This is a genomic window from Brevundimonas sp. A19_0 (assembly GCF_017744255.1).
Taxonomy (GTDB): Bacteria; Pseudomonadota; Alphaproteobacteria; order Caulobacterales; family Caulobacteraceae; genus Brevundimonas.
Map to the genome: position 1 here is coordinate 1 of NZ_JAGHQP010000006.1, position 54,107 is coordinate 54,107.

A 54,107-nucleotide genomic window follows, 5' to 3' on the forward strand; every position below is an offset into this window, starting at 1 on the left:
GCCCTGTGTCGTGCGACCTGCCAGCACCCCCACCCAACCCTCCCCCATGGAGGGGGAGGGCCCACGTTTTCCGCTTTCAGACCATTCAGACCATTCAGACGGTATTTTCCGACCCGACAGCTGAGACGTGCCACTCGCCACTCGCCACCCGGGGCGTTCACAACTCCGTTCACCGGCTCTTAACCCCGATGAAACCCTCGATCTTCATGATAGGGTAAGACCATTCCGCCTGTGCGGCCTGCCGATCGGCACGGGGTCGCGTGTACGCTTTTGTTTGATTCAGAAGGCAGAACAACTCGATGTCCCTCATTCTCCGGCGTGCCGTCGCCCTGCTTCTGTCCCTCTCGCTGCTGGCCGTCGGCCCCCTGCCCGCCTTCTCGCAGCAGGCCCAGGCGCAGGAAAATCTGCGCTACGCCGCCATTGTGGTCGATGCCGCAACCGGCGAGGTCATGTTCGCCCGCCACGCCGACAGCCGCCGCTATCCGGCCTCCATCACCAAGGTCATGACCCTCTATCTGGTGTTCGAGGCCATCACCGAGGGCCGGATCCAGCTGGACGACGTCATCCGTGTCTCGCCGCGCGCCGCTTCCCAGCCCCCGTCCAAACTGGGCCTCGGCGCCGGCCAGACGATTACCGTTGCCGACGCCATCCAGGCCACGGCGCTCCGTTCGGCCAATGACATGGCCGTCGCGCTCGCCGAACACGTCGCCGGGTCCGAGGCCCGCTTCGCCGGCATGATGACGCTCAAGGCCGAGTCTCTCGGCATGACCGACAGCCGCTTCGTCAATGCCAACGGTCTGCCGGACAGCCGCCAGATCACCACAGCCCGCGACATCACCGTCCTGGCCCGCGCCGTGATGCGCGACTTCCCCCAGTATTACCGCTTCTTCGGCGTCTCCAACTGGACCTATCAGGGCCGCGAATACCGCAACACCAACGGCCTGCTCCGCTCGGGTCACGGCTATGACGGCATCAAGACCGGCTACACCAATGCCTCGGGCTATAATCTGGCCGCCTCGGCGGTCCGCAACGGTCGCCGCCTGATCACCGTCGTGCTCGGCGGCCGCAGCAGCGCCACCCGCAACGCCCACGTCGAGGAGCTGATGGATACCGGCTTCGAAATCGCCGACAAGCGCGCCCACGGCGAGCGGATCGAGGTCGCCCAGCTCTATTTCGAGCAGAAGGGGTACGGCATCGGCCCGGCGACCCCGCCCGGTCCGCCGCCCGTCGTCTATGCCTCGGCCACACCGACGCCGCCGGCGCCGCTGGCCCAGGCCATGGGCGACCGCGACCCCGATGTGGTCCTGACGTCCGGCCCCGCCACCCTCCCCTCCAGCACGACCGCGCGCCTCAACAGCGACACACCCGCTCGCCGCGCGCCTGCGGCCTCGTCGTGGGGTGTCCAGGTCGGCGCCTTCCGCGACCGGACCGTGGCCGCCGACTGGCTGACCGAGGTCAACCGCCGCTTCCGTTCCACCTTCCGCGGCAGCGGTCAGTCGGTGGAGGAGGCGCAGGGCTGGTACCGCTCGCGCTTCACCGGCTTCACCGAGGACCAGGCCCGCGCGGCCTGCGAGACCCTCTCGGCCCGCAATGTCACCTGTATGGTCGTGCGACCGAACTGATCCGGCTTGCCTCGCCGGAAAGGCCTGATAGCGTCGCCTGCATGAAGCTGCACCATATCGCCCTGCCCGCCCTCGCCGCCCTGACCCTCTCGGCCTGCGCCACGGCCACGCCCGTTGCCGAGGTCGTGCCCAGCCAGGCGGGCTGGGAGGCGGGTCAGGCCGCCTATCTCGCTTGGAACGGCGACCGGCGCGGCTGGACCACCACGGACAGCGGCCTGCAGTATCGCCGGGTCGGCCGCGCCCATCGCGACGCGCGCCAGCCGGCCGCCACCGACACCGTCCGTGTCCACTACCGTGGCACCTTCATCGACGGCCGCGAGTTCGACAGCTCGTATTCCCGCAACGAGCCGGCCGAGTTCCCGCTGAACCGGGTGATCAAGGGCTGGACCGAGGGCTTGGCCCTCATGCGCGTCGGCGAGACATATGACTTCGTCATCCCGGCCGATCTCGCCTATGGCAATCGCTGGGTCGGCGGCGACGAGATCCCGCCCAACTCGGTGCTGCTGTTCCGCGTCGAGCTGCTCGACGTCCTCTAGCGCGCGTTCAGCAGGCTGTCCCGGGCGGCATTCAGCTGCGCCGCCAGCCCCTCGGTTCCGCCCTGGTCGGGGTGGGCCCGCGCCATCAGCCGCCGCCAGGCGTCGTTGATTTCCCGGGCGCTGGCACCCTCGCCGACGCCGAGCAGGGCCCGGGCCTCGGCCAGCGGCATGGCGCCCCTGCGGGCCCGCTTCTCGGCGTCGGCGCGGCGGCCCAGCTGGACCAGGGCCCAGAAGGCCACCCCTACCGCGAGGACCGCCAGCAGCATCATTCCGTGACGTCGAAGGCCGCCTCGGCCCCCTCCAGTCCCAGCGCCATCATCAGGGAGCGCATCTCCTGCCGCGCCGCCACATGGGCCAGCGACACCGCCACCGGCCGGATCTCGTTGGACAGGTCCGCCACCGTCAGCCCGAACGGGAACAGCTCGCGGTAGATCACCCGGTCCCTCAGGCCCGGACCGATGCGGAAGCCGATCCGCTTGGCCAGCTTCTTCATCCGGTCGGTCAGCCGCTGCCGGTTCCGCGCCGCCGCCACCGCCAGGCGGTTGGTCACGACCACCCAGTCGATCGGCGTACCGCCCGCGATCGCCCGGTTCTTGCGGGCTTCCCACACGCTCTCCGAGTAGATCGAGGGCCGGATCAGGTCGAGGGTCACAGCGTCAACCTGCCCCAGCAGGTCGAAGTCGACGAAGCTGTCGTTCATCGGCGTGACGATCTGGTCCGCCAGCCCGTGCGCCCTGCGCGACAGGGGGGTGTCACCGCCCGGGGTGTCGATCAGCACGACGTCGGCCATCTGGCGGGCCTCGGCAAAGGCGGCCTCGAAGCGGGCCAGCTGCTCCTCCTCGGACGCACGCGCCAGGGCCTTGCCGTCGCCCAGGTCCGGCTCGACCGGCAGGGGCAGCTTCTGTCCGTTGGCCGTCATCCAGGCCCGGCGATTGTCAAAGAAGCGCGCCATGGATCGCTGGCGCAGGTCCAGGTCCAGCAGCGCCACGCTCCGCCCCGAGTACAGCAGGCCCACGGCGATATGGATGGCCAGGGTGGACTTGCCCGCCCCGCCCTTCTCATTGCCGACCACGATGACTTTTGGCTGCTTCATGCACTCTATCCCGTCCCGCGACTCATGCGGGGCCCGGGGCAAAATCGGGGGCAGACCCCTCCGGGTCAACGCCTCTTTGGCCGGAGGGTCCGGGAAGCGGCCCTAAGTGCCCCTTTGGCACCACGGGTCGCGGATGCGCGCAGCGGCACAGACCGCGGCGGCGCCGGAGGCCGGGACGGGGACCTTCAGGCGCACCAGCTGGCGTCCGTCGACAGTCACCGGCTCATAGCGCGGGGTCATGTCGCCCAGCACCTCGGGGGCGGCGGCGCGGATGCGGGCCCAGGCCGTGCGGGCCGAGGCCTCGCTCCCGAACGCCCCCAGCTGGACCAGCGCCCCATCCTCGCGCTGCCGCGCAGCGGGCCGGGTCGAGACCGGGCGCGCCCGCAGCTCCGGCACGGCATCGGCGACGCGGGTCTCGACGGCCTCCACAGCGGCCTCGGCGATGGCGGGCGCAGCCGCCTGAACCAGGCCTTCCATGGCGCCGTCGCGGGCCTCCCAGAGGTCGTGCGGATCCATGACCTCGACGCGGACGGCACCGGGGCGTCCCTCGCGCAGGCCCATTTCGGCGGCCTTGCGGGGCGTTTCCAGCGGGGTCTTGCCGGGACGGTCGAGGCTGACGGGGATGGCGGCGACGCGCTCGGCCATCTGTTCGAACCGGTGGGGGTCATGTTCGACCCAGCCACACCCCGACAGGGTCACGGCCCCTCCGAGGATCAGGGCCATACCCACGCGGCGCTTCTGCACTGGACGGGACACTTCTGCGGACGTCATAAGGCGACCCTACCCGGAGCGCATTTCAGCCCGGTTCACGAACACCCTTAAGTAGATAGGTTAACGGGGTCTGATCATGCCCACAGCCGCATCCCCCCTCGCCCGTGCCCACACGCCCGCGGACGTCCGCGCGGCGGTAGCAGGGTGGCGCGCGGCGGGTGAGGCCGTCGCCTTTGTGCCGACCATGGGCGCCTTGCATGACGGCCACCTGCGGCTGGTGGAACAGGCCCGCATGGAGGCCCGGCGCGTCGTCACCAGCGTGTTCGTCAATCCGACCCAGTTCGCCGCGCACGAGGATCTGGACACCTATCCGCGCACGCTGGAGCGCGATGCCGGGCTGCTGGCCGGGGCCGGGTGCGACCTGCTCTATGCCCCGACCGCGTCAACCATGTATCCGGAGGGCTTCGCCACCCGGATCGCCATGGACGGCCCCGCCCTCGGACTGGAGACCGACCATCGCCCGCACTTCTTCGGCGGGGTCTGCATCGTGGTGGCCAAGCTGCTCAACCAGGCCCAGGCCGACGTCGCCCTGTTCGGCGAGAAGGACTATCAGCAGCTGCGGGTCATCACCCGGCTGGCGGCGGACCTCGACATCCCGACGCGCATCGTCGGCGTGCCGACCGAACGGGACGGCCACGGCCTCGCCCTGTCGTCGCGCAATGCCTACCTCAGCGACGAGGAACTGGCGGTCGCCCGCCGGCTCAATGGTCGGCTGGCTGACGCCGCCGCCCGCGTCCGCGAAGGCGCCCCGATCGCCACGGTCGAACAGGACGCCGCTGCGGCCCTGGTCGCGGACGGCTTCACCAGCGTGGACTATGTCGCCGTGCGCGACGCCGACTCGCTGGCACCGGTTGACGGCAGCACGGGCGCGCCCCTGCGCATCCTCGCGGCGGCTTGGCTGGGGCGCACCCGGTTGATCGATAATATGGCGGTCTGAGCCGCCGCCGTCAGGCGATGGCGCCCACGCAACCTTCGGGGCCACCGGGCACGACCGCAGCCGAGGTCAGCGACAGGCTCCAGCCATGGTGGGTATCCAGTCCGCGTCGCCCTGCGCCCGAGCCATCGCCCGCGTCACCGCCAGCGGTGACCAGCACCCGGTCTCCGCGCGGCAGGGCCCCGGGATCAATCCGCCCGACCGCCAGGGCTGTCGGCACACCCTTGCCGAAGCCCTCGAAGACGCTGAGGGTCGACCATTTGCGACGCAGGCCCATCCACCACGGGTCGCCCGCATTGATGGCCAGGACCGCCACCCCCTTGCCCTCGGCCGCGAAGGCCAGGGCGGCTTGGGGATCGCGCTCCGACTTCAGTTCGGCGGCGCGACCGAAGCGCAGGCGGGCGGCGTCGAAGGCTCGCGCGGGTTCGACCGGGGCCCACACCCGCACCGCCAGCTGCCCCTGACGCGCCAGACCATGACCCACGACCTCGCGCCACAAGGCCTCGACGGCCTCCTGTGTGTCGGGACGGGCACCCTGCAGCACATGGGCCAGCACGGCCTGCTCCCGGTCGGGGCGCAGCTTCACATAGCCGCCGGTCGGCGCGTCCTTGGCCTTGCCGACGCGGTCCGCGAGGGCGAGGCGCTTCTGGAACAGCGATACCATCTCGGCGTCGATCTCGTCGATCTCATGCCGCAGGGCAGCCAGCGTCATGCGTTCAAGGTCGGCGGTCGGATCGGGGGATTTCACAAGGGTCAGGGGCATCTTCAGAACTTTCGAGGGGGAGGATCGGGGGGGCCGAAGTCCGCCGCTCCGGGGGGAGCGGTCGCCGGTGAGAGGTCAGGAACAGGGTCCGGACGCCTCAGCCGGCGTATCGAAAGCCGTAGAAATAGAAGCCGTAGGCATAGGGGGCCGACGCCGCGAAAGCGCGGGCGTCAAAAGCGGCAGTCAGGGCGCGCTCGGTGGCCATGGGTCGGTGATGCCCGCAGAAATCGTGCGCCGTCAAGCGCCCTTTCGGCCCAGCAGGACAAATCGCGTCCGATTATCGGCCGAATCCTGCATGTCGTTGCGCAAAATCGACAATCCGTAGATCTCGGCCGCCCCGGTCGGCGCCAGCGCCCCGCGGCTGGTGTCTCCCGCCTCGGCCACGGCGCGGGCGGCCCCGGCGGTGTCATAGGCCTCGACGGCCTTGAGCCCCAGGTCTGCCAGGGTTCCGGTGCATTGGCCCAGGGCCGCCGGATGGCTCTCGACCGTACGGATGTCCGACAGACGCGCCCCCTCGGGCGCCATCAGGGCCAGGCGTATGGGCCGCCAGACTTCGGCCAGGACCTCCAGCCCGGACGCGGCGACCAGATCGCTGGCGGGCTGCACCGTACCGATCCGGCTGTTCTCGACGGGGATCAGGGCGCAGTCACAGTCTCCCTGCCGGACCGCATCGATGGCCTGGGCGAAGGTCTCGTGGCCGACCGGCTCATCCCAAGGGCGCAGTACGGCACAGGCTTCATGGCTGAAGGACCCCGGAGCCCCCTGATACGCGACGCGTCCCCGGGCCATGACGACCTCAGGCCGCGGCGGATCGGGACTGGCGTCCCGACGTCAGGCGTTCCGCCACCAGGAAGGCCAGCTCCAGCGCCTGGTCGGCGTTGAGGCGCGGATCGCAATGGGTGTGATAGCGACTGCTCAGGTCATCCTCGGTCAGCATCTGGGCGCCGCCCAGGCATTCGGTGACGTTCTGGCCCGTCATCTCCAGATGGACGCCGCCGGGGTGCACGTCCTCGGCCTCGGCCACATCGATGAAGGTGCGCACCTCGCTCAGAATCCGCTCGAACGGGCGGGTCTTGTAGCCGTTTCCGGCCTTGAGGGTGTTGCCGTGCATCGGATCGATCGACCAGATCACCCGGCGCCCCGCGGCCTTCACCTCGCGCATCAGTTTCGGAAGGCGCTCGCCGACCTTGTCCGCGCCGAACCGGCCGATCAGCGTCATGCGCCCGGGGATGTTCTCCGGGTTCAGGATGTCCAGCAGGGCGAGCAGGTCCTCGGGCTCCATCGTCGGCCCGCACTTCAGGCCGATCGGATTCCGGATACCGCGGGCGAATTCAATGTGGGCGCCGTCCGGCTGACGGGTGCGCTCGCCGATCCAGACCATATGGGCCGAGGTGTCGAACCATTCCCCGGTGGCGCCGTCCAGCCGCGTCAGCGCGCTCTCGAGGTTCAGCAGCAGGGCCTCGTGGCTGGTGAAGACCTCGACCCGCGACAGGTCGGGATGGCTCTCCGGCGTCACGCCGACCGCTTCCATGAAGGCCAGGGCCTCGCCGATCTTGTCGGCCAGCTCGCGGTAGCGCGCGCCATAGGTGTTGTCGGCCGCGAACCCCAGGGTCCAGCGATGGATGTTGTACAGATCGGCATAGCCGCCGCCGGCGAAGGCGCGCAGCAGGTTCAGCGTCGAGGCCGACTGGTGATAGGCCTTCAGCAGGCGCTGGGGATCGGGCACGCGCTCGGCGGGCGTAAAGCCCATGCCGTTGATGATGTCGCCGCGGTAGCTGGGCAGCTCGACGCCGTCGATGGCCTCGACCGAGGAGGAACGCGGCTTGGCAAACTGGCCGGCGATCCGGCCCACCTTCACCACGGGCTTGCGACCGGCGAAGGTCAGGACGACCGCCATCTGCAGGATCAGGCGGAAGGTGTCGCGGATATTGTCGGTCGAGAACTCCTTGAAGCTCTCGGCGCAGTCGCCGCCTTGCAGCAGGAAGGCCCGCCCCGCCTCGACATCCGCCAGCCGGTCGGTCAGGCGGCGCGCTTCTCCCGCAAACACCAGCGGCGGCAGAGCCCGCAGCTCATCCTCGACGGCCGCCAGCGCACCGGCGTCCGGATAGTCCGTCGGCATCTGCACGACGGGTTTCTCTCTCCAGCTATCGGGGGTCCAGCGGCGGGTCATACCGCCAAGATAGGACGTTGAAGCTTCCTGAACAATAAACGGTTGAAGCCATTCGGTCGCAGGATAGACAGGGGTGACCGCGCGTGCTTGCCGTACGGGCGGAAATCCCCTATACGCCGCCGCTTTCCAGGGCCTCGGTCCCGGTGCGGAATGTCAAAGGGTCCGGGAATGCCTTCCGGCCGCCGCTTCGGGAACCATCGTGGAGCCGACTTACCCGGTCACTCCATGCCGAGCCCCACAAGGGAGATGACGATGGCTCTATACGAGCACACGGTCATGTCGCGCCAGGATATCAGCGCGCAACAGGCCGAAGCCCTCAACGAAACGATCAAGGGTCTGGTCGAGCAAGGCGGCGGTGCCGTTGCCAAGATCGAGTACTGGGGCCTGCGTAACCTGACCTACCGGGTCAAGAAGAACCGCAAGGCGCACTATTCGCTGCTCGCCATCGACGCCCCGCCGGCCGCCATGGCCGAGGTCGAGCGTCAGCTGTCGATCAATGAAGACGTGCTGCGCTGGCTGACCGTCCGCGTCGAGGAACTCGACCTGGAGCTGTCGCCCCTGCTGGCCCGTCGCGAGCGCGAGCGTGAACGCTCGTCGCGCGACGATTCCTCCAACGCCTCGGAATAAGGACCGGCCACATGACCGATACCCAATCCCCCAAGCCGGGCGCCCCCGTCGGTGACGGCCCCGCCCGTCGTCCGTTCTATCGTCGCCGCAAGGTCTGCCCGTTCTCGGGCGATAACGCGCCGAAGATCGACTACAAGGACGTCAAGCTGCTGCAACGCTACATCTCGGAGCGCGGCAAGATCGTGCCGTCGCGCATCACTGCGGTGTCGCAAAAGAAGCAACGCGAGCTGGCCAAGGCCATCAAGCGCGCGCGTTACCTGGCCCTCCTGCCTTATGTGGTGAAGTAAGATGAAGGTCGTTCTGCTTGAACGCGTCGAGAACCTCGGCGCCATCGGCGACGTCGTCACTGTCAAGGACGGTTTCGCCCGTAACTTCCTTCTGCCGCGCGACAAGGCCCGCCGGGCCACTGCCGCCAACCTGAAGGCTTTCGAAGTCGAACGCGCCGCCATCGAGGCGCGCAACGACAAGAACAAGGCCGAGGCCCAGAAGATCGCCGACAAGATCGACGGCCAGACCTATGTGATGATCCGTCAGGCCGGCGAAACCGGCCAGCTGTACGGTTCGGTCGCCGGTCGCGACGTCGCCGAGGCCATCCAGGCCGAAGGCGGCAAGGTCGAGCGCTCGCAGGTCGTGCTGCACTTCCCCATCAAGACGCTGGGCGTCCACGAGGTGCAGGTCCGCCTGCACGCCGAGGTCTCGGCCACCGTCAAGATGAACGTCGCGCGTTCGGCCGATGAAGCCGAGCGTCAGGCGCGCGGTGAGGACGTCATCCGCTCGCAGTTCGATGACGAGCGTCAGGCCGCCGAACAGGCTGCCGCGGACCTCATCGAAGGCGGCGCCGGTCAACAGGAAGGCTTCGGCGAAGAAGCCTGATCCCTGCGGATCGACGACAGATCAGGGCGCGTCTCCTGCGGGAGGCGCGCCCTTTTTCGTGGCCGGATCCCCGCCTGTCCCGCGCCCCAGTTTTGACACGAGGCCGGACAACTCTCCCGCCATCGAGGGAGGGTCTCATGCGTATCGGTGCCTTGATCGCTCTGGCGGTCGTCGTTCTGGCGGGCGTCGCCCATGCCCAGGCGGCCATGAACCTGGACACCTTCGTCACCCGGGCCAACCGCATCCCCATGAACCCTGCGGCCATGCTGATGCCCGACGCCCACCGACTGAAGGGAGAAGCCGAGCGCGCCTTCACCGCCGTCGGCCGGGAGATCCGCGATGCTCGCGCCGCCGGCCGCACGCCGCCCGCCTGCCCGCCCGAGCGCCTGGACCTCAATCCGCGCCAGCTGCTGGACTATCTGAACGGCATTCCGCAGTCCCGCCGCCAGCGCATGACGGTCACCGACGGCATCCGGTCCTGGCTCGCCTCGCGTTATCCCTGTCCCGGCGGCTGATCCACAGCCCCCGCCAATCCGTCCCCGGCCAAGCGGGACACCCCCCTCACGCCCGCGCGCTGCATCGGTTACACGTTAACCAATGAACGCCTTCGCTGCCCTCTCCCCCTCCGACGCCGGCCCCCAGTCGCTGCCCCACAACCTGGAGGCGGAACAGGCGCTGCTGGGCTGTCTGCTGTTCGACAACTCGGCCTTCGAGCGCCTGTCGGACAAGCTGAGAGGTAGCCACTTCTACGAACCGTTCCACCAGCGCCTGTATGACGTGATCGAGGATCACATCCGCCAGGGCCTGCTGGCCGAGCCCACACTGCTGATGGGCCGCTTCAAGCAGGACCCGGCCTTCGAACAGTTCGGCGGCCTGCGCTATCTGGCCGATCTGGTGGACCGGGCTCCGCCCGCCGCCAATGCGCCGGACTATGCGCGCGTCATCTATGACCTAGCCCTGCGGCGGGACCTGATCCGCATCGGCGGCGACATCACCCGGGCGGCCCCGGACCCCGAGACCCCCGCGCTGGACCAGATCGAAAGCGCCGAACAGTCGCTCTACACCCTGGCCGAAACCGGCAAGCCGTCCTCAGGCTTCGTCAGCTTCTCGACGGCGCTGGCCGGTGCGGTGCAGATGGCGGGCGAAGCCTATCAGCGCGACGGCAAGCTGGCGGGCCTGGCCACACAGCTGGACGACCTCGACCAGAAATTGGGCGGCCTCTACCCCTCCGACCTGTTGATTCTCGCGGGCCGCCCCTCGATGGGCAAGACGTCGCTGGCCACCAATGTCGCCTTCAACGTAGCCCGCAACTATCGCTGGGAGCCGACCCCGGAGGGCCGCAAGACGGTCTCGGGCGGGGTGGTGGCCTTCTTCTCACTGGAAATGAGCGCCGAACAGCTGGCCATGCGGATTCTGGCCGACGCCTCGGGCATTTCGTCCGACCGGCTGAGAAAGGGCGAGATTGACGCCTCGGATTACGGCAGGCTGCGCGATGCCGCCATCGAGATCGGCGAAAGCCCGCTCTACATCGACGCCACCGGCGGCCTGCCCATCTCCAAACTGGCCGCGCGCGCCCGCCGTCTGAAGCGCCAGGAACACGGGCTGGACCTGATCATCGTCGACTACCTGCAGCTGCTGACCGTGGGCGACGCCAACAGCCAGAAGAACCGGGTGCAGGAGGTCTCCGAGATCACCGGGGGCCTCAAGGCGCTGGCCAAGGAGCTGAACGTCCCGGTCATCGCCCTGTCGCAGCTGTCGCGTCAGGTCGAAAGCCGCGACGACAAACGCCCCCAGCTGTCCGACCTGCGGGAATCGGGCTCGATCGAGCAGGACGCCGACGTGGTCATGTTCGTCTATCGCGAGAGCTATTACCTGGGCCGTTCCGAGCCGCGCGAAGGCACGGAGGAACACCTCAAATGGCAGCAGGACATGGACCAGCTGCAGCACGTCGCCGAGGTCATCATCGGCAAGCAGCGTCACGGCCCCATCGGCACCGTCCGCCTGTCGTTCGACGCCGACACGACCCGCTTCGGCAACCTCGCCCACGACAACCGCTACGACAGCAGCAACTACGGCGATTGAGATTTGACCGGGTGCGACCGGCAGACATAGGGTGAGGAATGATCACCTTGTCCCTGCTGAGCGCGCTGCTGGTCTCGGCCCAGGATCCGGCGCCGGCACCCCCGCCCGTGCGGATCCCGATACGTCCTGCGGCGCTGATCCCGGCCGACCCGGAACGGCCAAGCATCATCACCAACCCGCGGTGGGCGGTCAGGCCGCAGGTGACCGAGCGGGAACTTCGAATGGTTATGCCTGCTTTGGAGCAGGACATCTCTGGTGAAGCGGCCGTGAGTTGTCGCGTCAACGCAGATGGCCGTCTCCGCGACTGTACCGTCATCGAAACGCCGGCCGGTCACGGGTTTGGCGACGCGGCCCTGTCGGCAGCCAGGAGCGGGCAAGTTGATGTGAGCCGCTACACGCCGCCGAGCGAGTCGACCGTGCACTTCACGATCCGGTTCAGGCCCTAGGTTATTGCGTCGCACAATTTCTGCGGCATAAGTGGCCGATGACCCGTGCCCGCCTGTCGGTCGATCTCGACGCCCTTGCCGCCAATCATGATTTTCTGGCCCGCCTGACCGGGCGCCCGGTACAGCCCGTGGTCAAGGCCGACGCCTATGGCTTGGGGGCCGAGGCCTGCGTGACCCGGCTGATGCAGGCGGGGGCGCGCACCTTCTTCGTCGCCCGACTGGTCGAGGGTCTGGCCCTGCGCGAGGCCATGGGACCGACCCCCGTCATCTATGTGCTGGACGGATGCACCGCAGGCGCTGCGGCCGCCCTGCGGGAGCCGGACCTCCGCCCGGTCATCAATCATGGCGAACAGCTGGCCCGTTGGCTGGAGGCCGGCGGCGGCGCGTGCGGCCTGCACATAGACACCGGAATGAACCGGCTGGGCTTTCGTCCGGAGCAGGCCCCGGCCACCTTCCCCGGGCTGGAACTGGTGATCAGCCACCTCGCCTGCGCCGATGAGCCGGACAGCCCGATGAACCGGCAGCAGCGCGACACCTTTGCCGCTGTCCGTGGCCACTATCCCGACATCCCCGCCTCCTTCGCCAATTCAGGCGGCTGTTTCCTGGGGCCCGACTATGCCTTCGACGCCGTTCGGCCCGGCATCAGCCTGTGGGGCGGTGGCCCCGAGGGGCGGCCCGACCCGCGCATCCGGCCGGTTGCCACCTTCAGCGCGCCGATCCTGCAGGTGCGCCCGGTCCCCGTCGGCGAGAGCGTCGGCTATGCCCGGGGCAAGGTGGCCGACCAGCCGCTGACCGTCGCGACCGTCGGCGCCGGCTATGCCGATGGCGTCATGCGCGCCACCAGCCCGAGGGGCCAGGTGTTCGTCGCCGGTCAGCTGCGGCCGATTCTGGGGCGGATATCCATGGACGCGCTGGCGGTCGACGTCACCGGACTGGATGTGGTCGAGGGCGACCGGGTCGAACTGTTTGGCCCCAACCGGCCGATCGACGATGCCGCGCGCGACACCGGCACCATCGCCTATGAGCTGCTGACCTCGGTCGGCAGCCGGGTGGATCGCACCTACACCGGCTGAGGCTACGTCAGGATCGGTCGTAGCCGCCATTTCCGCCGCTGCGCCCGCCTCGGGATTCGGTGTAAGCGGACCGCATGGCTCGTGACTCATCCCAATACATCTGTCGCGTCTGCGGGGCCGTTCATGCCAAATGGGCGGGCCAGTGCTCGGCCTGCGGCGAATGGAACTGCCTGACGGAAGAGACCTCAAGCGCCCCGCCCGGCGCGCTCAAGCCCGCCGCGACCAAGCGCGCACGCGGCATCCAGTTCGAGGATCTCCGCTCGGAAAGCCCCGATCCGCCCCGCCTGATCACCGGCGTCGGAGAGTTCGACCGCGTGTGCGGCGGCGGCCTGGTGCCCGGCTCGGCCCTGCTGATCAGCGGGGATCCGGGGGTCGGCAAGTCGACCCTGTTGCTGGAAGTCTGCGCCCGGGCGGCGCTGAAGGGCGCAAAGGTCGCCTATCTGTCGGGCGAGGAGGCGGTCGAGCAGATCCGCTCGCGCGCGCGGCGCATGGGCCTGTCGGAGGCCGACGTCGCACTCGCCTCGGCCACGGCGCTTCGCGAAATCGTCGCCACCCTGAAGCGCGAGACCTTTGATCTGGTGGTGATCGATTCCGTCCAGACGCTGTGGTCCGACGTGCATGAGGCCGGACCCGGCTCGATCGTCCAGGTCCGGGCCTGTGCCTCCGAGCTGGTGCGGCTGGCCAAGGCGGGCGGGCCGGCCATGATCCTGGTCGGCCATGTGACCAAGGACGGACAGGTGGCCGGACCCCGGGTGGTCGAGCACATGGTCGATGCGGTGCTGAACTTCGAGGGCGAGCGCGGCTACCCCTTCCGCGTGCTGCGCGCCGGCAAGAACCGCTTTGGCGCCACCGACGAGATCGGCGTGTTCGAGATGGGCGACACGGGCCTGCGCGAGGTCACCAATCCCTCGTCGCTGTTCCTCGGCGACCAGAATGGCGAGCGGGCCGAGCGCGAACCGGGCACCGCCGTCTTTGCCGGAATCGAGGGCTCGCGGCCGGTGCTGGTCGAGATCCAGGCCCTGTCGGCACCCTCGGCCTATGGTACGCCGCGTCGTGCTGTGGTGGGTTGGGATTCCGGGCGTCTTGCCATGGTGCTGGCCGTGCTCGAGTCGCGCTGTGGCCTCGGCTTCGGCGACCGCGACATCTATCTGAATGTCGCCGGCGGGCTGAAGATCAATGAACCGGCCGCTGACCTCGCCGCCGCCGCCGCCCTGATCAGCTCGGTCTGCGACAAACCCCTGCCACGCGGCTGCGTCGTGTTTGGCGAGATCGGCCTGTCAGGCGAGGTCCGGGCCGTCGGCCGGGCCGAAGCAAGACTGCGCGAGGCCATGAAGCTGGGCTTCGACAAGGCACTCTGTCCCCCGCTCAGTCATGAGCCAGCCGACATGGCCGCCACCTCGCTCAGCCGTCTGGCCGAGGCGGTCGAACGAATCTCGCAAAGCAGGTATTAGATGCTTGTCTCCTCCCTGTTCGCGCCGCGAACGGAGAGGTGGATCGGCGGCGCAGCCGACGAGACGGAGGGGTTGTGAGGCGATCCGGAAAAGGTCAGCGGGGCGAAAAGTGCCCCTCCACCGCTTCGCGGTCCCCCTCCCCATTTGCAATGGGGAGGAGACGCCATGACCGCCTATGACGTCTTTGCCGTACTGGTCCTGCTGGCCTCGGGGGCCGCGGGCTGGATCCGGGGCGGCACGCGCGAGCTTCTGACCCTGCTCAGCTTTGTGCTGGCGGCCTTCATCGCCCTGATCGCCCTGCCCTTCTCCGCCCCGATCGGCAAGGCGCTGGTCGATCCCGACTGGGCCGGGACGCTGCTGGCGGCCCTCGCCAGCTTCCTGCTGGTCTATTTCGGCGTACGCATCTTCGGATCGACCTTGTCGAGACGGGCCCAGGCCCATCCGCATCTGGGCGGCATCGACCGGTTTTTCGGCATCTTCGTCGGCCTGGCCCGGGCGCTGGTCCTGATCGGGGCGATCCATCTGGTGGTCGTGGCCGCCATGCCCGGAGAGAAGACGCCACGCTGGCTGGGCGAGGCCGCCCTCTATTCCGTCAGCGCCGGTGCGGCGCGCACGATCCAGTTCATCCTGCCCGGCATCGGACGGGGCGCTGACGCCCTCGTGCCCGTGGTAGACTCGTCCGTACGCCAAGGGTTTTCCGATCAGGATGCCTTGCCGAAAACACAAACAGCGCCTAACTCGCCCGACACCGCCCGCTAGTTATTTTCCCCCAGGTCATCGGAGCCGCCGACGATGTCCCACCGCCTCGCCGATCCCGTCGTCCACCATTGGCCCGAGCGCGAGGCCGACGATGACCAGCTGCGGCTGGAATGCGGTGTGTGCGGGGTCTGGGGCGCCGCGGCCAACGAAGCCTCTTCCATCGTCGCCCTGGGCCTGCACGCCCTGCAGCATCGCGGACAGGAAGCCTGCGGCATCGCCAGCGTCGCCGACACCCATTTCCACACCGAGCGCCACGTTGGTCTGGTGGGCGAGGCCTTCGGCAGCACCGACCTGACCGGTCGCCTGCCCGGCTCGGCCGCGGTCGGCCACACCCGTTATTCCACCTCGGGCGGCAGCTTCCTGCGCAACATCCAGCCGATGTTCGCCGATCTGGACACCGGCGGTATCGCCGTGGCGCACAACGGCAATCTGACCAACTTCCTGTTCCTGCGGAACCAGCTGGTCTCGGAAGGCGCCATCTTCCAGTCGACCTCCGACTCCGAGGTCATCCTGCACCTGATTGCCCGCAGCCGTAAGGCAAGGGTGGTCGACCGCTTCATCGACGCCCTGGCCCGGATCGAGGGCGGCTATGCCCTCGTCGCCCAGACGCCGAAGAAGATGATCGGCGCCCGCGACCCGCTGGGCATTCGCCCGCTGGTGCTCGGTCAGCTGGGCGACGCCTGGGTGCTGGCCTCCGAGACCTGTGCGCTCGACTCCATGGGCGCAACCTTCGTCCGCGATGTCGAGCATGGGGAGGTCGTGGTGATCGACGAGAACGGCGTCAGCTCGCTCAAGCCCTTCCCGGCGCGCGCCGCCCGTCCCTGCCTGTTCGAATATGTCTATTTCGCCCGCCCCGACAGCGTGGTGAACGGCCGCTCGGTCTATGAAGTCCGCAAGCGCATGGGTCAGGGTCTGGCCCACGAGCATGCGGTCGAGGCCGATGTGGTCGTGCCGGTGCCCGACTCTGGCGTGCCCGCCGCCCTCGGCTATGCCCAGGCCAGCGGCATTCCCTATGAGATGGGCATCATCCGCAGCCACTATCTGGGCCGCACCTTCATCCAGCCCAGCCAGGGCGCCCGGCAGAAGGGCGTACGCATGAAGCACAGCCCCAACCGGTCGGTGCTCGAGGGCAAGCGGGTGGTGCTGATCGATGACTCCATCGTGCGCGGCACGACCTCGGTCAAACTGGTGCGCGCCGTGCGTGCCGCCGGGGCCACCGAGGTTCACCTGCGCTCGGCCAGCCCGCCGATCGTCTATCCCGATTTCTACGGCATCGACATGCCCGAGCGGGAGCAGCTGCTGGCCGCCAACAAGACGCTCGAGGAAATGTGCGCCCACCTAGAGGTCGACAGCCTGGGCTTCCTGTCGGTCGACGGTCTGTATGCCGCCATGGAGGCCGGTCCGCGCGACCCGGCCAATCCCCAGTTCACCGACCACTACTTCACCGGCGACTATCCGACCCGCCTTCTGGACCGGGAGATCGCCGAAGGCGGTCGCAGCTCCAATCCGCGCCAGCTGTCGCTGCTGGTCAGCGCCTGATCCATGGTTGATATGACGGTCCTCGACGGGCGTATCGCCCTGATCACCGGCGCCTCGCGCGGCATCGGCTATGAAGCGGCGCTTGGCCTGGCCCGCGCCGGCGCCCATGTCGTCGCCACGGCCCGCACCCAAGGCGGACTGGAAGAGCTGGACGATGCCATCTTCGCCGCGACCGGCCAGCACGCCACCCTGATCCCGTTCGATCTGGTCGATGGCGGCGCGATCGACCGGCTGGGCGGCGCCCTCTACGAGCGCTTCGGCCGGCTGGACATCTGGGTCAACACGGCCGCCACCCTGGGCGCCGAAGGTCTGACCCCGGTCGCCCATGCCGACCCCCGTCAGTTCGCCAAGATCGAAAAGGTCAATCTGACCGCCGTCTACCGGCTGATTCGCTCGCTGGAGCCGCTGCTGCGGGCCTCTGACGCCGGGCGCGCCATCCACCTGACCACCAGCCTCGCCAATGCGCCCAAGGCCTTCTGGGGCAGCTATGCCGCGACCAAGGCGGCCGCCGAGGTGCTGGTGCGTTGCTGGGCCGACGAGATCGAGTCCACCCCGATCCGCGCCACCGTGCTGGATCCCGGCCGCATGCGCACCCGCCTGCGCGCCCAGGCCTTCCCCGGCGAGGATCCCGAGACCCTGCCCCACCCGTCCGAAATCGCGCCGCTGATCGTCGATCTGGCCCGCGGCGACCAGGTGCCGCCGGTGATGGAGAGCTTCAGGGAGTGGAAGGCCTCAAGAGCCTGAGTTCCGGCGGCAGGGGAACAGATACCGGGACCAATGCCGGATCAGCCCTGATGTCGGCACCCAAAGGTCGCGCCCTGATGCGTATCAACACATCACGCCAGTCCGCAGGATCACCAGGCGTTGCGAATAGCGCCCCAGAGGCCCGTATCATGTCCTGAGCGGACGCTCGCTATGCCAATGTAATAGCGGCAACGTCTCGGCATATACCCACGATATTCATGTGTATGGTAGCTATTGGCCGTTGAGACACGTTCCCATAGAGCCCGGCCGCACACGCCCTGCTCTTCCAGCTCAACCTGATCGATTGTCAGCCAGCGGCCATAGGTAAAGTAGAGCGTGATAACTCCACTCTCGCCAGATTCTGCAAGGGCCTGCTCTACCATGGCCCGGCCTTCCGCAGGCGTGGGAGCGACTGATACGCAACCCCCAAGAGAGGCAACCATCGAGGCCGCCAGTACCAAATGGCGAATTCCCCCTGGCAAGATCTGACGCCCCCTCATCGCTCCCTCCCTGCCGTCAGCACGGCGCGGCCCAGTGGTGATGGGAGAAAGTCGATCACGCGGCGGCGGCCGGTGACGATCTCGAAAGTAGCGGCCATATCGGGTTGCAAGACGACGCCCTCCCCTGATGCATCCCGAGTTGCCCAGGAGACAACCCTTACATGCGCAGGGAACCTCAACCGGCGGCGTTCGTCTACTATCGCGTCGCGAGGAACGTGTACGACTTCATCCGCTTGAGCCTCCGTTCGCTGAATGGATAAGCTTCGAGCTTTGTGATCGCCCCCGTTCAGGGCTTGGCGAACAGGTCCCACCAGTGATGGTCAGCTTCAGGAAGTGGAGAGCTTCAGGAGCCTGAGTTCCGGCGGCAGGGAGTCCCAGCCGCCCAGACCCAGCATGTGTAGGCCGACGTCACGAACCGGTTCGTCCTGTGCCCACTGGCGATAGTGATATCGATAGCCGTGCTCGGGATCGGACGTTTCCACGATCCACGACATTCCGTCGATCACGCCATCGCTACAGCCGGTTGACGCCGCTTCGAGCAGTCCGGAGTCGGCCAGCACAGAATTCAGCGACCGGGCCTCGTCATCGGACAGCAGGCGGACACGCGCTCCCGAGAATCGGCCCTTCCTTTCCCAGTCGTAGTCCGGCGGCGCGAGGCGCCTCTCGGTCATCACCAGACGACCGTCGTCCCGCGTCTCCACCCGCACCGCAATCGGTGGGTGGAAGCTGGGTATGAGGGTGAAGCGGACGGATCTCGGTGAGCCCGCCGGGCGCTGAAACAGGGATGGCTCTTCCAGATCGGCCAGCACGCCCGAGAACCAGGCGGCGTGAAAGTCGTCCTGAACCGGTTCGCGAGTCTGAAAGCCGTGGAGCTCGCAGTCGTTGACCTGCTTCTGAAACTCGGGCGGGAAATAGAGGACCCGGCGATTGCTGTACCAACCGGTAAACAGCGCGGCGGCCAGCACCAGCAAGGTCAGCAGAACGGCGACACCTCTGGTCATCGACGTCTAGGGCTCCGGCAGGACCGGCGGCGAGTCATTCCAGTAGGTCAGGTGGTTTGCCCAGATCGTGTGCGTCCGCGCCTGTGTCAGCTCAAGTCGGCAGCCCAGCCATACGATCGTCCGGATCGTGCCGCCCTTGACGTCCTCGTAGACGGCCAGGCACGCCTGATTGGCATACTCGGCCCATGCAATCTGGGACGCTTCCAGATAGCGGGCGCTCTCCACCGGCTCCGGGCCGGTGGCTTCCTGGTCCGAGAGACCGGCGCGTTCGAGCGCCGCATCCAGGTACTTGAACATCTGCTCTTCAGCCCGGGCAAGGTCGAGGGCGCCACAGGCGTTCATCTCCAGCGTGGTCATCGCCTCCGCACAATCGGTGACGTCGAACTCTGCAACGCGCGCTTCGGCCGCTTCGACGGCGCGGCGGCCACAGGTAAGGCGCTCTTTCGCGGCGACCTCATGACAGCTGACAGGGTCCGCCTGAAGCAGGGCCAGCGCCATCAGAGTTGCGATCATGGTCGGCCCTCCTCCGGCTTGATCCGGCTGACCTTACCCTACTTCTTCGGCGCGTGCTTCTGGCCGGTGCGGATGCGGCCGGAGCGGCTGACCTGGCGGGCGCCACCGCGAGCGCCCTTCTGGATGGCCACGCTCTGGCCGGCCTTCTTGGAAGAGCGCGCCTTCAGGCCGCTGATGACCTTGGGCTTGGGACCGCTGGCCTTCTTCTGCTCCAGAGCTTTGCCGGGCAGGTTCGAGAGGGCTTCGGCCTTTTCGGCCTTCTTGATCCGCCGCGGAGCGGTCTTGGCCGTGCCCTTGTAGCGTTCCGGTCCCGACTTGGCCCCGCCCTCGGCATAGGGGTTGGCCCCGCCCGACTTGACCGTCAGGCGGATCGGCGTACCTGGCAGATCAAAACTCTCGCGCAGAGTGTTGATCAGATAGCGTTTATAGGTGTCAGGCATGGCCGAGGCCCGGCTGGCGAACAGCACGAAGGTGGGCGGCCGGGCCTTGGTCTGGGCCATGTATTTCGGCTTGATACGTTTGCCGTCGACGGCGGGCGGCGGGTGCCGCTGGGTCGCCATGGCCAGCCAGTCGTTCAGGTCGCGGGTCTTGACCTTCACCGACCAGGTCTCGTGGGCCTTGATGATGGCCGGCATCAGCCGGTCGACGCCCCAGCCGGAATGGGCCGACAGGGCGACGAAGGGCGTGCCGCGCAGCTGCGGCAGCTTGCTGTCGGCCAGACGGGTCAGTTCGGCCAGACGCGCCTGGGGCTCTTCCTCGAGGTCCCATTTGGAGGCGACATAGACCAGCGCCCGGCCCTCGCGCTCGACCAGATCGGCCAGCTGCAGGTCCTGGATGTCGAAGGCGTTGTCCTTGTCCATCACCAGCACGACGACCTCGGCGAAGGTGATGGCGCGCAGGGTGTCGGCGACCGACAGCTTCTCGAGCTTCTCCTGCACCCGCGCCTTGCGCCGCAGGCCGGCGGTGTCGACGAAGCGGACGGCCCGGCCCTCCCACTCCCAGTCCACCGAAATGGAGTCGCGCGTGATGCCGGCTTCGGGGCCGGTCAGCAGACGGTCCTCGCCCAGCATCCGGTTGACCAGGGTCGACTTGCCCGCATTCGGGCGGCCGATGACGGCGATGCGGATCGGCTTGTCGGCCTCATCCTCGTCGTCATCGACGAAGGATTCCTGCCCGGCCGCGGCGACCAGCGCGGCATAGAGATCCGCCATGCCCTCGCCATGCTCGGCCGAAAGCGGCACCGGTTCGCCAAAGCCCAGCGAGTGGGCCTCGCCCACGCCGCCGCCGCTCTCGCGGCTTTCCGACTTGTTGGCGACCAGCACGACCGGCTTGGGCTGACGCCGCAGGCGTTCGGCAAAGATGCGGTCCAGCGGGGTCACCCCGTCGCGCGCATCCATCATGAACAGGATCAGATCGCCGTCGCTGATGGCGGCCTCGGTCTGCTCGCGCATCCGCGATTCCAGACTGTCGTCGGTGATGTCCTCAAAGCCTGCCGTGTCGATCAGGGTCAGGTCCAGATCGCCGAGGGTGCCCTTGGCATAGCGGCGGTCGCGGGTCACGCCCGGCCGGTCATCGACCAGCGCGAGACGCTTTCCCACCAGCCTGTTGAACAGGGTGGACTTACCCACATTGGGGCGGCCGACAATGGCGAGTTTCAGGGCCATATCGGCGTCTAGCCTGTTTCTGGCGTGGCTGGAAGGCAGATCAGCGGATGCTGATCAGCTCGCCCCGATCGGTGACGACCAGCAGGGCCCCGTTGTAGGCGCTCGGCGCGACATAGGCGGGGGCGCCCAGACGCAGGGTCGCGGTGACCTCGCCCGTCTTGGGGTTGAGGGCCACCAGCTCACCGTCCGAGTTGGTAAGCACCAGCCGGTTCGACGCCAGAATCGGGCCCGACCAGGTCGGACGCACGGTGCGGTCGAAGAAGCCGAGGAAGCCGCCTTCCTGACGCACGCGGCCTTCGTTCAGGTCACGCGTCCAGTAGACCTGGCCCGACTCGCGGTTGACCACGGTCAGCTCGCCCAGCTTGGACACCACATAGACCACGTCACCGACGGGCAGCGGCGCATTGACCGAAGCGATCGGCACCTGCCAGCGCGGCTGGCCGCTGCGGACATCCATGGAGGCGAGGACGCCCGCGTGGCTGACCGCATAGACGAAGCCACGGCTGACGACCGGGCGACCGGCAATGTCACGAATGTCCGACAGGGCGCTGGTGCGGGTCGAACGCGACAGCTCCTGTTGCCAGACCGGCTGGCCGGTCGAGGCACGCAGGGCGAACACTTCCCCGGAAGACATCGGCGCGATGACCGTGTCGCCCGTCACCGCCGGGCTGGAGGCGCGCATGATGCGGGCCGGCTCGACAATGCCGCGGTAGGACCATTCGACCTGACCGGTCTGGGTGTTGAAGGCGATGATCTGGTTGTCGATGTCGACCACATAGACCCGGGCGCCTGAAACGGTGGGGGCGCCGTGGATCGGCACGTCCACGGGCGTCTGCCACAACATGGCACCGGTCGACTGGTCGAAGGCCGTCATGGTGCGATAGCCCGACGACACGAACACCTTTCCGCCGCCAAGGGCCACGCCGCCGCCAAAGCCGCCGCCTTCACGCCCCTCGGGCTTGACCGAGGCACGCCAGGCTACAGCCCCCGTCTGGGCGTCGACAGCCGAGACCGTGGCCTCGCCGTCCATGACGAAGATGCGGCCGTTCTCGGCGACCGGCTGGGCCATGATCTGACGGGTGCGCGCCGAACCGGCCCCGATGTCACGGCGCCAGGCGATGGTGAAGTCGGCGCCTGCGATCGCGTGCTCGATCGCATTCTCGGGCGTGCCGCCCGGCGCGGGCCAGGACACGACGGCTTGCGGGCCCGGCAGGAAGAAGTCACGACCGGCCAGTGCCGGCGACGGCACGAGTGCCTGGTCGAACTCGAGAACCGACAGGCGTTCCCCTTCCGAGGCCACCGCATCGGCCGCCGCAGAGCGCCCGAGATTGAACGGCAGCAGATTGCTGACCGTGCCACAGGCCGTGACGGTGAGGGCAGCGCCACAGACCATGAGTGTTCTGGCGAACCGGTTCATTGGAGAACTCCTGAACTGTGACGTCATTCGGCGGCCGGAGCCTGGGCTTCCGCCGGCGATCCCTCGCCCGGTGCGGCCTCGGGCGAGACAACCTCGGGGGCAGCCGACTGGGCTTCCAGCACCTGTCCAATGCTACCCAGCGTGCCGGCATCGATCATGCCGATGGCCGCCTGGGCCCGCTGGCGGATCGTGTCCGGCACATCCTGGCCCAGCTGCAGCTGAACAAAGGTGGCGCGCGCCTCGGTCGTCTTGCCGTGCTGGATCTGCGCCATGGCCAGCGCTTCAAGCGCTTCGGCACGGAAGGGGCGCCCCTCGCGGGTCAGCGGGGTCAGACGCTTTTCAACATCCTCGTAGCTGGCGTCCGTATCGATCACCAGCAGGGCGGCCTTGAAGGCCGAAGAGTCCGACATCAGCGGGTCGCCGATCGCCTTGGCCGACTGGTCCAGGAGATCGATCGCGTCATCTGTCCGGTTGGACGTCAGCGCCAGGCCGGCGCGCTGCGCCAGGGCCATCGACTTGTAGGCGCCATTGCCCATCTGGGCGGCTTCCTGGAAGGCCGACTCGGCCGCGGCCAGATCATTCGAGCGCAGGGCCTCGATGCCGCGCTCATAGGCGACCGACGCCTTTCCGGCGCGCGAGGTCTCATTGGCCTGCCAGCCCCACCAGCCCAAGGCCGCCATCAGCGCCAGCAGCAGCACGCCACCCAGCACCGGCAGCCAGGTCCTGGCCAGACGCTTGTAGCGTTCGGAGCGAAGCTCCTCCTCGACCTGCTCGAAGATATCCGTCACGAAAAGCACGCCCCAAGTCGTTGTTCAGAGTTCGGCGCGACCCTAGAGCATTTTCCGCCCGGGTCGAGACGTCCCCCCTTGAAAAAAACCGCATAATCGTCCGTCGCGGATTGCCCGCTAGGTGCCGACCGGCTTGCGCGAGAAATAGGTCTCGACTTCGGCAGGAAAACGGCGGGCCCGCACGTCATCGGCATAGGCCGCCACGCCCTCGACGATATGGCCGCGCATATCGCCATAGCGACGCACGAATTTGGGCGTCCAGTCGAACAGGCCCAACATGTCCGGCGTCACCAGAATCTGGCCGTCGCACTCGGCCGAGGCCCCGATCCCGACGGTCGGGACGGGGATGGCACGGGTGATCTCGCCCGCCAGATCCGCCGCCACACCCTCGATGACCACGGCAAAGGCCCCGGCATCGGCGGTGGCCTCGGCCTCGGCCATGACCCTGAGGCGTTCCGACTCGGTCCGCCCCTTGGCCTTGAACCCGCCCTCGGTCAGCACCGCCTGGGGGCGCAGCCCCACATGGCCCATGACCGGAATGCCCCGCTCGACCAGATAGGCGATGGTCTGGGGGACAGTCGGGCCGCTTTCCAGCTTGACCCCCTGGGCGCCGGTTTCCTTCATCACCCGGGCGCAGTTCTCATAGGCCAGCTCCTTGCCGCCCTCATAGCTGCCGAACGGCATGTCGACGACCACCATGGCCCGCCGCGCGCCCCGCATGACGGCCTGGCCGTGCAGGATCATCATCTCCAGGGTCACGCCGACGGTGTTGGGCAGGCCGTGGACCACCATGCCGACGCTGTCCCCGACCAGCAGAAGGTCGCAATGATCGTCCAGCAGGGCCGCGGTCGGTGCGTCATAGGCCGTCAGGCAGACCAGGGGCTCCTTGCCCTTGCGGGCCTGGATGTCCGGCGCCGCCAGTCGGCGGACGGTTTCCTGTTTCTGGCTCGACATAGTGGGCTCCCGGTCGGCTTTTGCGGTGCAGCATAGCCCCGGACGCCCGCGGCGTCACCCGCCGCTCAGACGTCCTGCGACAGGCGCACCGCTCCGGCGAGCGCCAGGGCGACCAGCGCGCCGGCGGCGATCCAGAACATCTGCATGCTGCCCATGCCGCCGAGCGTCAGGTCTGCCACGCCCCAGCTGTCCAGAACCCCGTGGATCGCGGTCGCAAGATCCATATTGACCGAGCGGGAGGCCGATTCCGCCATCTGGACGCCCGGCACGGTTTCGGCACCGGAGAGATCGACATCCAGGCTCAGCATTTCCCGGAGCGCCAGCACACCGCCCACGGCTCCGGCGACACCCAAGCCGGCGGCGCGCCAACGGGCACCGGACTGCAGTCGCGTCTCGACACTGGCCACGAACAGGGGGGTGTCGGCCATCGGGGCCGCGCGCTCGAAGGCGCGCTCGATGAAGGGGTCGAACTCATCCGCTGACATGTGACGCCCCCCCGCTTTCGCCCATCCCCGGATCGAGGATCTGGCGGAGTTTATCCAGACCACGTTTGACATGAGACTTCACCGTTCCAAGCGGCAGATTTAGGGCAGTCGCGATCTCCGGATGGGTCATGCCGGCGCCGTGACCGAGGGAGACGCACAGACGCTCCACCTCACTCAGGGTCTGCAGGGCCGCATCCAGGTCGAACCGCCCGAGTGGGTCGACGCTGACCGCCTCGTCCCCGGCCGCATCTTCGGAGACATAGCGGGCTTCCCTGTCGCGCCGCTTCAGATAGAGCCGCGCCGCGATACGCCGGACCCAGGCGGAGAAAGTCCCCTCCCCGCGAAATTCGGCACTCCGCTCGAAGGCGACGATGAAGGCGTCCTGCGCAATATCGTCGGCCAGGGCGGGCTGCGCCCCCATCCGGCGAAGCAGGGCGCGGACCGACGAGGAGTGCCGGCGCACCAGTTCACCGAAGGCCGCGCGGTCGCTGGCCGCCGCCAGGGCGGCCAGCTCTACATCGTGCCGGTCGGACAGGCCGGATCGGGTCATGACATTCGTCCCCTCGGATCCCGACCTCAGTCCACGTTTTTGTTGAAGAAGCTCAGCACCAGGAAGGCCAGGCCGATGGTGGCCGGGATCACGGCGAAGGCCAGCATGCCGTCACCGACGTTGTCGCTCCAGTTGCGATCGCCCAGGTCCTGGACCAGGCCGAACCCGGCGATGCCGATCCCGACGGCCAGCCACATCACGCCGCGGCGGATGTCCCGGGTGCGCGACGGCAGGTTCTTGGTGATGTCCTTGCTCAGGGCGTCGATCACTTCCGGCGGCAGGGGCTGACCCTTGTCGATCGCGGTCCTGACCGTGGCCTGAATCTCGCGGCGTTCGCGGCTCTTCAGCCAGCTCGGTCCGACAACAATGGCCGTGATAGTGCCGAACACCGCCAGAATGGCCACGACGGGAATGAAGTCTTCCATGACTAATCCTCTCAGGGGCCTGAAACAGAATGTTCCCGGCTTCTATGGGGGAAGAGGCGCCGACAGGGTTGAACAGATGCGATGCCCCGGGTGAAATCTTCGTAAGGTTGGCACGGCCGACCGGAAAGGCTCCCCTCATGACCACGCGCCGCCGGCTTCTTGCCGCCCTGCCCGCCCTGTCGTTCGCCGCCTGTGCCGGCCTGCCGTCCCGCAATGCCGCGGGGCCCACCGTCGCCACCTTCAACATCTGGCACGACCAGGGTGACTGGCCCGCCCGCCTGCCGCTGGTCGAGGCCACCCTGCGCGCCGCAAACGCGGATGTCATCGGCCTTCAGGAGATCCTCCAGGATGGCGCCGCCCTGCCCAATCAGGCGCAGACCTTGGCCGACCGGCTGGGCATGCAGATGGTCTTCAGCTCGGTCGACGACGCGGACCGCCCGCGGCGCTATGGCAATGCCCTGCTCTCCCGGCTGCCGATAATTGACTACGACTGGGTCAAGCTGGAGCCCCTCGATGACTACCGCACAGCCCAGCGCATCCGCTGCCGGACGGCCGACGGTCGCGTCGTCGACTTCGCCAATACCCATTTCCATCACACGCCCGAGGGCGGCGCGATCCGGGCCCGCCAGATCGCCCATCTGCTGGAGTGGCTGCCGAACGACGGCGTGCCGCTGATCCTGACCGGCGACCTCAATGCGCCGCTCGACAATCCGGAAATGGCGCCCCTCCGCGCCCGCTTCTCCGAAGCCCTGCGCACCGTCCACCCCGATCAGGCCGACCGAACCACGCTCAACACCGCGCTCGGCCACCGCTCGGTCCAGATCGACCACATCCTGTACGATGCCGGCGCGTTCCGCCCGGTAGAGGCCGCCATTCTCGGCGATCAGCCGGTCGGCGATGTCTGGCCCTCGGACCACTTCGCCAAGATGGCCCGGTTTGTCGGCGTCTAGCCCAGCGCGGACTTCCACTCGTCCGGCTTGAACCCGACCAGCAGCGTCCTGCCCGTCTCGACCACCGGCCGCTTGATCATCGAAGGCTGGGCCAGCATCAGCGCCACCGCCTTGTCAGCATTCAGGTAGGCCTTGTCCGCGTCGGGCAGCTTCCGAAACGTGGTGCCGGCGCGGTTGAGCAGCCTTTCCCAGCCCACCTGATCCACCCAGCCGCGCAGGCGCCCCTCGTCGATCCCCGCCTTCTTGTAGTCGTGGAAGGCGTAGGCATGCCCTTCCCCGTCCAGCCAGACCCGCGCCTTCTTGACCGTGTCGCAATTGGGAATGCCGTAGAGGGTGAGGGTCATGGGGAGCTCCTGTGAATCACGGGGCGCGATCCTGCCGCCTCCGAAGGGTCCCGACCACCTCTTGCCCGTCGCGTACCGATTCACCTCGCCCCCGGCCGCCGGTGCAGCTATGTCCGAACCATGGTGGACGGTCTGGTCTTCGGATGGAGAAGCGCGGTTCTGCTGACGGCCCTTGCGCCGTTGATCCCGCTCATCTTCGGCCTTGCGGGAGCCCTGCACAATCGGCTTGCCAACCGGGCGCTGGCAGGGCTCCTGCTTGTCCTGGCCGGGATCGTGACCCCGTGGATGATCGGGTTCGCCGGCTTCTATGATCGGTGGCCCGGGCTCAGCCATGTGCCCTTTTCGCTGTCGCTGGCCGTAATGCCGCTCCTGTGGATCTACACGGTCGCCCTGACGACCGGACACCTGCCGTCCCGGTTCGGACTGCACCTCGTCCCCGCCCTGTTGCAGGCGGCACTGAAGGTGCTGCCGGCGCTCACCGGTCCGGTGCCGGGCACGGCCCTCCTCGCGGACGTGGGCCTTGTTGCAGGTCTGGCGGGATACAGCTGGCTCTCGTACCGGGCCCTCAGCCGGTACCGTCAGGTCCTCCTTGAACAGCGAAGCGACCCGGCGCGCTACGCCGCCCACTGGCTGGCACGGGCCATCGCCGCCGTCGGCCTGCTGCTACTGCTCACCCTTGGACACAAGGTGTGGGGCGCCGTCCGCCCGCTCGGCTACGAGGGCCTGATGGGCCTTCACATCGCCATTGCCGGGGTGGCCCTCTATCTCGGCGTGGAGGGATGGCGCACCGGCAGTCAACCGGTGCCAACCTTTCCGGCAGGGCAGCCCCCTCCGCCGCCGAGACCTGGCCGCGACTGGCGGGCCCTGGGCGAAGACTACCGTCGGCAGATCGAGGCGGCGGGATGGGTGCGCGATCCCGGACTGACCCTCTCGGCGCTGGCCCAGCATCTCGGCACCAACACCTCCTATCTGTCCCGGGCGCTGAACGAGGGGCTCCGGACCAGCTTCTCGGACTTCGTCAATCAGGAGCGCAGCCGCATCGTGGCCGCCATGCTGGACGAGGGTCGCAAGGACAGCCTGCTCGACCTGGCGCTCGAAGCCGGGTTTGCCTCAAAGGCCACCTTCAACCGGGCCTTCCAGCACCAATTCGGCTGCTCGCCCTCGGCCTACCGGCAACGGCTCAAACGCTGAAATTCTGACAGCTTTCAAGCTCTGAGGCGCCGCAGCCGCCGGTCGCCTCCACAGCTTCCCCCTCAACCCGGGAGGCTTTCCATGAGACGACGACATTTCCTTGCCCTTGGCGCTGCCGGTCTGGGCACGATGCTCCCTGGCGCCCGTGCCGTGGCGCGCGGTCGGGCGTCTCCGGACCTTGAGATCATCCGGCAGGCCATCGCGATCCACCCGGGGGCCCTGCGCTACAACACGCCCGCCCGACTGGAGCAGAGACTTCAGGCGTTCGAGGCCGAATGGGAGGCCCGCCCCGCGATCGAGGCGCGGTTTCTGGCCCTGTCCGCCCTGCTGGGCACACTGAAGTGCGGCCACACTCACTGCAATCTCTATAACCAGTCGGAGACCGTAGAGCAGCAGGTCATCCGCCGGGCGACCCGCCTGCCCTTCCTGTTTGTATGGAGGGGCGACCGGATGATCATCACCTCGGACCACAGCGGCACGGACATGCTGCCACGGGGCACCGAAGTCCTCACCCTGAACGGCAGGCATGCGTCGGCCGTGCTCGCCGACCTGTGGCCCTACACGCGGGCGGACGGCAGCAATGACGGCAAGCGCCGGGCCCAGCTCTCCGTCACGCCGGGAGAGCCCTACCCCGCCTTCGACGTGTTCCAGGGCCTGCTGCATCCGCCCTCGGCGGGACGGTTCGTGCTGGAGATCCGCCGCCCGGACGGAGCCCACGCTGTCGTGGATGTCCCGGCGTCTTCCTTTGAGGACCGCCTGTCCATGTCGCCCCCACCCCCGCCGGGGGACCAGCCCCTCTGGTCCTGGACCGTCGGCGACGACGGCATTGCTCTCCTGACCATGCCGACCTGGGTGGTCTACCGGGGCAGCTGGGACTGGCGCGGCTGGCTGACGGGCAAGCTGGACGGTCTGGGTGACGCCCGAGGGCTGATCGTCGACGTTCGCCGGAACGAGGGCGGGCTGAACTGCGGCGATGAAATCCTTGCCCAGCTGACGACACAGGATCTGGTGCTCGACACCTATGAGCCCCGCGTCCGCTTCCGCCGCTCCCCGCCCGATATGGACGCCTATTTCGAGACCTTTTCTCCGGGCTTCCGGACGCTCGGCGAACAGGGCGTTCCGCTTGAAGGGGGCTTCTTCGGTTATCCGCCGGAGCGGCCGGCCGATCGGATCGCGGCGCGTGGCTCACTGGCCGGAGTGCCGACGGCAATCCTCTGCGACAGCCACAACAGCTCTGCCACCTTCAACTTTGCGCAGCGGGTCAAGCAGTTCGGCCTCGCGAGGCTGTTCGGAGAGCAGACCGGGGGGAACCTGCGCGGCATCAATGCCGGCGCCATGTTCTTCGTGCGCCTGCCGGAAAGCGGCCTTGAGTTCGACCTGCCGTTGATCGGTTATTTCCCGAAGACTCCGCAGCCGGATCGCGGGGTGCTTCCAGATGTCGAGATCGCCCGGACGCCCGACGATATCGCGGCGGGCGCCGATCCCGTGCTCGCCGCCGCCACGGCCTGGATCACAGGTCGCCGACCGGCTCGGCGCAGAAGATGTCGTGCAGCATGCCCATGATGCCCTGCACCCGCTCGTCGGCGATCGAATAGTAGATGGAGCGCGACTCGCGTCGCGTCTTGACCAGACCGGCCTGACGCAGCTCGGCCAGTTGCTGCGACAGACCCGGCTGTTTCAGGCCAAGGTCCCGCTCCATTTCGCCCACGGCCCGCTCCTGGCGGGTGACGTGGCACAGGATCAGCAGACGCGTCGGATTGGCCAGCTGACGCAACAGGTCAGCGGCCTCGGGGGCCTTTTCCTTCAGGCGGGCCATGGCCTCGAAATCCGGGGGCGGCAGGGTGTCAACGGTCATGTCGGACATATGGGGTTGGTGCGTCATCACGTCCACATAATTACATACTTGCAGTAATTATGAAACTGTTTATATCGGGACTCCACTGAACGGAGATTGCCGATGTCGGACCCCGCCCGCGACCACGCCGCTTCCATCATCGAAGCCGCCCTGGCCGATTCCGTCAAACGCCCTGTCGTGAAATCCTTCTTCGACGAGGCCACCTTCACCATCAGTCACGTCGTCCACGACCCTGCGACCCGCCGCGCGGCGCTGATCGACAGCGTGCTCGACTTCGACCAGGCCTCGGGGCGGACGTCCCACGCCTCGGCCGATGCCCTGATCGCGTATGTCGAGGCCCAGGACCTGACGGTCGACTGGATTCTGGAAACCCACGCCCACGCCGATCACCTGTCGGCCGCGCCCTATCTTCAGGAAAAGCTGGGCGGGCGTCTCGCCATCGGCCACGAGATCCTGACCGTGCAGGACGTGTTCGGAAAGATCTTCAACGAAGGCACCGAATTTCGCCGCGACGGCAGCCAGTTCGACCAGTTGTTCAATGACGGGGATCGCTTCACCGTCGGTTCGCTGGACGCCACCGTCCTGCACGTGCCCGGCCACACCCCGGCCTGTCTGGCCTATGTGATCGGCGATGCCATCTTCCCGGGCGATACCCTGTTCATGCCGGACTATGGCACCGCGCGCTGCGACTTCCCCGGCGGGGATGCCCGCACCCTCTATCGCTCGATCCACCGGCTGCTCAGCCTGCCGGACGAGGCGCGTCTGTTCCTGTGCCACGACTACAAGGCCCCCCCGGGCCGGACCGAGTTCGCCTGGGAGACCACCATCGGCGCCGAGCGTACGGGCAACATCCATGTGCGCGAGGGCATCAGCGAGGACGAGTTCGTCGCCATGCGCACCCAGCGCGACGCGACGCTGGCCATGCCGCGCCTGATCCTGCCCTCGGTCCAGGTCAATATGAACGGTGGGCGCCCGCCCGAGCCGGAGGCCAACGGCACCCGCTATCTCAAACTGCCGTTGAACCTGCTGTGAGCGAGCTGTCCTTCATCTGGCCCCTGACCGGCGGCCTGCTGATCGGGGCCTCAGCGGGGCTGTTCCTGCTGATGCACGGGCGCATCGCCGGCGTATCCGGCCTGATGGCCAGTGGTCTGCGGCTGGGCGGTAGCGGCCCCCGCGAACTCAGCCTGGGCTTCCTCGGCGGCTTGCTGGGCGGGGCGCTGCTGGCCGGTGCCCTGATCCGTCGCCCGGAGGTGATCGTGACCAGCAGCCTTCCGCTGCTGATCATCGGCGGCCTGCTGGTGGGGTTCGGCACGCGGTGGGGCTCCGGCTGCACCAGCGGGCACGGAGTCTGCGGCATCGCCCGCCTGTCTCCCCGGTCGCTGGCGGCCACCGCCCTGTTCATGGGGACGGCGGCCGTGACCGTCTTCGTCACCCGCCACCTGATCGGAGGGCTGTAGGATGCGCCTGCTCATCGCCATTCTCTGTGGCGTCCTGTTCGGCGCCGGCATGATCGTCTCCGACATGGTCAACCCGGCCCGGGTGCTGGCCTTCCTGGACGTGACCGGCGACTGGGACCCCGCGCTGGCCTTTGTCATGGGCGGCGCCCTGATCCCGTCCGGCCTCGCCTATCTGGTCCACCGTCGCATGCACGCCCCGATGCTGGCAGAAGACTTCGCCATTCCGACCAGCCGCCGGATCGATCGCCCGCTGATCGGCGGGGCTGTCCTGTTCGGCGTCGGCTGGGGCCTCGTCGGCCTGTGCCCCGGGCCTGCCCTCGCTTCGCTGACGACCGGCGCCTGGCAGGGCGTGGTCTTCGTTGCCGCCATGCTCGCAGGCATGGCCCTGTTCCACTTCCTCCCGACCCTCGTGCCCACACTTCAAGGAGCCCCCCATGGCAGGCCGTAAACTGGACGACACCCTCAGCACCTCGCCCCAGGTGGCTCCCGAGGAGCTCGAGATCATCGCGGCGGCCGGCTTCCGTTCGGTCATCTCCAACCGGCCCGACGGCGAGGATCCGGGTCAGCCCACCGCGGCCGAGATGAAAGCTGCAGCCGACAAGCACGGACTGGCCTTCCGACACATCCCCGTCACCGGCGGCAACATCGGTCCGGACGACGTCGCGGCCATGGCCGAGGCGCTCGACACCCTGCCCGCTCCCATCTTCGGCTTCTGCCGCAGCGGCACCCGCACCGCCATGCTCTGGGCGCTGGCCCGCGCACCGCAGTCGGACCCGCACACCCTGATCAACGCCGCCCGCGAGGCCGGCTACGACCTTTCCGGCCTGCGCTCACGCCTCTAGGGCCGGCCCCTTCCAAGGACACCTTCTGTGGACCTTTCCCTGCTGCAGTACGGACTCGGCGCGGCCGCCGGGTCGCTGGTCGGCTTCTCGCTCGGCCTTGTCGGCGGCGGCGGATCGATCCTCGCCGTGCCGCTGATCGTCTATCTGGTCGGGGTCAAGGAGCCGCACCTGGCGATCGGGACCAGCGCGCTGGCGGTCGCCGCCAATGCCGCCGCCAATCTGGTCAACCATGCCCGCCACGGCACCGTGAAGTGGAAGATCGCCGGCCTGTTCGCCCTCGCCGGGGTCTTCGGTGCGTTGCTCGGCTCCTCGCTCGGCAAGGCCTTTGACGGCCAGAAGCTGCTGGCCCTCTTCGCCATCCTGATGGTGATCGTCGGTGTCCTCATGCTGCGCGGCCGCAAGGGCGAGGGCGATCCCGATGTCACCCTCACCCGGGGCAATGCGCCGAAGCTGCTCGGCACCGGCGCGGCCACCGGCATCCTGTCCGGCTTCTTCGGCATTGGCGGGGGTTTCCTGATCGTGCCCAGCCTGATGTACGCCACCCGCATGCCGATCTTTTACGCCGTCGGCTCATCGCTGGTCGGGGTCACCGCCTTCGGCCTGACGACGGCCGCCAACTATGCCCTGTCCGGCTGGGTCGACTGGCCGCTGGCCGGCGTCTTCCTGGCCGGCGGGATCGCCGGTGGCATGCTTGGCGCAGGGCTGGCCAAGACCCTCTCCAGCCACAAGGGCGCGCTCAACGCCGTTTTTGCGACCCTGATCTTCGTCGTCGCCGCCTATATGCTGTACCGCAGCGTCGGCGCGCTGGGGACCGGGGTCTAGCGCCCTATTCCCACTCGATTACTCGAAATCCCGCAACATATTGATCTTGCGGGTATTTTTTCGTCAATACCGACACCGGCGCCGACCAGAAGGACGAACAAATACTTAGGTGTTGATTTAGTTGGGAAATATAGGAGGTATAAAATGTGCGTGATGACGCTATCATTCGAGACCTATTTCGGCGGTCAGACCTCGTGAAGCTTGAATAGGGAATCGGCTTCTCTCGATCATCGAAGTATCCATACTATCGAAAAATATGCTCCGGTCGATCCTGGTTGGCGCATCATCGATGATCCGAATGGACGTCGCACATCCTCAAACGAGTGGGTGCTCCGCCTCCCCAAGGAGCGGCGCGCGTGACCAGTCGCTACAGCGCCAGGGCCTGGTTCAGGTCGTCATGCTCGAAAGCGCTGGCCATGCGGTTGATCTCCGCCGGCCGGGCGCCGGCGGCTCTGGCGACCTCGCGCCATGTCGCGGTGACGGTCGCCACCTCTTTGATGATCTCACGGGCCTGCGCCAACGTGAGGGCGAAATATTCCGCCGCGGCTTCGAGCAGGTCGAGCGAGCAGGTGCCTTCGTCGAGATCGATGTTGGTGGTCAGCACCCGCGCCTTAAGGTCGGTGGGGACCGGATTGAGGTCGTAGGCCGGCGCCAGCGACCAGCCGGCCTTGCCTAGCCACAGGAAGCCGTGGTTCCGGAGGTGATCGTCGACGTTCGAGATCAGCACATTGAACGCTACGCGCCGATAGAGGGCGTGAGCGTCCGTCTTGGCCTGGGCGCCGTGCCGTGTGAGCACATCGACGACCTCGGGATAGCTCCCGCGTTCACCGTCCCTGGCGCCCATCATCGCCATCGCCGATAGGAATGGGATGCGGACCGCGCCGTCACGGTCGAAGCGTCGCGACAGCAAGACCGGCTTTCCCGCGACATCGATCAGGCTGTACTCAGGCGTGACAAGACCGGCCAAGCCGGCCAGCCGCAGCGCGATCGCCTCCCAAGTCTCGACGCTGTAGTCATCCGTCTCCTTCGGGAACTTGGCGATGGCGAGACGACCGTGCTGGTCGATCACCGAGGCCTTCGGGCGCGCGCCGCCGAGCGAGGAGCCTGGGGCGAAGATGAGTTGGAGATCTTCGTCGGTCTCCTCGTCGCGGAGAATCCGCTCGGTGATCTGGAGCAGCCGTCCGAGCTCGATCAGGGCCGGCACCCCGGCACGGATCGGCGCCTGGAAGGCCTCCTCTCCGACCCAGCGGAACCGAAGGGCCCCGAGCCGCGTCTCGTCGGCGACGCCGAGCAGGTAGTCGCTTTCTGACAGGGTGCGCACGGCGCGGCCCTCGCGGGCGGCGAGCCGGCGTTCGGCCCGTTGCATCAGGCGGCGTCCCCAGGTGTCGGGCGCGGAATCGCCGATCGAGCCGAACGTCGCCGCCCCGGCGGGAGGCGCGAAGGCGCCGCGGGTGAGGGTCAGCGCCGGCTCCAGCGAAAACCGGTCCGCATCCTGGAGCCATGCCTCTTCGTATTCGAAAAGGATGGTCTCGGCGCCCCGCACACGGTTGCTCCGCGCCCGGCCGACCGGACGCACCCTGCCCTCCAGATCGATGTGCACTTCGAAGTCAGGCATCCCGGCCCGCCCCCCTCGGCCGCTTGAGGTGGACGTGACGGGGCAATTCCGCGCTGGCCAATGCCTGGCCGACGCTGTCGTTGGCGATGTCGGCGACCTGACCCAGGCCATCCAGCAGGCCAAGCGCCTGCAGCACGGCGGCATAGATGCCGATGCTGACGCCGGTGTCGCCGGCCTCCACCTTCTGCAGGGTCGAGCGCGAAGTGAAGGCGCGCTCGGCCACGACCGCCATCGGCAAACGGCGGCGGCGGCGGGCGTCGTGGATATCCGCGCCGAGCTTGCGCAGGGCGCGCCGAACGGCGGCTGGAGGCTGATGGGGCGTCGGCATTTGCGATCTTCACGCTACATATTGCGCCAATATGTAGCACGAAGATTACATATTTCTAGATGGCTCGGCAGTTGCGAAGCGAGCCGAGTGCCGCCAGTCGCCGGCTTTGTGCAGAAGGCACCGTGCGGGTCGATCATCCACGTCGATCACGGATAGCGACGATGCCTACGCCTGTCATGACGGCCCGATGCCCAGACGCGCCACACCTTGCGGGCGACGCGCCCAGATTAGCGGTGATTGCTGACGAGATGGACCTTCCCGCGCATCGAGGGTGAGCAGCCTTGTAGCGGGTCACTGTCAAACTCGCCCCGCACTCACCTTCAACGATCACCGGTTGCCCAACGCGATCTCCGGTGTCATCGTTGGAATTGGTGCTGGCGGTACATAGCGGGGGCGTCAATGCTTGCTTGGATCATGGCCGGCCTAATGGTCGGGCCGCTACTGTATATCCTAGTGACTCTGTTCACACCGCGCCTAGCCGGCGTGGAGGACTATCAATTTGGCGCTCGGCGACTGAACCCAGCGGACGTCGTCGATAGTTCTATAATGTACGGCCTACAGGTCGCAGCGATCGCCCTCTTCGCAACTTGGGGGTATATCTACGGGCTCGCAGCTCTTATCGTACCGATATTTTGGATAGCCGGATATTTCCTGTTCAGCTGGGCGCTTTCTGACACCTTCCTTCAGCGTTTCGCAGCGGACACAGCCTTTAGGACACTGCACGGCTTCCTCGCGGATCACAACAAAGCTCGCTCCGTCTGCATCACCGCTGCTCTGATGACACTAGTGGGCCTAGCCGGTCCGGCGATGTTCGAGGCTTTCACTGTCGGGCGGTCGATCGCCGCAAGTGTACCGTCCTGGAGTCCAGCATCTGGGGCAGGACTTGCGCTCGCCTTCCTGTTCGTAAGCCTCGTTTACATGATCCGTAGCGGCTTTCCAGGAGTCGTTCGACTGGATCAACTGCAAATGACTATCGGGTACGGGGGCTTTTGCGCGGCGTTTTCGGGGGCCCTAATTCTCTTCCTTGAGCGTGTTGGCGCCGGGTTTGCGCTTTGGGTTAGTTTGTCAGGCCTACTGGCGGCGTCCGTGATCGCCATCCTAAAGGTCAGGTATGATCTTGAAGTTAGGCGATATCTGAAGGATTTCGATCCGAAGACAGGGCCCCGCACCACTGCCGATTTTCTAGGGATCACATCCATCCTTGTCGGTATTATTTCCTTCGGCCTCTCCGCCGCCGCGTCATATAGGGCGTTGGGTTCGGCCCCTCTGTCGCCAGATCTAATCACCTTCGCCTCAAGTCAGTTCTCCTTCGGGTTCACCTTGCTAGCAACGGTTAGCTTGTTCATCGCGAATGCCCTGTATCAGTTCGTCGACGTCACCCAATGGCAGAGATTGCTATCGCTTGCAGTCGACAATTCCGATTTGAAAGCTGCCGCAAAAATTTTGCGAGGGAACGTGATTACCGGCGGTGTGTGTAGCGGTATGACTTGGGTAATAGCTGTTCTTTTCGGGGTTTTCCTTGGCCAGCTACTACCTGGATCGGATGCATATAGCCTACTTTCAAGCTTTCTGAAGATGGTTGGCACGTTGCCTTCCGCGCACGCAGGCATACTCGCCTTCGTGTTTGTCGCCGCCCTTGTCGGGATAATGTTTTCGACATTGGATTCGCTGGTAGCGGCAACATCGTTCACTATACAGCAAGACATCCTTGGGGGATTCGGGGGCCAGCACGCGCTCCTCGTTGCCCGATTTGTGACGGTTATTGTAGTTGCTATTCAGCTCGCCTTCTATTTGGCAATATCCGCCTTAGCGAACGATCGCGTGGATGCAGTGCTCTACATCTGTTGGTCCTTCCAACTCGCAATGGTGCCGATCGTCGTTGGGCTCGTGATTGGCCGAGGGGGCGCTCACATTGCCCGGACTCTGGCAATGATTGTCGGCTGCCTTGGTGCGCTCACCCCGCTCGCCATTGGGTCAGCAGAAGCCGCCTACGAACTTAGTCCGTGGCTGGCAGTGGGAACCTCAAGCCTCGTCTATCTAGCCCTTGGCGGCTGGCGCCGGCGTCCTGCCTTGACGGACACAGCGGCGGGAGCAGCGCTATGAGCTTGCCTCCGCAAACATCACTTACGCATCAGAGTCAGATTGCGTCGACCGACGAAGCCTTCGGTGAAATCCTCCACTTTCTTTTTGGGCCGAACTCCATCCTGACTACCATCCATCTGGCGATACTTGTTTCGGGACTGGTGTTCGCGATCTGGGTTTATCGCATCAATCCCCAGAACCTGAGGTCGGACTTTCCATGCCGAGAGTTCGCGACCGCCATCGTCGCCTCCGTCAAGGAGTCCGTCAGCGCATTCCTCACGATGTTCCTGATCGGGGGGGCAATGTTCTATATTGCTGTCGCGCTTGATGGGGACGAGCTTCCGTCTAAGATGGTCCAACTGTTGACTTATGCGCCGATTATCGTGCTGGCCCTCAGTCAGTTCCGAGCCCTTTTCAAGGGGGTTCAGACCATCAAACATCATACGGGCCTTTGACATGCCTCCCTGCGGCTATCGACCCCCAGCCATCTCTGGCATCGACGCTTTTCTGCGCGACAACCTGCAGTATTTCGTCGACCTTTACCGACCCAGGGGTTTGACCCCGAAGCAAGCCATAGAAGTTGAGATGGCCGAAATCTCGCGCATCCGGTCTGGCGATCGTGGTGGCGTTTGGTCGGCGTCTGTGGTCGAGACCAATAGGGTCTTCTACGAACAGCTTTCCCACTTAGAACCCACGGGTTGGGACGAAGTGCTTTTGTTCGGCCGACGGCTCGTCGACGAAGCGGCCCGAGATCTTCGATCTCTAACCCAGACCCCGAGCACCGAGGAGTTCGCCACGCAGGCCCTCGCCGTGGGCGAATAGTTGCGGGTTCCGCTCACTGCATGTGCATCCGTGAGGCTCGTGGTAGGAAGGCGGCGGCGGGTTCCGGAACGATAGCGGTCGATCTTGAGCCAGGGGACGCTTCGGCGTCGGCGGCGATCGGCTGTGAAACGCCGGGCTTCCGTACAGAAGTTCCAGGCCCGCCCCCTCCCCCGTCAGACCGGATCGATCAGACCCGTGCGGACCGCCAGCGCGACCGCTTCGATCCGGGTGCGGACGCGCAGCTTGGCGCAGGCTTTTTCGAGGTAGCTGTCGACCGTTCGCGGAGATAGCCCAAGAATGGCGCCGATGTCGGAGGAGCTTTTGCCGCGGCTGACCCAGGCCAGGCATTCGGCCTCGCGCTGGCTGAGCGCCAAGGGTTCTTTAGGGTTCGGGATGGGTTCCAGACGCATGGAGCATAACCTCATGGTTGCGCCCCACTCCCCGTAAATCGCGTCGGTTTTGCAAGCAACGTCAGAGTCTTGCGGGCTATCCGCGACTTTCTTGCGGCCTTGGATTGGGACATCCGTTCGTGTGGGCGGCATCGCTTGCGGCCGGTCCCGCCGGCGCCTAAACGGTCCCGGTCGGGCGCCGTGAGATAGGCGCGGGGCTGGAGCCGGGGTTCGCCAATGGCGGAGGCGGCGCTCCGCGGCGAAGTAGCGGGCCTCTCGATCGCAGAGGATTCCAACGCCCGACCCCTCCGCCTTGCGTGTTGATTCCATTTGATTCATGGTCGTCGAGTCGGCGTTCGCGCCGATAGGGGCTTGGAATCCCCTGTGCGATATCAAAACCCAACGACCCGCGCCCGCGCGGTCGTCGCTTGTCCAGCGGCCGAGCCCGTGCGTCGCGCGGCACTGATCGGCTGAGCTGTCGCGCCTGCGGATTCCGGCCTCGCCCTTGTGGCCGGAGGAGCGTGGTGAGCAACGCCAAGGAGCTGGAGGCGGGGGCAGCGGACAGGCTGGACAGCCTGTTTCGCCGCTATGCGGCCTGGCTCGACGGGCGTCTGCGGAGTCGGCTCGGGCCGGACGAGGCGGCCGACATGGTCCAGGAGACCTATCTGCGGATCGCTCCCTATGACGGCGAGAGCATCCGCCACCCCAAGGCGTTCCTGCTGCGGGTCGCGCTGAACCTCGTGCGGGACGACCGTCGCCGGCAGGCGCGCCGCGCCAGGGTCCTCGACGAGCAACCGGCGGCCGAAGGCGAGGCCGCCTCGCAGCTCGACCAGGTCCTGCTCAAGCAGATCGTCCTGACGATGCCGCCGCTCTACCGCGACATCTTCGTGTTGAACCGCTTTGGCGGTATGACTTACCCGGAGATCGCCCGCGCGCGAGGGATCAGCGTCAAGACCGTCGAGTGGCGGATGTCGAAGGCGCTCGAACATTGCGCGTCGCGGCTGGACGTTTAGGCGGGACATGATGACGGTCGACGAGGACGCCGACATCCGACGCAAGGAGACCGCTTCCTGGTTCGCACGCCTGAACCAGCGCAAGGTCTCGGCCGCCGATATCAAGGCCTTCAGCGCCTGGCGGCGCGTTCCCGGGAACGCCGAGGCCTACGACCGCATGCAGCCGGTGTGGGAGGCGACCGAGACCCTGGCCGACGATCCGGAGATCGCCGCCCTGACCAGACAGGCCAGGGACGCCGCTTCTGCGCCCGCCCGCGCGCGGGCGCTGTTCTCGGACGTCCTCAAGCCGCTGGGCGCGGCCGGCGCCCTGGTCGCCGTCCTGGTCGTCGGCCTGGGGGTCTGGAGCCTGTCCCGACCAACCTCGTACGACACCGCGATCGGCGAGCAGCGCACGGTGCGGCTCGACGACGGCTCGCGGATCACGCTCGACACCGCTTCGAAGGTCGAGGTGCGCCTCGGCCGCGACCGGCGATCGGTCGCGCTGGTCGAGGGCCAGGCCCTCTTCGACGTCGAGGGCGACGCGGACCGGCCGTTCGTGGTCACCGCCGGCGACACCCGGGTGACGGCGCTGGGAACGCGCTTCGACGTACGCCGTGTCGGCTCAGGCGCCCGGGTCGTCCTCATCGAGGGTCGCGTCGCCGTGCGGGACGGACAAGGGTCCGACCGCGCCTGGTCGCTGGCGCCGGGACAGCAGGTCCTGACCGCCGCGCCGCGCCCGGCGGTCGCCGCCGTCGACGTGCCGACCGCGACCAGCTGGGCCAGCGGCCGCCTGACTTTCCGGGAGACGCCGATCGGCGAGGCCGTCGCCGAGGTAAACCGCTACAGTCCGCGCCCGATCGAACTGGAGGCGACCGAGTTCGCGGCCATTCGGGTGAGCGGCGTCTTCAACACCGGCGACGTCGACGGCTTCGTGGCTGCCCTGACCGATCTCTATCCTCTGCGGGCGACCCGCTCGGCGGACGGGACCATCGTCCTCTCGGACAGCGCCGCAAAATAAATCGCATACGGACTTAGGGGGCCTCGCGCGCCCGGTCGTCTCTTCCCCATCCCGCATGACGACGGGTAGAAAACAGGGGGAAGACCATGCGTAACGGTTTCAGTTCATCCGCGCTGGCCGCGTTGCTTTTGGCCTCGGCGCCGCCCGCCTTCGCACAGGCCGCCCAGGAGGCCGCGCGGCGCTACGAGATCGCGCCCGGCCCGTTGGACCAGGCTTTGCCCGCCTTCGCCCGGCAGAGCGGTCTGCAGATCCTCTACCCCGCCGCCCTCGTCGCCGGGCGCCGGTCTCCTGGGCTGAACGGGACCCACACCCCCGAAGCGGCCCTGGCCGCGGTGCTGAAGGACTCGGGCCTCGCCTGGCGCCGCAGCCGGCCGAACGTCTTCGTCGTCTACGACCCGGCCGCGCGGGCCGAGGCCGGCGCGCCGGAGCCCGAGCCCACCACGCTGGACGAGGTGGTGGTGACCGGCAGCCTGATCCGGGGGGTGGCCGACGGCCCCTCCCCGGTCGTCATGGTCACGCGCGAGGACATTGATCGCAGCGGCTACGCGACCGTGGCCCAGGCGCTCGCGGCCCTGCCGCAAAATTTCGGCGGCACGGCCAACGAAGGCGCGCTACAGAACGGCGCCGACCGCAGCGCCACCAACGGCACCTTCGCCTCGGGCGTCAATCTGCGGGGCCTGGGCAGCGACGCCACCCTGGTGCTGATCAACGGCCGCCGCATGGCCGGCACCGGGGCCATGGGCGACTTCGCCGACGTCTCGACCCTGCCGACCAGCGCCATCAAGCGCATCGACGTGCTGCTGGACGGGGCCTCGGCCCTGTACGGCGCCGACGCGGTCGGCGGGGTCGTCAACATCATCCTGCGCGACGACTACGAGGGCGCCGAGACCCGGGTCCGGCTCGGCCAGACCGCCGACGGGGCCAGCGACGAATACCAGTTCGGCCAGACCTTCGGCCGGCGCTGGTCATCCGGCGGCCTGCTGGGAACCTACGAATTCTACGAGCGCGGCGCCCTGCCCGTGTCGGAACGGCGCCTGGCCGGGGACGCGGACCTACGATGGCGCGGCGGCTCGGACCGGCGGCTCAACTACGCCAGCCCCGGCAACATCGTCGTCTTCGATCCCGTCAGCGGCGGCTACGTCTCGGCCTACGCCATCCCCGCCGGCCAGGACGGGACGGACCTGGAGCCCGGCGACTTCCTCGCCGGCCAGACCAATCTGAGCAACCAGCGGCTCGGCATGAACGTCCTGCCGCGGCAAACCCGGCACAGCCTGTTCGCGGCGCTGCGGCAGGACCTGGGATCGCGGGTCGTGCTCACCGCCGACGCCCGCTACGGCCTGCGCGAGTACGAAACTGTCTCGACGCCGCTGGCCATCCTGCTGACGGTCAACGGCGGCAATCCCTGGTTCGTGTCTCCGACGGGGGCGAGTTCGCACACCATCGCCTATTCCTTCGAGAACGACCTGCCGAACCCCGAGATCACCGGCGAGGCGGAGAGCTTCGGCGCCTCGGTCGGGGTCAAGGTTGACCTCTTCGACGACTGGCGGCTTGACGCCTACATCGCCTACGCCTCGGAGGCGGGCGAGAACCGCACCCGCGGCACGCTGAACTCGACCTTCCTGCGCGAGGCCCTGGGCGCCGTGGCCGACAACCCCGCCACCCCGTTCAGCGCCGCGCGCGACGGCTATTTCAACCCGTTCGGCGACGGCGGCGGCAGCCCGGCGGCGGTGCTCGACTTCATCAGCTCTGGCCGCACCGCGACCCTGAGCGAAACCGGCGTCGCCTCGGCCAACCTGCAGGTCGACGGGACCGTGCTCACCCTGCCCGGCGGCCCGCTCCGGCTCGCCGCCGGGCTCTCCTTTCGCGAGGAGACCTTCTGGCGCCGCAACGACAGCTTCACCTCGGGGGTGACGCCCACCACCGGCGTCCCCACGGACTCGAGCCGGCGGGTGGCAGCCGTATTCGGCGAGCTGCGCATCCCGCTGTTCGGGGCCGACAACCGCCGGCCCGGCTTCGAGCGGCTCGAGCTTTCGATGGCGGCCCGGTTCGAGGACTATGAGGACATCGGCCAGACGACCAGTCCCAAGATCGGCGTCGTCTGGGGCCCGACCGGAGAGCTGACCCTGCGCGCCAACTACGGCGCCTCCTACCGGGCGCCGGCCCTGCGCGAGCTCAACGACGCGGCGCGGGCCAGCCCGACCTTCCTGCCGCGCGGCTCGCAGCAGGTCCTGTCGATGATCCTCTACGGCGGCAACCCGGACCTGGAGCCGGAACAGGCCGACACCTGGACCCTGGGGGCGGAGTACCGGCCCGCCTCCGTCGACGGCCTGCGTCTCAGCGCCAACTGGTTCCGCACCGACTTCGACAACCGCATCGGCCAGCCGACCTTCGAGAACATCCTCATCGCCCTGACCGACCCCGCCCTGTCGCCGTTCGTGCGGCTGGTCGATCCACTCAACAACGCCGATGACCGGGCCGCCCTCCAGGCCATCCTCGACCTGCCGACCACCGGCTTCGCCGACGCCTTTCCGGCGACCTCCTACGGGGCGATCGTCGACGCCCGCTACGTCAACACCGCCCGCGTCGAGGTCGAGGGGGTGGACGTCAGCGCCGGCTACGATTTCGAGGTCGGGGCCAACGCCTTCGACCTGAACCTGGCCTTCTCCTATCTCGGCCGGTTCGACAGCCAGGCCACGCCCAAGTCGGCGGCCGTCTCCCTGCGCAACCGCCCCAACTATCCGGTCGGGCTGCGCGGCCGGGGCACGCTGGCCTGGTCGCGCGGCGACTGGGGCCTGTCCTCCTCGGTCAACTATGTCGATGGCTACGAAGACCTGGCCGGCGCCCGGATCGACCCCTGGGCCACCCTCGACCTGCAAGTCCGCTATGAGCCGCAGTCCGGCCCGCTGCAGGGCACGACCATCGCCCTCAACGTCCAGAACGCCTTCGACCGCGACCCGCCCTTCTACAACGCCCCCGAGGGCATCGGTTACGACGCGGCCAACACCAACGTCATCGGCCGCTTCATCTCGCTGCAGCTGACCCGGGCCTGGTGATGCGCCGGATAGTGGGTTGCGGCCTGGCCGTCGCGCTGCTGGCGACGGCCGGACCGGTCATGGGCCAGGCGCCGGCGCCGGTCATCCTCGAGGCCCTGCTGGACCAGGAGAGCCTCGGGTCGGTGCGGATCAGCCCGAACGGGCGCTGGATCGTGGTCGAGCGCCGGGCCGCCTGGTCGGCGGCGGCCACCTACCGCTTCGGGCTGATGACCCCGCATCTGCTCAGCGGGCTGGAGGTGCATACGCCGGCCGGCGACCTGGTGCGCCGACTGGAGGACCCGGGCCACGCCAACGGCTACGTCTCCGGGCCCTTCTCGCCCAGCGGCGAGCTGATGCTGGTCGTCCGCCTGCGCGAGACCGCCCGCACCCTGGGGGTCATGACCCTGGCCACCGGCGAGGTGCGCTGGCTGCCGCTGACCCCGGAGTTCACCGAGTTGGGCCGCACCGTCGCCTGGCGTTCGGAGACGCAGCTGGTGGCCATCGCCCGTCCGGACGGCGACCTGCCGCTGGTGTATCGCCTCGGCGCCCAGACCGAGGCGCGCAAGACGGGGCTGTGGCGGGCCTTCGCCGCCGGCCACGCACCGTCCGCCGTGGTCATTCCCAGCGGCCCGGCCCGCGACAGCCGCGAACGGTCGACCGCGCCGCGGCTGGTCCTCTACGACCTCGCCGGCGGCGAGGAGCGGGTGCTGGCGCGCGGCGAGCTGTTCGACCTGGAGCTCTCGCCGGACGGCGGCGCCGTCGCGGCCCTGCTCAACGCCGAGGACCTGCAGGCGGGCGGAGAGACGCCGGTCGATGTCGGCACGCCGAGCCGGCGGCGACGCCTGCTGCTCATCGATCTCGACCGGGGCGCGGCCGTCGAGCCCCTGCCCGATCAGGACTTCCTCTCGCACCTGCTGTCCTGGTCGCCGGATTCCCGCCGGCTGATCGCCTTCGCCCGCGACGCCGGGTCCCTCTGGGGCGAGGGCCGCTTCTGGATCCTCGATCGCCGCGGGTCGGCCGAACCCCTCCGGCTGGGCGAGGCCCGCCCCTGGCTCGACGCCGAGGTCGGCCGGATCCCCATCGCCCGCGCTGGCTGGAGCGCGGGGCGGCCGGTGGCGCAGGTCCGCACCGCCGCGGGCCGCAGGGTCTGGCTTCGCGCCGCCCCCGGGTCCGTCTCGGTCCCGGTCCTCGAGCCGCGCGAGACCCTGGTCGAGGTCGCCGGACGCACCTGGATCGAGCGCGCCGCCGGCCTGCACTCCTTCGTCGCCGACCCGACCCTGCCCGTCCTGCCGGGCCGGCTGTGGGACCGCGAACGGGCGGCGGACGGCGGCAGCCGGCAGGGCTGGAACCCGGACGGCGTCCAGCGGGGCCGGCGCGGCCTGGTCGGTCCGGACGGCTGCGTGACCCGGCCGGCGGTTCCCGCGGCGCCGAGCTGCCCCGCGCCGCTGTCGGCCGACGAAACCCTGGTCGCCGTCAGCCCGACGCGGGACTTTCTGATCGCCCAGCGGCGAACCCCGGGCGGATCGACCGCCCTGCGCCTGCACGCGCTGGACGGCGCGCGCGAGTTGGCCACCGTCAACGCCGCCTTCGACGCCCTGGCCTGGGGGACGATCACGCCCATCGCCCATACGGGCCCCGAGGGCCAGGCCCTGACCAGCTGGCTGCTGCTGCCGCCCGGCGCCGCGCCGGGCGACAGGCTTCCGGTGGTCGTGATCGTCTATCCCGGCGCGGCCTACGCCGCCGCCCCGGCCTGGCTGCGCCCCGGCGGCGAGCGTCTGCACATCAATCCGTCGGTGCTGGCCGCCGCCGGCTACGCCGTCCTCGTGCCGAGCCTGCCCAAGCCCGCCGGCGCCGGTCCCAGGTTGGACGACCTGGCCGACCGGATCGGGGCGATCGTCGACGCCGCCGCCCTCCAGGCCCCCATCGACCCGACCCGGGTCGGCCTCGTCGGTCACAGCTACGGCGGCTACGGGGTGCTGCTGGCCGCCTCCCAGAGCGACCGGTTCCGGGCGGTGGCGGCGGCGGCCGGCTACGCCGACCTGTCGCGAGTCTACGCCCTGCCGCCCCACTTCCTGGTCTCGCCCGACGATGGCGTGCCGATCAACGCCCTGGTCGGCTGGGCCGAGACCGGCCAGGGCGCGATCGGGGCCTCGCTGCCCGACCAGCCCCAGGCCTATGTCGCGGGCAGCCCGCTATACCTCGCCAGCAGGATCCGCACGCCGACGCTGCTCATCGAGGGCGACCTCGATCCCGCCGGCGCCGACGTGCTGTTCGGCGTCCTCTACCGGCTCGGCCGGGAGGCGGCGCTGGTCACCTACGCCGGCGAGGGTCATGTCTTCGTCAGCCCGGCCAACCTGCGTGACCTGCACGCCCGCATCCTGGATTGGCTCGATCGCCATGTGCGCCCGGCGGATGTCGGCGATCCGCGCCTGCCAGCGCCGGGCCCAGACCTCCAGCACGGCGCCGACCAGTAGCCGGTTGTAGCCGGGGCTCCAGATCAGGCGCGCCTCCGTCAGTTCGGCCTCGAGCGCCTTGCGGTCCAGCAGGCCGTGGGCGGCCTGAAGCCCGTCGAGCAGCAGCGGCGTCAGGGTCGGCAGGCTGGCGCGCGTCACCTGGCCGTAGAAATGGCTGAGGTCGCCCTTGCTGCGGCGCTCGACGATCATCGGCGGCAGGCGCGTGGCGAAGGCCTGCCGGGCCAGGCCCCGGTCCCGCACCCCGGCGATCAGCCGGTCGGCCGGAATGGCCAGGCAGTGCTCGGCCACCGGCTGGCTGAGGAAGGGGTGCAAGAGGTCGCCCGCGCGGGCGCGCAGGCAGTCGCCCCAGAACAGCTGGGCGTTGACGAACTGCCGCAGTTGCCCGGCCTTGGCCGGCGGCAGGTCGTCGACCTCCTCCAGCCACGGATGGCGGCGCGTCCCGGCGTCGGCCCGCTCGCCCGACGGGCCGCCGAGGGCGTAGCCAAGCACCGTCCAGGCCGAGTGCCGGGTCCAGCGCGCCACGGCGGCGATGAAGGCCGGCGACACCCCGGCCAGGCCCTCCCGGCGGCGGCGGTCGACGACTACGGCGGGGTTGGGCGCCTGGAAGAACACCGCGTCGCCGCCCTGGCCGGTGAGCAATCCGGTCGCCCGCCCTCGGCGCATCCGCCCGGACACCTCGATGTCGTAGGCCACATCGACGCCCGGCCCGGCAGAAGTCCGTGGGCCGCCAGACGGCCGCGGTCTCCGCCGCCTCGCCGATGACGCTGACCGCGCCCGGATTGACGGCGGTCAGGCCGCGCAGGGCCAGCCGGTCGCCGAGCAGTTCCGGCGTCCTGGCGATCTCGCCGAGCACCGGCCAGTCGATGGCGAGGTCGGCCGGCAGCAGGGCGTCGACCAGGCGCGGCGGCTCGCGGGCGGCGATCACCGCCCCGCCATGGCGCCACCAGACGCAGTCCAGGGCGCCGCTGGGATCACGCAGCAGGGCGAGGCGTCCCTCGTCGTCCCGCCAGACCAGGATGTATCGGCCCCAACCCGAGGCGACGGCGCCCCGGGCCAGGTCGGCCGGGCCGGCGCTGCGCGAGATCACCGTCGACAGGAAGCCATCGGTCCCCCGCCAGTCGCCGATCAGGAGGTGCTGGCGGCCGACCTGGCGGACGGCGTAGCGGGCCCGCGGCGCGAGCAGGACTTGGATTTCCTCGATCGGACCAAACGACCGCCAGCCCTCCCGCTCGAGGGCGGCCAGGACCCGGTCGAGCGCGCGTCGGTCGTCCTCGCCGGTGCGCCGCCGGTCGATCACCAGATAGCCGTTGTCGGCGGGACCGGGGACCTTCATCGGCAGTAGATCGGCGTATAGGCCCAGAGCCGCTCGACATCGTCGTTGAGACAGACGTCGCCGGCCTGGACCCAGCAATGGGCGTTGAACGGCCAGAGGCGCACGCCGAACACCCAGTCGGCGGCCAGACCGCGGCGGCGCAGGAAGGCGATCAGCATGGCCGACCGCGGCAGGCATTCGCCTTCGACCGGGAGCCAGGGGCTGATCTTCCAGAACAGCCGCGCCGCCGCCAGCACCGCGTCGGGATCACGCGACAGGTCGCTCCGGGCCTCGGCGAGAGCCAGATAGGGGGCGATCCCCTGCCCCGCCCGCGCCCGACGGATATCGGCGACGACGCCGGCGGCGGCGAGCAGCGCCCGCGGTCCCGCCGGCTCGGCCAGGGGCTCATGGATGATCGATCTTGCGGCCGACGGCGGCGGCGTCCGGGTCGCGGGCGGCGGCTCGGCCGCCAGCAGCCCGGCCTCGCCCAGCGCCTCGGCCATCGGCCCGGGCGCGATCCCGCCTGCGGCGGTCAGGGCCGCCGCGCCGCCGGGCAGGCAAAGGTAGGCGTCGCCGGCGATGTCGAGCACCGCCAGGTCGGCCCCGATGGCGACGGCGTGGACGTCCGGTTTGAGGTGGCGGGTCATCGGCGAGGGTCCGGCCGGGAGGCGGTGGGCGCCGGCCGCAGCCGGCGCCCTGGCCTTCAGCCCTGCTGCCAGAGCCGCACCGGGATCAGCTCGAAATCGCCGGTGGGCGAGTCGGCGCGGGTGGCCTGCTCGGCCGAGCCCAGCCGGACGACGTCGGCGCGGACGCCGGTCGGCTCATAGAGACGGACCGGGATCAGCTCCATGTCGCCGGTGTGGGAATCGGCGCGGGTGTTGCGCCGGGCGGAGCCGAGCCCGATGAGGCGCGGCGTGGTCTGGGTGTTCATGATGGAACCTCCTTGCACGGGACGGGATGCCCGCCCGCGCAGTCGGCGCGCGCATGAGCCTATTTTCAAACTATATTCGCTCTATACTTTGACCCGACCGCCTCATGACTGCGAACACCGCCGGCGCGGCCAGCCGCCGACCGTCATGATAGGCGTCGACCTCGGCCCGCAATTCGGCGACACGGCCCGTCGCCAGCAGCCGCTCTTGCCGGGTGATCTGTTCGATGTCGGCGGGCCGAACCTCCCTCTCGAACGCCCGGATAGGGCGGAGCTGAAGCATGACCCGGCGGTGGGCGCGGGTCAGGATGTCGACGCCGGCGGCGGCCGCGATCGTCGCATAGAGGATTTCGAGGCGCAGATCGGGCGGCGACGGCGCCTCCGCAGGGCGCGAGGCAGCCGCCGGCGCGACGTCCAGCGCCCAGTGGGTCAGGCGGCGGTGCAATTCGTAGAGATCGGCGATGTCGGACGCCGTCGGGCTTGGCGCAAAATATCCGCGGCCCGGCCGATGCTCGATGACCCCTTCCCCGGCCAGCCGGGCCAGCGCTTCGCGCACCGGCGTGGGGCTGAGGCGCAGTTCCTCGGCCAGGGCGGTGGCGACGAGCGGTTCGCCCCAGCCGAAGCGGCCCGCCGCGGCGAAACCTGCCAGGGCGTTGAGGGCGCTGTGGTAGGGATCGCGATCCTTCATCCCGCCCGCTCCCGGCCGCGGGGCATGAGGGCGGGAGGACGCGACTGTCGCGCCGGACCTGGCCCGCGGCGGGTCGGGCCCCGAGGGAATGCGGTATAGGACGCCGTTACGCAAGCTTTCGCGATGTATCCGCAGGTTCTTTGCGTCATGCCGCAAGGTTTTCGACACCGTTTCTTTGCCATCTTTCATTTGAGGCTCCGGCGCCGCATTTTTCAACCAGTAGGGGTGCGAGAACGGTAGTCTCGGCGGCCCCAGCCGGCAGGAGTGAAGTCGAGGTCATGGAGCGCGCCGACCGCCAATCCCAGAGCGAAACCCTGTCCGCGGCCCTGCGCCTGATCCGCGCCCATCGCCGGATGAAGTCGGCCGACGTGGCGCGCGGGATGAACATGGCGCTGCGGTCCTACGAGCACTTCGAAGCCGGCGGCGGCCGCATCAATCTCGAGCGGGTGCATCGCTTCGCCGAGGTCACCGACAGCGACCCGCACGCCATCATGGCCGCCCTGGCGCTGGGCTCGCCGGCCTTCGCCCTGCGCTGCGCCGACAACAAGCTGATGACCATCTTCACCGTCGCCGTCCAGGAGTTCGACGAGGAGGTCGGCGACGCCATCACCGAGCTCGACGCCCGGACCATCATCAACACCTTCACCAAGGCCCTGAAGGAACTGGCGGTGCAGTCGGTGCGCCGCGACAGCGCCGCCGACGCCTGGCTCGAGCAACGGCTGCGCCGCCTGGTGTCGCCGGCGAACGGTGACGGGGATGGCCCCACCGGTGACGGCACACCGTGGACGGCCGACGGGCTCATTACGGACTGGCGGCGGAGCGGCCGCGTCCGGTTTGCTTCGGCCCGATGGCACAGTACGCGTACAGTAACCGCCAGGAGTCCCCCGGCGACCTCGATAGTCTCTCCGAACGACAGCGCGATTGCCTGCGGCTGGCCGCCCGGGGCCTCACCTCGGCGGGGATCGGCGAACACCTCGGCCTGTCTCCCCGCACCGTCGACGAACATCTGATGCTGGCCTGCCGGACGCTCGGCGTGCGCACCAGGGTCCAGGCGGTGGCCCGGCTGGCGCTCGAGGCGCGCGCCGCGCCGGAGGCCCGAAGCTTCCTACCGTAGATTCCCCACGGGCCGCTGGCGGGTCGCGCGAGCGGGTCGGGATCGGTTTGCTGAACGCCAGACATGGAGTTCGCCTTGCTGGACCTCGGCCTCATCCTCAGCCTCGCCCAGGCCTGCGCGCCGCAGGTGGCGCCGCAGACCCTCGCCGCCGTCGCCTATGCGGAGAGCCGGTTCGACCCGCTCGCCATCGGCGTCAATCGGGGACCGCGGCCGGCCCGCCGACCCCGCGATCCGGCCGAGGCGGCCCGGGCGGCGCGCGCCCTCATCGCCCGCGGCGCCAACCTCGACCTCGGCCTCGCCCAGATCAACAGCGCCAATCTCGGCTGGCTCGGGCTGTCGGTCGAGGACGCCTTCGACCCCTGCCGCAACCTGACCGCCGCCGGGCGGGTGCTGCAGGCGGGATATCGTCCCGCCTCGGCCAGCCCCGCCGACCGCCAGGTCGCGCTCCGGGCGGCGCTGTCCCGCTACAACACCGGCCATCCCGAGCGCGGCCTGCGCAACGGCTATGTGGCCCGCGTCGAACGCGCCGCCGTCCGTCTCGCCCTCGCGGCGCCCGGTCCCTCGCCGGAGCCGCCGCCCGCACCGCCCCTCCCTGAGCCGCCTCCGCCGCCGGCCTGGGACGTGTTCGCCCGCGCCCGGCTCAATCCGACCGTCGTCTTCGCCCCGGTCCCGTCCGAACCCTGGAGAGTCCTCCCATGACCGTCCGCGTCTCCCGCGCGCGCCGCGCCGGCGCCGCCGGCGCCATCGCCCTCGCCAGCCTCGCGATCGTCTCCGAGCCGGCCTTCGCCCAGGCCAATGTCGAGGGCCTGCTGCAGAACGTCGTCGACATGCTGACCGGCAACACCGCCCGCCTGCTGGCGGTGCTGGCGGTGGTGGTGGTCGGCATCCTGTGGATGTTCGGCCTGTTCGACCTGCGCCGCGCGGCCATCGTCATCCTCGGCATCATCGTCGTCTTCGGCGCCGCCGAGATCGTCAACCTGATCACCGGGGGCGGCTGATGACCGCCCTGACCTGGCTCCTCGTCACCGCCGCCGTCCTGCTGGGCGCCCTGAGCCTGATGCTGGCCCTGCGGCTGATCTCCCCGCAGCGCTTCGCCCAGGCCGTCGCCGCCGGCGCGCTCGGCCTGGCGGCCTGGACGCTGCCCCTGCTGCTGGACGCCGCCCATGACTGAGGAGCGTCTGATCGAGGACCCGCTGTTCCTGGCCTGCACCCGACCGGCCATGGTGCTGGGCGTGCCGATGGAGGCGATGGGCGTCAACGTCATCGTCTCGGGGCTGGTGTTCCTGGTCGGCGGCAGCCTGCTCTACCTGCTGGTCGCCCCCGTCCTCCACCTGGTCTTCCGCGCCATCTGCAAGGTCGACCACAACGCCTTCCGGCTGCTGCTGGTCTTCGTCGACACCAAGGGGCGGGCCCGCAACGGCGGCCTGTGGGGCGGCTCCTCGCCCACGCCCCTGCCCCTGGTCCGCCGCTACCGCATCGGGGAGCTGGCCCGTGGCTGAGGCGAGCGTCTCCCCGGCCCGGCTGCGGCGCGAGGCGGACGTCCGCGCCAACCTGCCGTTCGCGCGCCATGTCGACGACCAGGTGGTGGCGCTGGACAGCGGCGCCCTGATGCTGAGCTTCCAGCTCGCCGGGGCCGCCTTCGAGACGGCGGACGCGCGCGATCTGAACGACTGGCACGTCAAGCTGAACCAGACCTGGCGCAACCTCGCCGACGACCGCCTGGCGGTGTGGCATCACATCGTCCGGCGCGAGGTGGCGGCCGAGCCGGCGACCGGCTTCCGCTCCGCCTTCGCCCGCGACCTGAACGCCGCCTACGAGGCCCGGCTCGCCGGCCGGCGGATGTTCGTCAACGAGCTGTTCGTCACCCTGGTCCTGCACCCGGGCCGGGCGAGCAGCGAGCGCGCCGCGGCGATGATGGGGCGGCTGAAGGCGGCCCGGCGCGGCGGCCTCGAGATCGAGGCCGAGGCGGTCAAGCGGCTGCACGAGGCCGGCCGGGACCTGGCCCAATACCTCGCCCGCTACGCGCCCCGGCCGCTCGGCCTCTATGCGCGCGGCGGCCTGTGGTTCTCCGAACCGATGGAGGCCATGCGGCTGGTCCTCACCGGCCGTCCGGGTCGCGTGCCCATCGTCCGCGGCCACCTGGGCTCGGCCCTCTATACGGTGCGGGCGATCTTCGGCCGCGAGAGCCTGGAGCTGCGCGACGTCGGCGACGCCCGCTACGCCGGCGTCCTGGCGGTCAAGGAGTATCCGGCCTCGACCCGCCCGGGCCTGTGGGACGCCCTGCTCAGCGCGCCCTTCCCGTTCGTGATCAGCCAGTCCTTCGCCTTCCTATCCAAGGCCTCGGCCCGGGCGGTGATGGAGCGCAAGCAGAACCAGATGGTCTCGGCGCGCGACCGGGCCGCCTCGCAGATCGCCGGCCTCTCCGACGCGCTGGACGACCTGGTCAGCAACCGCTTCGTGATGGGCGAGCACCAGGCCTCGGTGCTGGTCTACGGGGCCGCGCCCGGGGACCTGGCCGATCACCTCTCGAAGGCCCGCGCCCTCCTGGCCGATTCCGGCCTGGTGGTGGCGCGCGAGGACCTCGGCCTGGAAGCGGCCTTCTGGGCGCAGTTCCCGGGAGCGTTCGCCCGACGCACCCGGCCGGCGGCCATCACCTCGCGCAACTTCGCCGCCCTGGCCCCGTTCCACGCCCATCCGGTCGGCCAGGCCCGCGGCAATCACTGGGGCCCGGCGGTCGCCCTGCTGCGCACCACGGCCGGCTCGCCGTTCTGGTTCAACTTCCACGTCGGGGACCTCGGCCACACCTTCATCTGCGGCCCCTCGGGTTCGGGCAAGACGGTGGTGCAGAGCTTCATGCTCGCCCAGCTCGAGCGGCTCGGCGCCCAGCAGCTGTTCGTCGACAAGGACCGCGGCGCCGAGCTCTTCGTACGCGCCTGCGGCGGGACCTATCTGACCCTGCGCAACGGCGAGCCGACCGGTTTCGCGCCGTTCAAGGCCCTGCCGCCCAGCCCCGGCAATCGCGCCTTCCTGGTCGGGCTGGTGCGGGCCCTGGTGGCCCACGACGGCGAGCCCCTGACCGTCATCCAGGCCCGCGCCATCGACGCCGGCGTGGCGGCGCTCGAAGCCCTGCCGCGCGAGCGCCGCTCGCTGACCGCCCTGCGCAGCGTGCTCGGTCAGGCCGACGGCGGCGGGATCGGGGCGCGGCTGGAGCGCTGGACCCGGGAGGGCCCGCTCGGCTGGGTGCTCGACAACGAGGACGACGCCCTGTCGCTGGACACCCGCTTCGCCGGCTTCGACCTGACCCAGGTGCTCGACCACGCCGAAATCCGCACCCCGGTGATGCTCTATCTGTTCCACCGCATCGCCGAGCGGGTCGACGGCCGCCGGCTGGTGCTGGACATCGACGAGTTCTGGAAGGCGCTCGGTGATCCGGCCTTCACCGACCTGGCCCAGGACGGGCTGAAGACCTGGCGCAAGCAGAACGCCCTGATGGTGTTCGGCACCCAGTCGCCGGCCGATGCCCTGCGCTCGCCGATCGCCCACGCCATCCTCGAACAGTGCGCCACCAAGATCTTCCTGCCCAACCCGCACGGCCAGGCGCGCGACTACGTCGAGGGCTTCGGCCTGACCGGCGAAGAGTTCCGGTTGATCCGCGATGTCCTGACCCCGGAGTCGCATCGCTTCCTGGTCAAGCAGGGCCACGACAGCGTCGTGGTCGAGCTCGACCTGACAGGCCTCGACGACGAGTTGGCCATCCTCTCGGGCCGCAGCGAGACCGTGGCCCTGCTCGACCGCCTGCGCGCCGAACACGGCGACGACTACGCGCGCTGGCGCGACCCCTTCCATGCCCAAAGGAGGTTTCCATGAAGACCCGACTGCTCGGCGCCGCCGGCGCCGCCCTGATCGTTCTGGCCGGCGTCCCGGCCCAGGCCCAGGAGATCGTCTATGACCCGATGGCCTACGCCCGAATGATCGAGGACGCGCGCACCGCCCTGGAACAGCTGGAGGCCCTCAAGGCCCAGATCGAACAGGGCGAGAAGCTGTACGACAGCCTCAACGACCTGTCGGACGT

General features: G+C 68.7%; 59 protein-coding genes and 1 pseudogene (1 of these 60 running past the window's edge). 36 read left to right on the plus strand and 24 right to left on the minus strand.

Annotated features, from left to right (window positions below; translation table 11 throughout):
- Positions 1-299: 299 nt before the first annotated feature.
- Both J7346_RS07555 and J7346_RS07560 read left to right on the plus strand, forming a co-directional pair.
- Positions 300-1,622, plus strand: a complete 1,323-nt coding sequence (locus J7346_RS07555; protein WP_209119299.1) for a D-alanyl-D-alanine carboxypeptidase — start codon at positions 300-302, stop codon at positions 1,620-1,622.
- A gap of 41 nt (positions 1,623-1,663) precedes the next feature.
- Positions 1,664-2,158 carry an FKBP-type peptidyl-prolyl cis-trans isomerase gene (locus J7346_RS07560; RefSeq protein ID WP_348521475.1) on the plus strand — a complete coding sequence of 165 codons (495 nt, stop codon included), beginning with the start codon at positions 1,664-1,666 and terminating at the stop codon, positions 2,156-2,158.
- Here J7346_RS07560 and J7346_RS07565 read toward each other — a convergent pair.
- The 3 genes from J7346_RS07565 to J7346_RS07575 all read right to left on the minus strand — a co-directional run bounded on the left by J7346_RS07565 (position 2,155) and on the right by J7346_RS07575 (position 3,974).
- Positions 2,155-2,427, minus strand: coding sequence for a hypothetical protein (locus tag J7346_RS07565; RefSeq protein ID WP_209119300.1), 273 nt, complete (start codon positions 2,425-2,427; stop codon positions 2,155-2,157). The two genes, J7346_RS07560 and J7346_RS07565, sit on opposite strands and share 4 nt — an antisense overlap.
- Positions 2,424-3,251, minus strand: a complete 828-nt coding sequence (locus J7346_RS07570) for a division plane positioning ATPase MipZ (protein ID WP_209119301.1) — start codon at positions 3,249-3,251, stop codon at positions 2,424-2,426. Before J7346_RS07570 ends, J7346_RS07565 begins: the two co-directional genes overlap by 4 nt.
- 102 nt (positions 3,252-3,353) lie before the next feature.
- On the minus strand, positions 3,354-3,974 hold the full coding sequence (locus J7346_RS07575; protein WP_245157729.1) for an SPOR domain-containing protein: 621 nt from the start codon (positions 3,972-3,974) through the stop codon (positions 3,354-3,356).
- 124 nt (positions 3,975-4,098) lie between these two features.
- On the opposite strand from J7346_RS07575, the gene panC reads away from it, so the two are divergent.
- Entirely contained in the window at positions 4,099-4,959 is an 861-nt protein-coding gene (gene panC / locus J7346_RS07580; protein ID WP_209119303.1) for a pantoate--beta-alanine ligase, read from the plus strand.
- 10 nt (positions 4,960-4,969) lie between these two features.
- Here panC and J7346_RS07585 read toward each other — a convergent pair whose 3' ends face one another.
- The 3 genes from J7346_RS07585 to J7346_RS07595 form a co-directional block, all read right to left on the minus strand.
- On the minus strand, positions 4,970-5,719 hold the full coding sequence (locus J7346_RS07585; protein WP_209119304.1) for a chorismate mutase: 750 nt from the start codon (positions 5,717-5,719) through the stop codon (positions 4,970-4,972).
- 237 nt (positions 5,720-5,956) lie between these two features.
- A complete protein-coding gene (locus J7346_RS07590) occupies positions 5,957-6,508 on the minus strand; it encodes a prephenate dehydratase domain-containing protein (RefSeq protein WP_209119305.1) in 552 nt (183 codons plus the stop codon).
- Between the two features lie 7 nt (positions 6,509-6,515).
- On the minus strand, positions 6,516-7,889 hold the full coding sequence (locus J7346_RS07595) for a 3-deoxy-7-phosphoheptulonate synthase class II (RefSeq protein ID WP_209119306.1): 1,374 nt from the start codon (positions 7,887-7,889) through the stop codon (positions 6,516-6,518).
- 252 nt (positions 7,890-8,141) lie between these two features.
- On the opposite strand from J7346_RS07595, the gene rpsF reads away from it, so the two are divergent.
- From rpsF to J7346_RS07650, 11 genes are all read left to right on the plus strand, one after another.
- Entirely contained in the window at positions 8,142-8,516 is a 375-nt protein-coding gene (gene rpsF / locus J7346_RS07600) for a 30S ribosomal protein S6 (protein WP_209119307.1), read from the plus strand.
- 11 nt (positions 8,517-8,527) lie between these two features.
- On the plus strand, positions 8,528-8,803 hold the full coding sequence (gene rpsR, locus J7346_RS07605; protein ID WP_209119308.1) for a 30S ribosomal protein S18: 276 nt from the start codon (positions 8,528-8,530) through the stop codon (positions 8,801-8,803).
- Position 8,804: 1 nt separating this feature from the next.
- Positions 8,805-9,389: a 50S ribosomal protein L9 gene (rplI, locus tag J7346_RS07610; protein WP_209119309.1), complete on the plus strand. Its 585-nt coding sequence runs from the start codon at positions 8,805-8,807 to the stop codon at positions 9,387-9,389.
- Between the two features lie 137 nt (positions 9,390-9,526).
- Complete coding sequence (locus J7346_RS07615; protein ID WP_209119310.1) at positions 9,527-9,904, plus strand: hypothetical protein; 378 nt, start codon at positions 9,527-9,529, stop codon at positions 9,902-9,904.
- Positions 9,905-9,986: 82 nt separating this feature from the next.
- Entirely contained in the window at positions 9,987-11,471 is a 1,485-nt protein-coding gene (locus J7346_RS07620; RefSeq protein ID WP_209119311.1) for a replicative DNA helicase, read from the plus strand.
- A gap of 38 nt (positions 11,472-11,509) precedes the next feature.
- Positions 11,510-11,917, plus strand: coding sequence for a TonB family protein (locus J7346_RS07625; protein ID WP_209119312.1), 408 nt, complete (start codon positions 11,510-11,512; stop codon positions 11,915-11,917).
- Positions 11,918-11,955: 38 nt separating this feature from the next.
- The gene (gene alr, locus J7346_RS07630) at positions 11,956-12,990 is read left to right on the plus strand and encodes an alanine racemase (protein WP_209119313.1); all 1,035 of its coding nucleotides are present in this window, start codon (positions 11,956-11,958) and stop codon (positions 12,988-12,990) included.
- Positions 12,991-13,064: 74 nt separating this feature from the next.
- Positions 13,065-14,441 carry a DNA repair protein RadA gene (gene radA, locus J7346_RS07635; protein ID WP_209119314.1) on the plus strand — a complete coding sequence of 459 codons (1,377 nt, stop codon included), beginning with the start codon at positions 13,065-13,067 and terminating at the stop codon, positions 14,439-14,441.
- Positions 14,442-14,606: 165 nt separating this feature from the next.
- Positions 14,607-15,200 carry a CvpA family protein gene (locus tag J7346_RS07640; RefSeq protein WP_209119315.1) on the plus strand — a complete coding sequence of 198 codons (594 nt, stop codon included), beginning with the start codon at positions 14,607-14,609 and terminating at the stop codon, positions 15,198-15,200.
- 33 nt (positions 15,201-15,233) lie between these two features.
- Complete coding sequence (purF, locus tag J7346_RS07645) at positions 15,234-16,739, plus strand: amidophosphoribosyltransferase (RefSeq protein WP_209119316.1); 1,506 nt, start codon at positions 15,234-15,236, stop codon at positions 16,737-16,739.
- A 3-nt stretch (positions 16,740-16,742) separates the two neighbouring features.
- Positions 16,743-17,483 carry an SDR family NAD(P)-dependent oxidoreductase gene (locus tag J7346_RS07650; protein ID WP_209119317.1) on the plus strand — a complete coding sequence of 247 codons (741 nt, stop codon included), beginning with the start codon at positions 16,743-16,745 and terminating at the stop codon, positions 17,481-17,483.
- A gap of 826 nt (positions 17,484-18,309) precedes the next feature.
- Here J7346_RS07650 and J7346_RS07655 read toward each other — a convergent pair.
- The 9 genes from J7346_RS07655 to J7346_RS07695 all read right to left on the minus strand — a co-directional run bounded on the left by J7346_RS07655 (position 18,310) and on the right by J7346_RS07695 (position 25,780).
- On the minus strand, positions 18,310-18,984 hold the full coding sequence (locus J7346_RS07655) for a hypothetical protein (RefSeq protein WP_209119318.1): 675 nt from the start codon (positions 18,982-18,984) through the stop codon (positions 18,310-18,312).
- A gap of 6 nt (positions 18,985-18,990) precedes the next feature.
- Complete coding sequence (locus J7346_RS07660; protein ID WP_209119319.1) at positions 18,991-19,497, minus strand: lysozyme inhibitor LprI family protein; 507 nt, start codon at positions 19,495-19,497, stop codon at positions 18,991-18,993.
- Positions 19,498-19,535: 38 nt separating this feature from the next.
- Positions 19,536-21,161, minus strand: a complete 1,626-nt coding sequence (gene der, locus J7346_RS07665; RefSeq protein ID WP_209119320.1) for a ribosome biogenesis GTPase Der — start codon at positions 21,159-21,161, stop codon at positions 19,536-19,538.
- A gap of 40 nt (positions 21,162-21,201) precedes the next feature.
- The gene (locus J7346_RS07670) at positions 21,202-22,578 is read right to left on the minus strand and encodes a PQQ-binding-like beta-propeller repeat protein (protein WP_209119321.1); all 1,377 of its coding nucleotides are present in this window, start codon (positions 22,576-22,578) and stop codon (positions 21,202-21,204) included.
- Between the two features lie 23 nt (positions 22,579-22,601).
- A complete protein-coding gene (locus J7346_RS07675) occupies positions 22,602-23,366 on the minus strand; it encodes a tetratricopeptide repeat protein (protein ID WP_209119322.1) in 765 nt (254 codons plus the stop codon).
- Positions 23,367-23,483: 117 nt separating this feature from the next.
- Positions 23,484-24,320, minus strand: coding sequence for a 3-methyl-2-oxobutanoate hydroxymethyltransferase (gene panB / locus J7346_RS07680; protein ID WP_209119323.1), 837 nt, complete (start codon positions 24,318-24,320; stop codon positions 23,484-23,486).
- Positions 24,321-24,385: 65 nt separating this feature from the next.
- Positions 24,386-24,805: a hypothetical protein gene (locus J7346_RS07685; protein ID WP_209119324.1), complete on the minus strand. Its 420-nt coding sequence runs from the start codon at positions 24,803-24,805 to the stop codon at positions 24,386-24,388.
- Positions 24,792-25,355 carry a sigma-70 family RNA polymerase sigma factor gene (locus J7346_RS07690; protein WP_209119325.1) on the minus strand — a complete coding sequence of 188 codons (564 nt, stop codon included), beginning with the start codon at positions 25,353-25,355 and terminating at the stop codon, positions 24,792-24,794. Before J7346_RS07690 ends, J7346_RS07685 begins: the two co-directional genes overlap by 14 nt.
- A gap of 26 nt (positions 25,356-25,381) precedes the next feature.
- On the minus strand, positions 25,382-25,780 hold the full coding sequence (locus J7346_RS07695) for a DUF6249 domain-containing protein (protein ID WP_209119326.1): 399 nt from the start codon (positions 25,778-25,780) through the stop codon (positions 25,382-25,384).
- A 137-nt stretch (positions 25,781-25,917) separates the two neighbouring features.
- Between J7346_RS07695 and J7346_RS07700 the strand changes: the two genes are divergently transcribed.
- Entirely contained in the window at positions 25,918-26,730 is an 813-nt protein-coding gene (locus J7346_RS07700; RefSeq protein ID WP_209119327.1) for an endonuclease/exonuclease/phosphatase family protein, read from the plus strand.
- Here J7346_RS07700 and J7346_RS07705 read toward each other — a convergent pair.
- Positions 26,727-27,074, minus strand: a complete 348-nt coding sequence (locus J7346_RS07705; protein ID WP_209119328.1) for an ArsC family reductase — start codon at positions 27,072-27,074, stop codon at positions 26,727-26,729. The genes J7346_RS07700 and J7346_RS07705 overlap by 4 nt on opposite strands.
- 120 nt (positions 27,075-27,194) lie before the next feature.
- On the opposite strand from J7346_RS07705, the gene J7346_RS07710 reads away from it, so the two are divergent.
- The gene (locus tag J7346_RS07710) at positions 27,195-28,265 is read left to right on the plus strand and encodes an AraC family transcriptional regulator (RefSeq protein ID WP_209119329.1); all 1,071 of its coding nucleotides are present in this window, start codon (positions 27,195-27,197) and stop codon (positions 28,263-28,265) included.
- A gap of 81 nt (positions 28,266-28,346) precedes the next feature.
- Positions 28,347-29,828 carry a S41 family peptidase gene (locus tag J7346_RS07715; RefSeq protein ID WP_209119330.1) on the plus strand — a complete coding sequence of 494 codons (1,482 nt, stop codon included), beginning with the start codon at positions 28,347-28,349 and terminating at the stop codon, positions 29,826-29,828.
- Here J7346_RS07715 and J7346_RS07720 read toward each other — a convergent pair.
- Positions 29,776-30,147: a metalloregulator ArsR/SmtB family transcription factor gene (locus tag J7346_RS07720; protein WP_245157725.1), complete on the minus strand. Its 372-nt coding sequence runs from the start codon at positions 30,145-30,147 to the stop codon at positions 29,776-29,778. The two genes, J7346_RS07715 and J7346_RS07720, sit on opposite strands and share 53 nt — an antisense overlap.
- A 75-nt stretch (positions 30,148-30,222) precedes the next feature.
- Between J7346_RS07720 and J7346_RS07725 the strand changes: the two genes are divergently transcribed.
- The 5 genes from J7346_RS07725 to J7346_RS07745 are packed head-to-tail and all read left to right on the plus strand — an operon-like array spanning position 30,223 to position 33,241.
- Positions 30,223-31,152, plus strand: coding sequence for an MBL fold metallo-hydrolase (locus J7346_RS07725; RefSeq protein ID WP_209119331.1), 930 nt, complete (start codon positions 30,223-30,225; stop codon positions 31,150-31,152).
- The gene (locus J7346_RS07730; RefSeq protein WP_209119332.1) at positions 31,149-31,577 is read left to right on the plus strand and encodes a YeeE/YedE thiosulfate transporter family protein; all 429 of its coding nucleotides are present in this window, start codon (positions 31,149-31,151) and stop codon (positions 31,575-31,577) included. The genes J7346_RS07725 and J7346_RS07730 overlap by 4 nt, the downstream gene beginning before the upstream one ends.
- A 1-nt stretch (position 31,578) precedes the next feature.
- Positions 31,579-32,025 (plus strand): DUF6691 family protein, encoded by a 447-nt coding sequence (locus J7346_RS07735; protein WP_209119333.1) that lies wholly within the window; start codon positions 31,579-31,581, stop codon positions 32,023-32,025.
- Complete coding sequence (locus tag J7346_RS07740; protein ID WP_209119334.1) at positions 32,012-32,419, plus strand: TIGR01244 family sulfur transferase; 408 nt, start codon at positions 32,012-32,014, stop codon at positions 32,417-32,419. Before J7346_RS07735 ends, J7346_RS07740 begins: the two co-directional genes overlap by 14 nt.
- 27 nt (positions 32,420-32,446) lie before the next feature.
- Positions 32,447-33,241 (plus strand): sulfite exporter TauE/SafE family protein, encoded by a 795-nt coding sequence (locus tag J7346_RS07745; protein ID WP_209119335.1) that lies wholly within the window; start codon positions 32,447-32,449, stop codon positions 33,239-33,241.
- A gap of 367 nt (positions 33,242-33,608) precedes the next feature.
- Here the strand turns inward: J7346_RS07745 and J7346_RS07750 are convergent, their stop codons facing one another.
- Both J7346_RS07750 and J7346_RS07755 read right to left on the minus strand, forming a co-directional pair.
- Positions 33,609-34,856, minus strand: a complete 1,248-nt coding sequence (locus J7346_RS07750) for a HipA domain-containing protein (protein ID WP_209119336.1) — start codon at positions 34,854-34,856, stop codon at positions 33,609-33,611.
- Positions 34,849-35,184, minus strand: a complete 336-nt coding sequence (locus tag J7346_RS07755) for a helix-turn-helix transcriptional regulator (protein ID WP_209119337.1) — start codon at positions 35,182-35,184, stop codon at positions 34,849-34,851. Before J7346_RS07755 ends, J7346_RS07750 begins: the two co-directional genes overlap by 8 nt.
- Positions 35,185-35,583: 399 nt before the next feature.
- Here J7346_RS07755 and J7346_RS07760 point away from each other — a divergent pair, with 399 nt between their 5' ends.
- Both J7346_RS07760 and J7346_RS07765 read left to right on the plus strand, forming a co-directional pair.
- Positions 35,584-37,287: a hypothetical protein gene (locus J7346_RS07760; protein WP_209119338.1), complete on the plus strand. Its 1,704-nt coding sequence runs from the start codon at positions 35,584-35,586 to the stop codon at positions 37,285-37,287.
- The gene (locus J7346_RS07765) at positions 37,284-37,721 is read left to right on the plus strand and encodes a hypothetical protein (protein ID WP_209119339.1); all 438 of its coding nucleotides are present in this window, start codon (positions 37,284-37,286) and stop codon (positions 37,719-37,721) included. The genes J7346_RS07760 and J7346_RS07765 overlap by 4 nt, the downstream gene beginning before the upstream one ends.
- Positions 37,722-38,261: 540 nt before the next feature.
- On the opposite strand, the gene J7346_RS07770 is transcribed toward J7346_RS07765, so the two are convergent.
- On the minus strand, positions 38,262-38,498 hold the full coding sequence (locus J7346_RS07770; RefSeq protein ID WP_209119340.1) for a helix-turn-helix transcriptional regulator: 237 nt from the start codon (positions 38,496-38,498) through the stop codon (positions 38,262-38,264).
- A gap of 503 nt (positions 38,499-39,001) precedes the next feature.
- On the opposite strand from J7346_RS07770, the gene J7346_RS07775 reads away from it, so the two are divergent.
- From J7346_RS07775 to J7346_RS07790, 4 genes are all read left to right on the plus strand, one after another.
- On the plus strand, positions 39,002-39,490 hold the full coding sequence (locus J7346_RS07775; RefSeq protein ID WP_209119341.1) for an RNA polymerase sigma factor: 489 nt from the start codon (positions 39,002-39,004) through the stop codon (positions 39,488-39,490).
- Between the two features lie 7 nt (positions 39,491-39,497).
- On the plus strand, positions 39,498-40,487 hold the full coding sequence (locus J7346_RS07780) for a FecR domain-containing protein (RefSeq protein WP_245157726.1): 990 nt from the start codon (positions 39,498-39,500) through the stop codon (positions 40,485-40,487).
- A gap of 86 nt (positions 40,488-40,573) precedes the next feature.
- The gene (locus J7346_RS07785) at positions 40,574-43,540 is read left to right on the plus strand and encodes a TonB-dependent receptor (protein ID WP_209119342.1); all 2,967 of its coding nucleotides are present in this window, start codon (positions 40,574-40,576) and stop codon (positions 43,538-43,540) included.
- Positions 43,540-45,993 (plus strand): prolyl oligopeptidase family serine peptidase, encoded by a 2,454-nt coding sequence (locus J7346_RS07790; RefSeq protein WP_209119343.1) that lies wholly within the window; start codon positions 43,540-43,542, stop codon positions 45,991-45,993. Before J7346_RS07785 ends, J7346_RS07790 begins: the two co-directional genes overlap by 1 nt.
- 30 nt (positions 45,994-46,023) lie before the next feature.
- On the opposite strand, the pseudogene J7346_RS14995 reads toward J7346_RS07790, so the two are convergent.
- The 4 genes and pseudogenes from J7346_RS14995 to J7346_RS07805 all read right to left on the minus strand — a co-directional run.
- A pseudogene (locus J7346_RS14995) lies at positions 46,024-46,656 on the minus strand (asparagine synthase-related protein); the annotation flags it as partial.
- 666 nt (positions 46,657-47,322) lie between these two features.
- Positions 47,323-47,952, minus strand: a complete 630-nt coding sequence (locus J7346_RS07795; RefSeq protein WP_209119344.1) for a lasso peptide biosynthesis B2 protein — start codon at positions 47,950-47,952, stop codon at positions 47,323-47,325.
- Positions 47,953-48,008: 56 nt separating this feature from the next.
- Positions 48,009-48,236, minus strand: a complete 228-nt coding sequence (locus tag J7346_RS07800; protein ID WP_209119345.1) for a hypothetical protein — start codon at positions 48,234-48,236, stop codon at positions 48,009-48,011.
- Positions 48,237-48,306: 70 nt separating this feature from the next.
- Positions 48,307-49,110 carry a GntR family transcriptional regulator gene (locus J7346_RS07805; protein WP_209119346.1) on the minus strand — a complete coding sequence of 268 codons (804 nt, stop codon included), beginning with the start codon at positions 49,108-49,110 and terminating at the stop codon, positions 48,307-48,309.
- Between the two features lie 89 nt (positions 49,111-49,199).
- Between J7346_RS07805 and J7346_RS15000 the strand changes: the two genes are divergently transcribed.
- The 8 genes from J7346_RS15000 to J7346_RS07845 all read left to right on the plus strand — a co-directional run.
- A complete protein-coding gene (locus tag J7346_RS15000) occupies positions 49,200-49,931 on the plus strand; it encodes a helix-turn-helix transcriptional regulator (protein WP_245157742.1) in 732 nt (243 codons plus the stop codon).
- The gene (locus tag J7346_RS07815; RefSeq protein WP_245157734.1) at positions 49,853-50,035 is read left to right on the plus strand and encodes a helix-turn-helix transcriptional regulator; all 183 of its coding nucleotides are present in this window, start codon (positions 49,853-49,855) and stop codon (positions 50,033-50,035) included. The genes J7346_RS15000 and J7346_RS07815 overlap by 79 nt, the downstream gene beginning before the upstream one ends.
- Positions 50,036-50,098: 63 nt before the next feature.
- A complete protein-coding gene (locus J7346_RS07820; RefSeq protein ID WP_209119349.1) occupies positions 50,099-50,734 on the plus strand; it encodes a lytic transglycosylase domain-containing protein in 636 nt (211 codons plus the stop codon).
- A complete protein-coding gene (locus J7346_RS07825) occupies positions 50,731-51,033 on the plus strand; it encodes a TrbC/VirB2 family protein (protein WP_209119350.1) in 303 nt (100 codons plus the stop codon). Before J7346_RS07820 ends, J7346_RS07825 begins: the two co-directional genes overlap by 4 nt.
- Complete coding sequence (locus J7346_RS07830) at positions 51,033-51,206, plus strand: hypothetical protein (protein WP_209119351.1); 174 nt, start codon at positions 51,033-51,035, stop codon at positions 51,204-51,206. The genes J7346_RS07825 and J7346_RS07830 overlap by 1 nt, the downstream gene beginning before the upstream one ends.
- Positions 51,199-51,534, plus strand: a complete 336-nt coding sequence (locus J7346_RS07835; protein WP_209119352.1) for a type IV secretion system protein VirB3 — start codon at positions 51,199-51,201, stop codon at positions 51,532-51,534. The genes J7346_RS07830 and J7346_RS07835 overlap by 8 nt, the downstream gene beginning before the upstream one ends.
- Positions 51,527-53,902, plus strand: coding sequence for a VirB4 family type IV secretion/conjugal transfer ATPase (locus J7346_RS07840; protein WP_209119353.1), 2,376 nt, complete (start codon positions 51,527-51,529; stop codon positions 53,900-53,902). Before J7346_RS07835 ends, J7346_RS07840 begins: the two co-directional genes overlap by 8 nt.
- Positions 53,899-54,107 carry the 5' portion of a type IV secretion system protein gene (locus tag J7346_RS07845; protein ID WP_209119354.1) on the plus strand. It continues 517 nt past the right edge of the window, so the window shows 209 of its 726 coding nt (coding positions 1-209); it begins with the start codon at positions 53,899-53,901; the stop codon falls past the right edge of the window. The genes J7346_RS07840 and J7346_RS07845 overlap by 4 nt, the downstream gene beginning before the upstream one ends.

Coding starts and splice junctions, on each gene's coding strand:
- J7346_RS07555 (WP_209119299.1), top strand. CDS start 300: ATGTCCCTCATTCTCCGGCGTGCCGTCGCCCTGCTTCTGTCCCTCTCG.
- J7346_RS07560 (WP_348521475.1), top strand. CDS start 1,664: ATGAAGCTGCACCATATCGCCCTGCCCGCCCTCGCCGCCCTGACCCTC.
- J7346_RS07565 (WP_209119300.1), bottom strand. CDS start 2,427: ATGATGCTGCTGGCGGTCCTCGCGGTAGGGGTGGCCTTCTGGGCCCTG.
- J7346_RS07570 (WP_209119301.1), bottom strand. CDS start 3,251: ATGAAGCAGCCAAAAGTCATCGTGGTCGGCAATGAGAAGGGCGGGGCG.
- J7346_RS07575 (WP_245157729.1), bottom strand. CDS start 3,974: ATGGCCCTGATCCTCGGAGGGGCCGTGACCCTGTCGGGGTGTGGCTGG.
- panC (WP_209119303.1), top strand. CDS start 4,099: ATGCCCACAGCCGCATCCCCCCTCGCCCGTGCCCACACGCCCGCGGAC.
- J7346_RS07585 (WP_209119304.1), bottom strand. CDS start 5,719: ATGCCCCTGACCCTTGTGAAATCCCCCGATCCGACCGCCGACCTTGAA.
- J7346_RS07590 (WP_209119305.1), bottom strand. CDS start 6,508: ATGGCCCGGGGACGCGTCGCGTATCAGGGGGCTCCGGGGTCCTTCAGC.
- J7346_RS07595 (WP_209119306.1), bottom strand. CDS start 7,889: ATGACCCGCCGCTGGACCCCCGATAGCTGGAGAGAGAAACCCGTCGTG.
- rpsF (WP_209119307.1), top strand. CDS start 8,142: ATGGCTCTATACGAGCACACGGTCATGTCGCGCCAGGATATCAGCGCG.
- rpsR (WP_209119308.1), top strand. CDS start 8,528: ATGACCGATACCCAATCCCCCAAGCCGGGCGCCCCCGTCGGTGACGGC.
- rplI (WP_209119309.1), top strand. CDS start 8,805: ATGAAGGTCGTTCTGCTTGAACGCGTCGAGAACCTCGGCGCCATCGGC.
- J7346_RS07615 (WP_209119310.1), top strand. CDS start 9,527: ATGCGTATCGGTGCCTTGATCGCTCTGGCGGTCGTCGTTCTGGCGGGC.
- J7346_RS07620 (WP_209119311.1), top strand. CDS start 9,987: ATGAACGCCTTCGCTGCCCTCTCCCCCTCCGACGCCGGCCCCCAGTCG.
- J7346_RS07625 (WP_209119312.1), top strand. CDS start 11,510: ATGATCACCTTGTCCCTGCTGAGCGCGCTGCTGGTCTCGGCCCAGGAT.
- alr (WP_209119313.1), top strand. CDS start 11,956: ATGACCCGTGCCCGCCTGTCGGTCGATCTCGACGCCCTTGCCGCCAAT.
- radA (WP_209119314.1), top strand. CDS start 13,065: ATGGCTCGTGACTCATCCCAATACATCTGTCGCGTCTGCGGGGCCGTT.
- J7346_RS07640 (WP_209119315.1), top strand. CDS start 14,607: ATGACCGCCTATGACGTCTTTGCCGTACTGGTCCTGCTGGCCTCGGGG.
- purF (WP_209119316.1), top strand. CDS start 15,234: ATGTCCCACCGCCTCGCCGATCCCGTCGTCCACCATTGGCCCGAGCGC.
- J7346_RS07650 (WP_209119317.1), top strand. CDS start 16,743: ATGGTTGATATGACGGTCCTCGACGGGCGTATCGCCCTGATCACCGGC.
- J7346_RS07655 (WP_209119318.1), bottom strand. CDS start 18,984: ATGACCAGAGGTGTCGCCGTTCTGCTGACCTTGCTGGTGCTGGCCGCC.
- J7346_RS07660 (WP_209119319.1), bottom strand. CDS start 19,497: ATGATCGCAACTCTGATGGCGCTGGCCCTGCTTCAGGCGGACCCTGTC.
- der (WP_209119320.1), bottom strand. CDS start 21,161: ATGGCCCTGAAACTCGCCATTGTCGGCCGCCCCAATGTGGGTAAGTCC.
- J7346_RS07670 (WP_209119321.1), bottom strand. CDS start 22,578: ATGAACCGGTTCGCCAGAACACTCATGGTCTGTGGCGCTGCCCTCACC.
- panB (WP_209119323.1), bottom strand. CDS start 24,320: ATGTCGAGCCAGAAACAGGAAACCGTCCGCCGACTGGCGGCGCCGGAC.
- J7346_RS07685 (WP_209119324.1), bottom strand. CDS start 24,805: ATGTCAGCGGATGAGTTCGACCCCTTCATCGAGCGCGCCTTCGAGCGC.
- J7346_RS07690 (WP_209119325.1), bottom strand. CDS start 25,355: ATGACCCGATCCGGCCTGTCCGACCGGCACGATGTAGAGCTGGCCGCC.
- J7346_RS07695 (WP_209119326.1), bottom strand. CDS start 25,780: ATGGAAGACTTCATTCCCGTCGTGGCCATTCTGGCGGTGTTCGGCACT.
- J7346_RS07700 (WP_209119327.1), top strand. CDS start 25,918: ATGACCACGCGCCGCCGGCTTCTTGCCGCCCTGCCCGCCCTGTCGTTC.
- J7346_RS07705 (WP_209119328.1), bottom strand. CDS start 27,074: ATGACCCTCACCCTCTACGGCATTCCCAATTGCGACACGGTCAAGAAG.
- J7346_RS07710 (WP_209119329.1), top strand. CDS start 27,195: ATGGTGGACGGTCTGGTCTTCGGATGGAGAAGCGCGGTTCTGCTGACG.
- J7346_RS07715 (WP_209119330.1), top strand. CDS start 28,347: ATGAGACGACGACATTTCCTTGCCCTTGGCGCTGCCGGTCTGGGCACG.
- J7346_RS07720 (WP_245157725.1), bottom strand. CDS start 30,147: ATGACGCACCAACCCCATATGTCCGACATGACCGTTGACACCCTGCCG.
- J7346_RS07725 (WP_209119331.1), top strand. CDS start 30,223: ATGTCGGACCCCGCCCGCGACCACGCCGCTTCCATCATCGAAGCCGCC.
- J7346_RS07735 (WP_209119333.1), top strand. CDS start 31,579: ATGCGCCTGCTCATCGCCATTCTCTGTGGCGTCCTGTTCGGCGCCGGC.
- J7346_RS07740 (WP_209119334.1), top strand. CDS start 32,012: ATGGCAGGCCGTAAACTGGACGACACCCTCAGCACCTCGCCCCAGGTG.
- J7346_RS07750 (WP_209119336.1), bottom strand. CDS start 34,856: ATGCCTGACTTCGAAGTGCACATCGATCTGGAGGGCAGGGTGCGTCCG.
- J7346_RS07755 (WP_209119337.1), bottom strand. CDS start 35,184: ATGCCGACGCCCCATCAGCCTCCAGCCGCCGTTCGGCGCGCCCTGCGC.
- J7346_RS07760 (WP_209119338.1), top strand. CDS start 35,584: ATGCTTGCTTGGATCATGGCCGGCCTAATGGTCGGGCCGCTACTGTAT.
- J7346_RS07765 (WP_209119339.1), top strand. CDS start 37,284: ATGAGCTTGCCTCCGCAAACATCACTTACGCATCAGAGTCAGATTGCG.
- J7346_RS07770 (WP_209119340.1), bottom strand. CDS start 38,498: ATGCGTCTGGAACCCATCCCGAACCCTAAAGAACCCTTGGCGCTCAGC.
- J7346_RS07780 (WP_245157726.1), top strand. CDS start 39,498: ATGATGACGGTCGACGAGGACGCCGACATCCGACGCAAGGAGACCGCT.
- J7346_RS07785 (WP_209119342.1), top strand. CDS start 40,574: ATGCGTAACGGTTTCAGTTCATCCGCGCTGGCCGCGTTGCTTTTGGCC.
- J7346_RS07790 (WP_209119343.1), top strand. CDS start 43,540: ATGCGCCGGATAGTGGGTTGCGGCCTGGCCGTCGCGCTGCTGGCGACG.
- J7346_RS07795 (WP_209119344.1), bottom strand. CDS start 47,952: ATGACCCGCCACCTCAAACCGGACGTCCACGCCGTCGCCATCGGGGCC.
- J7346_RS07800 (WP_209119345.1), bottom strand. CDS start 48,236: ATGAACACCCAGACCACGCCGCGCCTCATCGGGCTCGGCTCCGCCCGG.
- J7346_RS07805 (WP_209119346.1), bottom strand. CDS start 49,110: ATGAAAGATGGCAAAGAAACGGTGTCGAAAACCTTGCGGCATGACGCA.
- J7346_RS15000 (WP_245157742.1), top strand. CDS start 49,200: ATGGAGCGCGCCGACCGCCAATCCCAGAGCGAAACCCTGTCCGCGGCC.
- J7346_RS07820 (WP_209119349.1), top strand. CDS start 50,099: ATGGAGTTCGCCTTGCTGGACCTCGGCCTCATCCTCAGCCTCGCCCAG.
- J7346_RS07825 (WP_209119350.1), top strand. CDS start 50,731: ATGACCGTCCGCGTCTCCCGCGCGCGCCGCGCCGGCGCCGCCGGCGCC.
- J7346_RS07830 (WP_209119351.1), top strand. CDS start 51,033: ATGACCGCCCTGACCTGGCTCCTCGTCACCGCCGCCGTCCTGCTGGGC.
- J7346_RS07835 (WP_209119352.1), top strand. CDS start 51,199: ATGACTGAGGAGCGTCTGATCGAGGACCCGCTGTTCCTGGCCTGCACC.